The sequence below is a fragment of the Sabulicella flocculans genome (assembly GCF_045449635.1).
GTDB lineage: Bacteria > Pseudomonadota > Alphaproteobacteria > Acetobacterales > Acetobacteraceae > Roseococcus.
In genome coordinates this window covers 501,846-555,396 of record NZ_JBJJBR010000001.1, presented here as the reverse complement: position 1 = coordinate 555,396, position 53,551 = coordinate 501,846, and the positions used below count along the sequence as shown (strand labels likewise).

Here is a 53,551-nt window from a genome sequence, read left to right as displayed (position 1 = left end):
CCCGCGCCAGCGCCCGCCCGCCCGCGGCGGCGCCTGCGGCGCGCCCCCGGCAGGTCCCCAGCACCGCCCGCGCGGTCGAGGCCACCGCCCGCCCGGCCGTGTCCAGGCAGCCCGCCGCCCAGCCGCCGCGCACCCGCCTCACCGAGGCGCCGCGCCCGGCCACGCTGCAACTGGCCCGCGCGACCTCGCGCTGAGCCTGCCCGGCCCGCTTGGCGAAGCCCCGCCGCCGTGGCACCACGGCGGCCACGACTTTCCCAGCCGAGGACGACGCCCCGATGCCCAAGCCCCTTCGCAAGGCCGTGATGCCGGTCGCCGGCCTCGGCACGCGCTTCCTGCCGGCCACCAAGACCGTCGCGAAGGAGCTGCTGCCGGTGGTGGACCGCCCCCTCATCCAGTACGCGGTGGATGAGGCGCGTGCCGCCGGCATCGAGCAGTTCTGCTTCGTCACCGGCCGGGGCAAGACCGCCATCGTCGAGCAGTTCGACCTCGCCTTCGAGCTGGAGGCGACGCTGCGCGAGCGCGGCAAGCAGAAGGAGCTGGAGGAGCTGCACGCCCAGGCGCTGCCGCCGGGCTCCGTGCTCACCACCCGCCAGCAGGTGCCGCTCGGCCTGGGCCACGCCATCTGGTGCGCGCGCCACTTCATCGCCGACGAGCCCTTCGCCATCCTGCTGCCCGATGACCTGATGATGTGCGACGTCTCCTGCACCAAGCAGCTGGCCGACGCCTACCAGGAAACCGGCGGCAACGTCGTGGCCATCGAGGAAGTGCCGATGGAGCGCGTCTCCAAGTACGGCGTGCTCGACATCGCCGAGGACAAGGGGCGGCTGGTCTCGGTGAAGGGCCTCGTCGAGAAGCCCAAGCCGGAGGTCGCGCCCTCCAACCTCACCGTCATCGGCCGCTACGTGCTGATGCCCGAGGTGATCGGCCACCTGGCCAAGCACGAGAAGGGCGCGGGCGGCGAGATCCAGCTGACCGACGGCATGGCCAAGCTGATCGGCAGCCAGCCCTTCCACGGGCTGCGCTACGAGGGGCGCCGCTTCGATTGCGGCGACAAGCTGGGCTTCCTGGAGGCGCAGCTGGCCTTCGCGCTGCAGCGCCCCGAACTGGCCGAGGGCGTGCGCGGCTTCCTGCCGAACTACCGTTGAAGGACGCGACGATGTTCCGCCACGACTTCGAGAAGACCACGCTGCGCGAGTACGACATCCGCGGCATCGTCGGCAAAACCCTGTCGGGTGACGACGCCTTCGCCATCGGCCGGGTCTTCGGCTCCATCGTCGCCCGCGCCGGTGGCTCCAAGGTGGCGGTCGGGCGCGATGGCCGCCTTTCCTCGCCCGAGCTCGAGCCGCGGCTGGTGGCCGGGCTGATGGCGAGCGGGATGGAGGTGATCCGCGTCGGCACCTGCCCGACGCCGATGCTGTATTTCGCCGCCTACCACTTCGCCACCGACGGCGCGATCATGGTGACCGGCAGCCACAACCCGCCGGACTACAACGGCTTCAAGTCCATGCTCGGCAAGAAGCCCTTCTTCGGCAAGGACATCCAGGAACTCGGCCGCTTCGCTGCCGCCGGCGACGTGGTGCCCGAGGCCCGGGGCAGCGAGCGCAGCGTGGACATCGCCGAGGCCTATGTGGCCCGCATGCTGCAGGACTACGACGGCGGCGAGCGCCCGCTGAACGTGGTGTGGGACCCCGGCAACGGCTCGGGCGCCGAGATCACCAAGATGCTGGCCGCCCGCCTGCCCGGCACCCACACCGTCATCAACGGCACCATCGACGGCACCTTCCCGGCGCACCACCCGGACCCCACGGTGGCCAAGAACCTCGTGCAGATCATCGCCGAGGTGAAGGCGCGCGGCGCCGACCTCGGCATCGCCTTCGACGGCGACGCCGACCGCATCGGCGTGGTGGACAATGAGGGCAACATCCTGTTCGGCGACCAGCTGCTGGTGGTCCTGGCGCGCGACGTGCTGAAGCGCCGCCCGGGCGAGACCATCATCGCCGACGTGAAGGCCTCCCAGGTCCTGTTCGACGAGGTGGCGAAGGCCGGCGGCCAGCCGCTGATGTGGAAGACCGGCCACTCGCTGATCAAGGCGAAGATGGCCGAGACCAAGGCGCCGCTGGCCGGCGAGATGTCGGGCCACATCTTCTTCGCCGACACTTGGTACGGCTTCGACGACGCGCCCTATTCCGCCGTGCGGCTGCTGGGCATCGTGGCGCGGGCCGACACCGACCTGTCCTCCATCCGCGCCGCCATGCCGCAGGTGATCAACACCCCGGAGCTGCGCTTCGACTGCACGGAGGAGCGCAAGTTCGCCGTGGTCGAGGAAGTGCGCGGTCGCCTCGCCGCCGAGGGCGCGCAGGTCTCCGCGGTGGATGGCGTGCGGGTGCAGACCGCCGATGGCTGGTGGCTGCTGCGGGCGTCGAACACCCAGGCCGTGCTGGTGGCCCGCTGCGAGGCCTCCAGCGCCGAAGGGCTGGAGCGGCTGAAGGCGTCGCTCGTGCGCCAGCTGGAGGCGTCCGGCCTGCAGGCCCCGGACTTCTCGGGCGAGAACGCGGGCCACTGACGCCGCACCGCGGCAGGTGATTGACCACGCCTTGAACGGGCGTCCATGATTCCCGGCGCGGCCCCAGGCAAGAGGGCCGCGCTGGAGGAACGCCCCATGCTCACCCGCCGCCTGGCCCTCGGCCTGCCGCTGCTCGCGCCCGCCCTAGCCCGCGCCCAGGCCTGGGCCCCCGCCGGAACGGTCCGCGTGGTCGTGCCCTTCCCCGCCGGCGGCACCACCGACATCCTGGCGCGCCTCTATGCCCAGCGCCTCACCGAAGCCCTCGGCAGTTCCGTGGTGGTGGAGAACCGGGGCGGCGGCGGCGGGTCCATCGGCGCCGACGTGGTCGCCAAGGCGGCGCCGGACGGGCAGACGCTGCTGTTCCACAACCTCACCTTCTCCACCACCACCGCCGCGCTGGAATTCGCCGGCCGCGCGCCCCACTCCATCGAGCGCGACTTCGCCCCGCTCAGCCTCGGCGCCAACGTGCCGATGATGCTGCTGGTCCACCGCGACGTGCCGGCCAGCAACCTGCGGGAGTTCGCCGCCTGGGCGAAGGCGCAGCCCACCGCGCCCTTCTACGGCTCCACCGGCCCCGGCAGCACCATCAACCTGGTGGGCGAGGTGCTGAAGCGCGACGGCGCCTTCCCCATGGAGCACGTGCCGTTCCGCGGCGCCGCCCCGCTGGTGCAGGACATGCTGGCCGGGCGCATCCAGTTCGGCGGCGACCAGCTCTCCTCCTCGCTGCCGCACATCCGCGGGGGCGCGCTGCGGCCGGTCGCCACCCTGGCGGCCGCCCGCGCCCGCGCCCTGCCCGACATCGCCACCGTGCGCGAGCAGGGCTTCCCCAACGCCGAGCTGCTGGGATGGAACGGCTTCTTCGCCCCCGCCCGCACGCCCGAGCCCATCCTGCAGCGCTGGCACGCGGAGATCGCCGCCGCCGCCCGCCACCCCGCCCTGGTGGCGCGGGTGGAGGAGCTGGGCGCCGAGCCCGGCGGCAACTCCCCCGCGGAATTCGCCGCCATGGTGCATGGACAGGTCGCCGCCGTGCGGCCGCTGGTGCAGGCGCTGCGGATGCAGGTGGAGTAGCGTTCACCGCTTCGGCTCCCGCATCCCGCGCCGTCCCACTCCACCTGTGAAGTGGTTTCGGGAGGGTGGAGCCGGCGTGACCCTGGCAGGATGCCGCGCTGCCCGAACGCTTTGGCACACAAGGCGGCGGACTCCGGCGCCACCCTCGCCGCGCCTGGCGGCTGGGCGCGTTCAGCCGGCTTCCAGGAAGGCCGCGTGGTCGGCCATCACCTGCGTGCGGTAGCGCTCGGCGAAGGCGGCCAGGGCGCGGCCCAGGGCGTGGCCGCCGCCGCACCAGCCGCTGATGGCCGCGGCGTCCCCCGTGCGGGCATGGGCGCGGGCCAGCAGCGCGCCATAGGCCGACAGGAAGGCGTGCAACGCCGCCGGCCGCTCCCAGGGCAGGGCGATGTCGCCCTTCAGGTTGCGCATCTGCCGCACGTAGCACGGCCGGCCCTCCACCTGGGTCCAGCCCAGGAAAGGGTCGCCCACCGCCTGCAGCAGCCGCTGGCCGTGCACCACGCGCTCGCCCTCGTGCCGGCGCCAGTCATGCGGCTGGCGCGGCAGCACCGGCAGGGCGGCGGGCGGCGCCGCCTCCTTCACCTGCAGGAACAGGGCGTCGTCGTCGCTGTTGCCGAACAGCAGCGCCAGGAAGGCGCGCAGCCCCACCGAGCCGACGCCCACCACCCGGTGCGCCACGTCCACCGCGCGATAGCGCTGCAGCAGGTAGCGGCGCTCGCGCGGCAGCGTCTCGGCGTAGCGCTCCAGGGCGGAGATCACCGCCTCGCGCCGCGCCTCGGCGATGGCGGTGGTGACCGGCGGCGCCTGACGGATGCGCCAGCCGCCATCCACCCGGCGCTCGCCGCTCTGCCGCAACAGGCGGCGGCTGGTGCGGCGGCGGGCGCGCGCCACCGCCTCACGCAGCACCGCGTGGGCAGCGCCATGCGCCAGCAGGCCCGGCGCGCCGCGCAGGTCCAGCGGCGTGGCTTCCGCCCACACCTCCGCCGCGCCCAGCGGCGCCAGGCGGCGCATGGTGCGGGCATAGCCGCCCACCGCCTCCTCCACCGCCGAGGCGCGGGCCGCCGCGTCCAGCCCGGCCTCGCCGCCCGCCACGGCGACCGAGGCGACGAGGCGCAGCAGGTCGGGCTCCCAGGGGCCCACCGCCACCTCGTCGAAGTCGTTCAGGTCCAGCACCACCTCGCCGGTGGGGGTGCCGAACAGGCCGAAATTGCTGATGTGGGCGTCGCCGTTCGCCACCACCTCGATGCCGGTGCGCGGCAGGCTCGCCAGGTCCATGGCCATCACGCCGGCGCTGCCGCGCAGGAAGGCGAAGGGTCCCTGCGCCATCCGCTCGCGCCGCAGCGGCAGCAGCTCCTCCTGCCGCCCCTGCTCCGCGGCGGCGACCAGGGCGAGCGGGTCAGGCCGGGCGGCGGGCGGCGACCATTCCGCCAGCGCCTCGCGCGGCAGGATGGCACGCAGGGCCAGCCCGGCCTCGCGCCGCCTGGTCCAGGGTTCGCCCTGGGCGCGGAGGTTGATGCGCGGGCGTTCCTCCTCCGGCGTCAGCAGGGCGGAGGCCGCCTCGGGCGGCAGGCGGTCGGCGGCGATCTCGGGCGGCGGCAGCAGCGTGTCGGGCGGGCTCACCTGCCCTCAACGCGCCGGCCTTGCCACGGTGGGCCGGCCGGCACGTGAACATCCCGTCAGGGACGGTCCTGGCGGTCGAAATGCGCCGCCACCGTGCGGTAGCCCCACAGCACCGCGCCGGCGAAGACCAGCACGCCCAGCTGCTCGCTGGACAGCTCCAGGTGCGTGCGCGTCAGGAACAGGCCGCCGAGGGCGAGCAGGACGGAGGCCGCGAGGCGCAGGACGGTGCCGGTTTCCATGGGCCGTTGCCTTACCTAGAGGTAACGCTGGATGTCCAGCGTGCTTTCCTTGCCGATGCGCCCGCCGCGTTCGCGCAGGAAGCGGTCCGCCGCCTCGCGCCCGTAGTCGCGCAAGGTCTGCAGGAAGTCCCAGTCGCCGTTGAACTTGGTGGACAGCTTGAAGGCGCGCATCCGCGTCTCGTCCTCGATGATGTGCAGGAACAGGCGGCGGTAGCGCGGCTGCTCCAGGCGCCCTGCGTCCAGCATGCGCTGCACGAAGTCGATGGCGCGCATCTCGCTCATCAGCGAGGCGTTGAAGGAGATCTCGTTCAGCCGGTTCATGATGTCGCCGGTGGTGGTCGGCAGCTCCGGCCGCAGCAGCGGGTTCAGCTGCACCAGCACGATGTCCGAGGCCAGGCGGTCGTGGTAGAGCGGCCACAGCGCCGGGTTGCCCAGGTAGCCGCCATCCCAGTAGGCCTCGCCGTCGATCTCCACGGCGCGGAACACGTTGGGCAGGCAGGCGGAGGCCAGCAGCGCGTCCACCGTGATCTCCGGCCGGGTGAACACCTTGGGCTTGCCGGTGCGGACGTTGGTGGCGGAGATGAACAGGCGGATGGCGTTCTTGTCGCCGCGCAGCCGGGCGAGGTCGAGCGACTCGTCCAGCGCCTTGCGCAGCGGATTGAACTCCATCGGGAACGGGTTGATCTGGTAGGGCGACAGCATCCGCGTCACCGTCTCGAACGCGTTCCAGCCGATGTTGTAGGACAGGTCCCAGCCCCACAGCGCCTTCTCCACCGGCGTGGAGCGGAAGGGCGAGACGGCGAACTTGGAGCCCAGCGCCCGCCAGAAGCGCTCCAGCGCCGCCTTGGCGCCGGCCCGCCCGTCCTCCAGCAGCCCCAGGGCGAAGATGGCGCCGTTGATGGCCCCGGCCGAGGTGCCGGACAGGCCGTCGAAGTCCAGGTCCTCCTCCTCCAGCAGCCGGTCCAGCGCGCCCCAGGTGAAGGCGCCATGCGTGCCGCCGCCCTGCAGCGCCAGGTTGACGCGCCGGCGCACCGGCCGCGCCACGGCGGGGCTGGAGCGTTCCTTGGGCGCGCCCTCGGGCGGGGTGGCGCCGTCCATCAGGCCGCCAGCCACCCGCCGTCGATGGACAAGGCGGCGCCGTTCACCCCGCCGGAATCCGGGCCGACCAGCCACAGCACCATGCGGGCCACCTCCTCCGGCTCGATCCAGCGCTTGGAGGGCTGCTTGGCGAGCAGGAAGTCCTTCAGCGCCGCCTCCTCCGACACGCCGTGCTTCCCGGCCAGCGGCGGCACCTGCGCCTCGGCCAGCGGCGTGCGCACGAAGCCGGGGCAGACGGCGTTGCAGGTGATCGGCGCCTCCGCCACCTCCAGCGCCACCGACTTGGTCAGCCCCACCACCCCGTGCTTGGCCGCCACGTAGGCCGTCTTGAACGGCGAGGCGACGAGGCCGTGGGCGGAGGCGATGTTGACGATGCGCCCGTGGCCGCGCGCGCGCATGCCCGGCAGGGCGGCGGCGATGGCGTGGAAGTTGGACGACAGGTTGATGGCGAGGATGGCGTCCCACTTGGCCGCCGGGAACTCCTCCACCGGCGAGACGTGCTGGATGCCGGCGTTGTTCACCAGGATGTCCAGCCGGCCGAAGGCGGATTCGGCCTCGGCCACCATGGCGCGCACCTCCTCGGGCCTGGACATGTCGGCCGGGCTGTGCGGCGCGCCGCCGCAGGCGGCCTGGGCGGCGGCGATGTCCTCGGGCTTGCCGAAGCCGTTCAGCATCACCCGCGCGCCGGACTGGTGCAGGAAGCGCGCGATCGCCAGCCCGATGCCGGAGGTGGAGCCGGTGACCAGGGCCGCCTGGCCCGCGAGCGTCTGTTCCATCTGGGGGGTGCCTCCTGCCTTCCGCACTGCGATACGCCAGCCGGGGCCGGGCGTCCATGCGCGCGGCGCGGTTGACGCCGCCGCCCCGCCCTCCCTATACCCCCGCCACCCCCGGGGCGCGGCGACGCGGCCCCGCACAGATTCGTGTTTCCAGGAGTTCGACGCCGTGAAGCGCACCTATCAGCCGTCCAAGCTCGTCCGCAAGCGCCGCCACGGCTTCCGCACCCGTTCCGCCACGCCCGGCGGCCGCAAGGTGCTGGCCAACCGCCGCGCCAAGGGCCGCGCCAAGCTCTCCGCCTGATCGGCGCCGGGTCCCGCGCGCCATGGCCGCCGGGCTGAAGCGCCGGGCCGAGTTCCTGCGCGCGGCGCGGGAAGGCCGCAAGGCCGCGGGGCGCCACCTGGTGCTCCAGGCCCTGCCGCGGGGCGACGAGGCCCCGGCGCGGCTGGGCTTCACCGCCACCAAGAAGATCGGCGACGCCGTGACGCGCAACCGCGCCAAGCGCCGCCTGCGCGCCGCGGCGCGGCTGGTGCTGGCCGGTGGTGCCGCCGCCGGCCACGACCTGGTGCTGATCGCGCGCGACGGCACCCCCGCCTGCCCCTGGCCCACCCTGCTGGAGGAGCTGCGCGCCGCCCTGCGCCGCACGGGCGCCGCGCCATGAGCCCGGGCGCGGTGGCGCTGAAGGGCGCCGTGCTGGCCTACCAGTGGACGCTGCGGCCGGTGCTGGGCTGCAACTGCCGCTTCCTGCCCTCCTGCTCCGACTACGCGCTCGGCGCGGTTTCCGAACACGGCGCGCTGCGCGGATCGTGGCTTGCCACGCGCCGCATCCTGCGCTGCAACCCCTGGCATCCCGGCGGGCACGACCCCGTGCCGCCGCGGCAAGGCTGAACACCGGACCACCCATGGACCAGAAGCGCCTCCTGGCGGCGATCGCCCTTTCGGTCGGCATCCTGCTGATCTTCGACGTGTACAACCGCATGGTGGCGCCCCCCGCGCCGCCGCCGGCCGTGACGCAGCAGCAGGCCGCGGCCCCGGCGGTGCCCGCCCCGGTGGCGCCCACGGCCCCCGGCGCGGCCGCCAGCGTCGCCGAGGCCCCCGCCGCCCAGCCGGCCCAGCAGGTCGCGGTGGCCAATGGCCGCGTGGAGGGCCGCATCTCCGCCCGCGGGCTGCTGCTGGACCAGCTGGTGCTGAAGGGCTACCGCGAGACCATCGAGCGCGATTCCGCCCTCGTGCGGCTGCTGGCCCCCCGCGGCCTTCCCGAGGGCTACTTCGCGCAATGGGGCTGGACCGCCGCGGACGGCCGCACCGCCGTGCCCGGCAACGACACCGACTGGACGGTCACCGGCGGCCCGCTCACGGCCGCCACGCCGGTCACCTTCACCTGGGACAACGGCCAGGGCCAGCTGTTCGAGGCGGTGGTGAGCCTGGACGACGACTACATGTTCCAGGTGCGCCAGCGCGTGGTGAACCGCGGCGGCGATGCCGTCTCCCTGCTGCCCTGGGCGCGCATCCGGCGCGAGCGCACCCCGGCCACCGCCGGCTTCTTCATCCTGCACGAGGGCTTCATCGCCGTGCAGGACGGCCGGCTGAACGAGGTCACCTACAAGGATGGCCGCGACGCCGGCACCCGCAACCGCGGCACCGCCTTCGAGGGCGAGGCGACGCAGGGCTGGGCCGGCCTGTCCGACAAGTACTGGCTGACGGCGCTGACCCGCGTGCAGGACGGCCAGCGCGTGCGCTCCGCCTTCCGCCACGTGCCCGAGGGCAACGTGGACCGCTGGCAGGTGGACGTGGCGCCGCCGGCCGCCGCCACCATCGCCCCGGGCGCGGAGGACGCCTTCGCCACCCGCCTGTTCGCCGGCGCGAAGGAGGTGCGGCTGCTGGACCGCTACCGCGACGAGCTGCGCATCCAGGACTTCGACAAGGCGATCGACTTCGGCTGGTTCTACTTCATCACCAAGCCGTTCTTCTACGCGCTGGACTGGCTGTTCCACGCCACGGGCAATTTCGGCGTGGCCATCCTGATCTTCACGCTTTTGCTCAAGCTCGCCTTCTTCCCGCTGGCGAACAAGGCCTACAAGAGCATGAGCAAGATGCGCCTGCTGGCGCCGAAGATGACGGAGATCCGGGAGCGCTACAAGGACGACCCGGCCAAGATGCAGGCCGAGATGATGGCCATGTACAAGACGGAGAAGATCAACCCCGCCTCCGGCTGCCTGCCCATCCTGATCCAGATCCCGGTGTTCTTCGCGCTCTACAAGGTGCTGTTCGTCACCATCGAGATGCGCCACGCCCCGTTCTTCGGCTGGATCCGCGACCTTTCGGCGCCCGACCCCACCAACCTGTTCAACCTGTTCGGCCTGCTGCCCTTCGACCCGCCGGCCTTCTTCCACCTGCCGGCCTGGGCGCTGATCATGGGCGTGACCATGTGGCTGCAGCAGCGCCTGAACCCTCAGCCGCCCGACCCCATCCAGCAGAAGGTCTTCGCCTGGATGCCGGTGATCTTCACCTTCATGCTGGCCTCCTTCCCGGCGGGGCTCATCATCTACTGGGCGTGGAACAACCTGCTGTCCATCGCGCAGCAGGGCTACATTATCCGCCTCGACAAGCAGCGCGCCGCGGCGGCGCTGACGCCGGCGCAGGGCGGCGGCGCCAAGCCGTGACCACCCTGCCCGCCGGGGGGCTGAGCGAGGCGCGCGACGAGGGCGAGCGCGCGGCGCTGCTGGAAGCCGGGCGGCTGCTGTTCGCCCGGCCCTGGGCCTTCCGCACCGCCACCCAGACGCTGGAGCTGCTGCCGCCGCCCGAGGGCATCGAGGTCGCTCTGGCCGGTCGCTCCAACGTCGGCAAGTCCTCGCTCACCAATGCCCTGGCGGGGCAGAAGGCGCTGGCGCGCGTCTCGGTCACGCCGGGGCGCACCAAGCAGCTCAACTTCTTCTCCGCGCCCGAGGTGCCGCTGACGCTGGTGGACATGCCGGGCTACGGCTACGCCAAGGCGTCCAAGCTGGTGAAGGAGGACTGGCAGGGGCTGATGTTCGACTACCTGCGCGGCCGCCCCAACCTGCGCCGCGTGCTGCTGCTGTTGGACGCGCGCATCGACACCAAGTCCTCCGACCGCGCGGTGATGACCCTGCTGGACAAGGCGGCCGTGCCCTTCCAGCTGGTGCTCACCAAGGCCGACGGCGTGAAGCCGCCCGACCTGGCGAAGCGCCTGGCCGAGGTGCAGGGCCTGGCCCGCCGCCACCCCGCCGGCCACCCCCTGGTCCTCGTCACCTCCAGCGAGACCGGGCTGGGCATGGATGAGCTGCGCGCGGAACTCGCCGCCCTGGCTTGACGGGGGGCGCGGCGCTTCCGAAACAGGCGCCCAGCACACGGGGACACGCCGCATGACCGACGCCGAGGCCACCATGGAATCCATGATCGGCGCCCTGCCCTACCTCAAGCGCTACGACGACCAGATCGTGGTGGTGAAGTATGGCGGCCACGCGATGGGCGAGGAAGGCACCGCGCTGCGCTTCGGCCGCGACATCGCCCTGCTGGAGCAGGTGGGGGTGAACCCCGTGGTGGTGCACGGCGGCGGCCCGCAGATCAACGCCATGCTGGGCCGGCTGGGGGTGAAGTCCACCTTCGTGCAGGGCCTGCGCGTCACCGACCAGCAGATGGTCGAGGTGGTCGAGATGGTGCTCGCCGGCACCGTCAACAAGCAGGTGGCCGAGAGCATCACCCGCGCCGGCGCGCTGGCCGTGGGCATCTCCGGCAAGGATGGCGGGCTGATCCGCGCCCGCAAGGCCACCCGCACCGTGAAGGACCCCGGCTCCAACATCGAGCAGGTGCTCGACCTCGGGCTGGTGGGCGAGCCGGAAAGCGTGGACACGCGGGTGCTGAAGCTGCTGATCGGCGCCGACATCATCCCCGTCGTCGCCCCCGTGGGCGTCGGCGCCGACGGCACCACCTACAACATCAACGCCGACACCGTCTCCGGCGCCATCGCCGGCGCGCTGGAGGCCGAGCGCATGCTGATGCTGACCGACGTGGCCGGCGTGCTGGATGCCGACAAGCGCTTCATCCCGGAGATGACGGTGGCCGAGGCCCGCCAGGGCATCGCCGATGGCTGGATCGCCGGGGGCATGATCCCCAAGGTCGAGACCTGCATCTACGCGGTGGAGCGCGGCGTGAAGGGCGCGGTCATCCTCGACGGCCGCGTGCCCCACGCCGTCCTTCGCGAGTTGTTCACCGACAAGGGCGCGGGCACGCTCATCAAGCCCTGAGTGTTTCCCCTCAGGCGCGAGTAGCTTCCGCCTTAACTCGCGCCAGGGTAGCAAAGGCCGGATGCCGAACCAACGCCTCCTGCTGCTGGTCGCCGTGATCACGGCGGGGGTGCTCGGCTTGGTCGCGCTGGCCACCCAGCGCCTGCTGGACCGCGGCGATGCCCTCTCGGCCCGCATTGCCGCCGACGCCACCGTGCGCGGCGCCGTGCTGGCCCATGCTGCGCTGGAGCGCGAGTTCACCGGCATGGCGCGGCGGCTGGATGCGCTGGACTACATGGTGCGCACCGGTGCCGCCGGCGCCGGTCCCGGCGGCATGGACCGGCTGGCCGTGCACGCCGCCGACGCCACCCTGCCCGAGAACGCCGTCCGCCTGCCGCACGCCACCGAGGCCGACCTCGCGCTGTCCGGGCCGCTGCGCCGCCGCGACGGCTGGGCGATTGAGGTGACGCGCCATGTGCCGATGGCCGAGGGCACGCCGGTGACGGTGGCTGCCATCCTCACCGCGCCCGAACTCGCCGCCATCCTCGCCCCCGTGGCGGGCGGCGCCGGGCTGCGCCTGCGCCTGGAAACCGCGGACGGCCTCGTGCTGGGCGCCGATGCCGCGCAGGCCGCCCTGATCGGCCGCAGGCTGCAGCCGCCCACCGCATGGGCGCCCGAGGGGCTGGCGATGCGCCGGCTGGAACGCCAGGGCGGCGGCTGGGCGCATGCCGCCCGCGCCGCGCTGGGCTTCCAGGGCCTGTGGGTGGTGGCGGTGCTGCCGGACGCCACCGCGATGGCGGATTGGCTGCGGCTGCGCGGCCGGGTGAAGCTGGTCGCCACCGGCTTCATGGCCCTGGTGGCGCTGCTGGGCATGCTGGCGGCGCTGCTGGCCCTGGCCCGCCAGCAGGCGCGGCGGGTGGAGGAGGAAGGCATGCAGCGCCTCCAGGCCGCGGTCGCCGGCCTGCCGGACGGCTTCGTGATGTGGGACGCCGCCGACCGGCTGGTGCTGTGGAACCCGCGGCTGGAGGAGCTCTACCGCTCCACCCCCACCACGCTGCGCCGCGGCGAGTCCTTCGAGGCGCTCTCGGCCGATGCCCTGCGCGGCCAGCCCGATGCGGAGGCCCAGCTGGCCGCCCGCATGGGCCAGCGCGGCATCCTGGACCGCCCGTTCGAGCGCACCCTGCCCGACGGCACCGTGCTGCGCATCCACCAGCGCCACCTGCCCGATGGCGCCCTGGTCGGCATCCACACCGACGTGACGGAGGAACACCGGGCGCGCGCCGAGCTGGCGGCGGCGCGCGACGCCGCGGCCGGGGCCATGCGCGCGCGGTCCCTGCTGCTGTCCCACGTCTCGCACGAGCTGCGCACGCCGCTCGGCTCCCTGCTGCGCATCACCGAGGCGCTGCGCGCCGACCCCGCCCTGCCGGCCGAGGCGCGGGAGCGCGCCGCCCTGGCCGACGCCGCCGCCCGCCACGTGCTGGCCCTGGCGAACGACGTGCTGGACCTCGCCGCGATGGAGGCTGGCCGCCTCGCCCTGCAGGAGGAGCCGGTGGCGGCGCGCGAGCCCTTCGAGGCGGCGCTGCGCATCCTGGCCCCCACCGCCGCCGCCCGCCGGGTGCGGCTGGTGGCGCGGCTGGAGGGGCTGCCGGCCGGCCTGCGCGCCGACGCCACCCGCCTGCGCCAGATCCTGGTCAACCTGCTGGGCAACGCGGTGAAGTTCACCCCCGAGGGCAGCGACGTGACGCTGGTCGCCGGCACCTCGGGCGGCCGCCTGCGCATCGCGGTGGAGGACCAGGGCGCCGGCGTCCCGCCCGAGGCGCGCAACGCCCTGTTCAGCGAGTTCGCCCGCCTGGACGGCGCGGTGGAGGGCACTGGGCTCGGGCTGGCCATCTCGGCCCGGCTGGTGGCGCTGATGGGCGGCGCCATTGCGGTGGAGGACGGGCCGCGCGGCCATGGGGCGCGCTTCGTGGTGGACCTGCCGCTGGTGCCGGCCACGCCGCCGCCGCCGCCGGATGCGCCCCGGCCGCTGCGCCTGCGGGTGCTGGCGGTGGACGACGCCCCGGCCAACCTGGCGGTGGTGAAGGCCATGCTGGCGCCCACGGGGATCGAGGTGGCCACCGCCGCCTCCGGCGCCGAGGCGCTGGCGGCGCTGCAGGACGCGGCGGCGGGCGGCGCCCCCTTCGACGCGGTGCTGATGGACGTGATGATGCCGGTGATGGACGGGCTGGAGGCGACGCGCCGCCTGCGCGCCCTGCCCGACCCGCTGGGGCGCACCCCCGTCATCGCGCTCACCGCCCGCGTCTTCCCCGAGGACCTGGACGCCACCCGCGCCGCCGGCATGGACGGCCACCTGTCCAAGCCCATCGAGCGCCGCCGCCTGCTGGCGGCGCTGGAGGCGCTGGCCGCCCCCTGAGGCCGCAGCCAGGCGGGGGGCTGGCCTATCGCGCCGGGGCCGTGGCGCGCGGCTGGGTCAACGCCTGCCGGATCGCCTGCTCGCAGGCCGCCAGCTCCTTCTCGGCGTTGCGGCGCATGCTGCGCGCCTCGTCGGCGATGCGCAGGCTGTCCTCGATGGTGCCGATCAGCGCGGCGTTGGCCTGCTTCACCGCCTCCAGGTCGAAGGTGCCGCGCTCCAGTTCCTGGCGGGCCTCCAGGTTGCCCTGGCGCAGGGTCTGGGCGTTGGCGGTCAGCAGCTCGTTGGTGAGGTCGGTGGCGGCCTTCACGGCGCGCCCGGCCTCCCGCATCCGGTGGATGGCCAGGGCCTGGGCCAGCTGCTGGCGCCACAGCGGCACCGTGTTGGCCAGCACCGACTGGATCTTGGCCGCCAGCGCCTTGTCGTTCTCCTGGATCAGCCGGATGGAAGGGAGCGCCTGCATCGCCACCTGCCGCGTCAGCCGCAGGTCGTGCACGCGCCGCTCCAGCTCGTCGCGCGCGGCGCGGGCGTCGCGCAGGCGCTGCGGGGCCAGGGGGTCGTCGCCCGCCTCGGTGGCGGCCACCAGGGCGGGGATGCGCTCGGCGTCGGTGCGGGCCAGCACGCGCTCCCCGGCGGCGATGTGGTCGGCCAGGGCGTGGAACCAGTCCAGCGTGGCGACGTAGAGGCGCTCCAGCCGCTCCACGTCCTCCAGCAGGCGGGTGCGGTGGCCGTCCAGCCGGTCGCCGATCTGCTCCACCTGGCCGCGCACGCCCTCGTAGCGCTGGAGGATGGCGGTCGCCTCGGCGCCGGCGCGGGTGAACCAGCGCTGCAGCAGCCCGGGCTTCCGCCCGGCGAGGCGGGTGACGTCGAAGCCCTTCAGCGCCGCCAGCATCTCGCCCAGGGTCTGCCCGGCCGGGCCGGTGTCCTGGTTGCGGGCGCCTTCCAGCATGGCGTCGGCCGCCGCCTGGGCGCGCGACTGCGCCGCCGCGCCGAAGCGCAGGATGGAGCCGCTGTCGTCCACGTCCAGCGCCTGCGCGAGTTCGGCGATCGCGGCCTCGCGGGCGGGGTCGGGAAGCGTGTCGCTCATGGTCCCTCCTGGCGCAGCCGCTCGGCCAGCACCTTCACCTGGATGTCCAGCGCCTCGCTCTCGGCGGCCGAAAGGTCGTCGCGCAGGCGCTCGGTGGCGGCGCGCATGTCGTCCAGCAGCGCGGGCAGCGAGGGCGGCGGGCGGGCCCCGGCCTCCAGACGCTCGACGATGCGCGCCAGGCCGTCCGCCTGCAGCGCCAGGCTGCGCCGCGCCTCGGGCACGCGCCGCGGCCGGCGGTCGAGGTCGGCCAGCACCGCCTCCAGCGCCCCGGCGGCGCCGGCGATGCGCGCGCCCTCGGGCAGGGAGGGCGCGGCCAGCCGGCTGCGCGAGACCTGGGCGCGGATGGCGGCCAGCGCATCCTCCGCCGGGCGCGGCGGCGGCGGGGGCTCCGGCGCGGCCTCCGGCAGGTCGTCGGTCAGCAGGCGGGTGCCGAGCCACGCCCCGAAGGCCAGCAGCACGGCGGCCACCGGGTTCAGGTGCGCCGCCAGCAGCGCAGTCAGACCCGCCGAGACACCCATCAGCACCGCCCCTGCCCGCTTGGAGCCGTGGCGGCCCGAGGCAAGGCGGCGTGCCGCCAGCACCGCCAGGCCCAGCCCCAGCGCGGCGCCCAGCAGCCCGCGCGGATGGGCGCGGAACAGCTCGATGAGCAGGTCCAACCCCAGCGGCCACAGGAAGACCGGCAGGAACCAGACGCGCCAGCCGAAGCGGCGGACCGCGCCGCTCACCGGAACAGCGCCACGAAGGCGGGCAACCAGAGGGAGAAGGAGAGCAGGCCCATGCCCAGACCCCAGCGCAGCGGGGTGGGCAGGCCGGCCAGGATGGGCGGGCGGGACATGGAAATCATCTTGTCCCGCGGGGGGCGCGGTGCAAGCGGTCGGCGGCGGCAGCGCATGTAAACAATGTTAACACGCGGGCGGGCGCGGGTCCAGCGTCGCGAGCAGCTCGGGGATCGCTTCGCGGAAAGGGAAGAAGCCCTTGCGCGCCAGTGGCCAGCAGGCGGCGTCCCACGGGCGGCGCCAGCGGTGCGCCGCCACGCCGGCCAGCGCGTCGTCCAGCCAGCCGGCGGGGATGTCGGGCGTCACCACCGGCAGCCCGTCGGCCCAGGTTGTCACCTCCTTCGCCGCGATGCGCCGCGCCGGGGCGCCCCAGCGCGCCTCGGCGCGGGCCAGCGCGTCCTCCAGCGCCGCCGCGGTCCAGGCGCGCGGCAGCGGGGCGGCATCGTCGCGCGCCGCCACGGCGGCGATGCGGCGCACCCTCCAGGGGGGCAGCGACTCCACGTGCAGGTCGTCCTCGTGCAGCAGAAGCGCCACCTCGCCATCGGGCAGCGGCGGCAGGGCCGGCAGCGGGGCGGGCGGCGGCGGGCCGGGCTCGTCCAGCGGTTCCGCACCCTCGTCCAGCTGCCCGCGCGGGTCGAAGCGGCCGCCGGTGTAGCGCGCGATGTTCTCCGCCCGCGCCAGGTAGTGCTTGCCGGGGGTCTGGATGCCCGCCACCCAGCGCCAGGACAGCGTGTTGGAGGCGGCGTCGGCATCGGCCAGGTGCAGGCGGAAATGCTCGGCGCCCAGGCGCCAGGGAAGGCGCAGGGTGAAGATCCAGATGGAGGCGAACCACATGCGCGCGTGGTTGTGCAGCCAGCCCTGCTCGCGCAGCTCGGCCGCCCAGGCGTCGAAGGGGGCGATGCCGGTGCGGCCCTGCGTCGCCTGCTCCACCGCGCGGCGCAGGCCGCCATTGGTCAGCAGCCGCGCCTGGTCCTGCGCCAGCCCGGCCTTGCAGTCCTCCCACAGGGCGGGCCGCAGCTGCAGGAAGCCCTTCCAGTACGTGCGCCAGAACACCTCCTGCACGAACTTCGCCGCCGCCTGCGGGCCGTGCGCGGCCAGCGCCGCGCCCACCACCTCCTCCTCCAGCAGCAGCCGGTGGCGCAGGTGGGCGGAAAGCCGCGCGACGTCCTGGCGCAAGCCCGGCCCGGGGTCGGCGTTGCGCCCGGCGGCGTAGGCCGCGCCCATGCGCGGCGTGAAGGCGCGCAGCCGGGCGAGGCCGGCGGCGCGGGTGGGGTCAGGCAGCTCCATGGGCGCGAGGTGGCCCCGCGCTGCCCGCCGTCAACGCAGCAGCAGCGCCAGCGCCGCCACCGCCAGCACGCCGAAGGTGGCCAGCATGCCCAGCTGCCGGAAGCGCAGCCGCTCCGGGCTGCGCGAGATGCCCCAGGCGTGCGAGGCCCGGCCCAGCAGCAGCGCCGCGCCCAGCCCGTGCAGCAGGAAGGCCGGCGCCCCGCCCTGTTCCAGCAGCAGCATCAGCACCAGCGCCAGCGGCACGTATTCGGCGAAGTTGCCATGCGCGCGCGACGCCCGCAGCAGCCCCTCCGCCGTGCCCAGCCCGATGGCGGTGCGCGAGCGGTAGCGCTGGCGGATCACCAGCACGGACAGCGCGAGGTAGAGCAGCGCCAGCAGCGCCGCCCAGGTGCCGGTGATCACAGCCATTCCTCCAGCACCGCCAGGAAGCCGCGCGGGTTGTCGGCGTGCACCCAGTGCCCCGCCCCCTCCACCACGCGGAAGGCGGCGCGGGGGAACAGGCGCAGGAACAGCGCGCGATCCTCCGGCTCGATGTAGTCGGAGCGCGCGCCGGCGATGACCAGCGTCTCGCCCTCGTAGCGGCCGTCCTCGTCGAAGCCCTCGATGTCGGGCATGCCGGCGGCGATGGCGGCCAGCCCCAGCTTCCAGCGCGGCGGCTGGGCCTCGAAATCCAGCGATTGCAGCAGGAAGCCGCGGATGCCGGCATCGGGCACGCTGTCGGCCAGGGCGGCGTCGGCCTCGCGCCGGGTCAGCCCTTCCGGCAGCGCCAGGGCGCGCATCCCGGCCAGGAAGGGCCGCAGCGCGGGGGCGTAGCGGCGCGGCGCGATGTCGCAGACCACCAGCCGCCCCACCAGCGCGCCGTGGCGCAGCGCCAGCGCCATCGCCGCCTTGCCGCCCATGGAATGGCCCAGCACCGTGGCCCCGGCCGCCCCCTGCGCGCGCAGCAGCTCTGCCAGGTCGCCCGCCATGTCGGCATAGGTCATGCCGGCGGCCTGCGGGCTGTCGCCGTGGTTGCGCAGGTCGGGCATCAGCACCCGGAAGCGCCGGGCCAGCGCCTTGCCGACGCCGCCCCAGTTGCGCCCCTGGCCGTACAGCCCGTGCGCCAGCAGCAGGGGCGGCCCATCGCCCATCACCGTCACGTTCAGCCGCATCCGCCCCTATCCCTTCGCCGCCAGCGCCACCGAGGCCACCACCAGCGCACCGCCCAGCAGCAGGTCCCAGCCCAGGGGCTCATGCAGCCACAACGTCGCCAGCGCCACCCCCACCACCGGCACCAGCAGGAAGCCCAGCGAGGCCAGCACGGCGTTCAGGTGGCGCCCGGCCTCGATGACCGCCCAGGTGCCCACCGGCGCGGCCACCAGCCCGATGAACAGCAGCGCCGGCCAGGCGGGCGCGCCCACCCCGCCGCCGGGCTCCCTCGCCAGCGCGAAGGGCAGGATCAGCAGCGCGCCCAGCGCGAAGACGAAGGGCAGCAGCTCCAGCATCGGCGCGCGCGGCGGGCGCAGGCGGGTGGCGATGATGGCGAGGCTCCAGGCCAGCGAGGCCAGCAGCAGCAGCCCGTGCCCCGCCAGCATGCCCGGCGCCGACCAGTCGAAGGCCCAGGGCCCGGTCATCGCCGCCACCCCGGCCAGGCCCAGTGCGGCCGCCGCCCAGCGCCGGGCCGACACGCGCTCGCGCAGCAGCAGCACCGAGAGCGGCACCAGCCAGAAGATGGTGACGTTGCCCAGGATGGCGGTGCGCCCGGCCGGCACGAAGGCCAGCGCCAGGTGCGCCAGCGCGAAGAAGGCGCCGATCTGCAGCAGCCCGACCGCCAGCAGCGCCGGCAGGTCCTCCCGCCCCGGCCAGCGCAGCCGGCCGAGCGCGCCCAGCACCGCGGCGGCGGACAGCGCGGCCAGCGCCGCCCGGCCGAAGCCGAACCACAGTGGGCTGGCCTCGGCCAGGGCGTGCTTGGTCACCGGCCACACGCCGCCGAACAGCAGCACCGCCAGCCCCAGCAGCCGCAGCGCGCGCGCCTGCGTCATGGCGTCAGCATGATCTTCCCCACATGCGCGGAGGATTCCATCAGCGCGTGCGCCTCCGCCGCGCGGTCCAGCGGGAAGGTGGCGTGGATGTGCGGCAGCGCCACGCCCCTGGCCAGCAGCGGCCAGACCCGCTCCTCCAGCGCGCGGGCGATCTCCGCCTTCTGGGCGGTGCTGCGCGGGCGCATGGTGCTGCCGGTCACCGTCAGGCGGCGCACCATGATGGGGCGCAGGTCCACCGCCTCCGCCACCTCGCCGCCCAGGAAGGCGATCAGCACCAGCCGCCCGTCCATCCGCAGGCAGCGCAGGTTGCGTGCGAAATAGGGCGCGCCCACCATGTCCAGCACCACGTCGCACAGCGCGCCGCCGGTGCGCGCCTTCACCTCCGCCACGAAATCCTGCGCGCGGTAGTTGATGGCGTGGTCGGCGCCGAAGCGCAGCGCCTCGGCGCACTTGGCCTCCGTGCCCGCGGTGGCCAGCACGGTGGCGCCGAAGGCCTTGGCCAGCTGGATGGCGGTGACGCCGATGCCCGAGGTGCCGCCGTGCACCAGCACCGTCTCGCCCGGCTTCAGGGCGCCGCCGGCGCTGTGCGGCGTGCCGAACAGGTTGGCCCAGACGGTGAAGTAGGTTTCGGGCAGCGCCGCCGCCCGCAGCGCGTCGAAGCCGGCGGGCCAGGGCAGCGCCTGGGCCTCCGGCGCCACGGCGTATTCGGCGTAGGCGCCGCCGTTGGTCAGCGCGCAGACGCGGTCGCCGACGCGGAAGCGCGTGCAGGCGGCGCCCACCGCCGCCACCTCGCCCGCGCATTCCAGGCCGATCACCGGCGAGGCGCCGGGCGGCGGCGGGTACTTGCCCTGGCGCTGCGCCACGTCCGGCCGGTTCACGCCGATGGCCGCGACCTTGATGAGCACCTCGTCCGCCGCCGGCTCCGGCGCCGGGCCTTCGGCCGGGCGAAGCACCTCGGGCCCGCCACCTTCGCCATGGGTGATGAAGCGCATCCTGTCCTCCCGCATCCGTCGCGCGCACCGCACACCGCCGCCCCGGCAGCGTCAAGCCGCGCGGACGGCTTCGCGCGCGCCCGTGTGCACCACGTCGCGCGCAGCCACGTGGGGCACGCTGCGCCCAGGCGCGCGGAGCACGTTGCGCCCGGCCGCGCGGGCGGCGATGCTGCCACGGTGATCCCGCGCCGCGCCCTGCCGCTGCTCGCCCTCGCCGCCCCGGCCCTGGCGCAGGCGCCGGCGGAGCTGCGCGTGGGCGCCCTGTTCCCCCCCGCCTCCCTGCTGGGCGACGAGGCGCTGCGCGGCGTGGAGATGGCGGTGGAGGAGGCGCGCCCCCGCCCCGCCCGCCTGATCCGCGCCGAGGCCGCCGACGCCGCCGCCGCCCTGGCCGAGGCCCGCCGCCTGGTGACGCAGGAGCGCGTGGGCGTGCTGTTCGGCAGCGCCTCCGCCCAGGCCGCGCTGGCCGCGCTGCAGGCGGCGGAACCGGCGGAGGTGCCTTTCGTCGAACTGGTTTCCGCCGCCGATTCGCTGCCCGAGCGCGCCTCGCGCGCGCTGGTGCGCGCCGGGCCGGGGGCGGCGGCGCACGCCGCCCTGGTGGCCGACGCCTTCGCCCGCGCCCTGCCCCAGGCGCTGGGACGCCCCGCCGACGCCTGGCGCGTGGCCATCCTGCACGAGGCCGGCCCTTCGGCCGAGAGCCTGGCGCTGGCCGCGGAGGCGGCGCTGCGCGGCGCCGGCCTGGCGGTGGCCGATCGCGTGGCCCACTCCGCCCGCAGCGCCGAGATGCCGGCGCTGGCCGCCCGGCTGCGCGCCGCCGGGGTGGACGCCGTGCTGCACGCCGGCAACGAGGCCGACGCCGCTTCCCTGCTGCGCGCGCTGTCCGAAGGCGGCTGGCGCCCGCCCATCCTGCTGGGGCTGGGCGCCGCCTGGAGCCTGATGGAGATGGCCCGCGCCCCGGGCATCGAGGGCGTGCTGGTGGCCGACGCCCCGCCCATCGCCAGCGCCGAGGCCTTCGCACCCGGCGCGCGCCCCTTCGCCGAGGTCTACCAGCGCCGCTGGGGCGCTGCGCCGCGCTCCGGCCTCTCGCTGGCGGCGATGGGGGCGGCGCGCGCCGTGCTGGCCGCCCCGGGCGAGCGCGGGGCGCTGCGCGCCGCCCTGGCCGCGCTGGACCTGCCGGAAGGCGCTTTGCCCAATGGCTGGGGCTGGCGGCTGGACGAGCGCGGGCTGAACGCGCGCGCCGCGCCGGTGCTGGCGCAATGGCAGGGCGGGCGCCCGGTGGCGGTGTGGCCCGAGGCCGCCGCGGTGGCCCCGCTCAGCCGACCCTGAGGGCGGCCGGCAGCGTCACCCGCATCACCGTGCCGCCGCCCTCGGCCGGCAGCGCCTCCAGCGTGCCGTCATGCGCCTCCACGATGGCTCGGCAGATGGACAGCCCCACCCCCATGCCGTCGGCCTTGGAGGACTGGAAGGGCTCGAACAGCCGGTCCAGCACCTCGGGCGGGATGCCGGGGCCGTTGTCCTCCACCTCCATGCGGATCTGCGCGCCGGCCTGCACCAGCCGCAGCATCACCCGCGGCGGCGACTGCCCCTCCACCGCTTCCAGCGCGTTGCGCAGCAGGTTCACCGCCACCTGCTGCAGCTGCACCGCGTCGCCCATCACCTGGTGAGTGCGCCCGTCCATCACCACCGGCACCGGCGCGGCGTCCATCCCGCGGGAGGCGCGGGCCATGGTGACGGATTCCAGCGCCAGCGCGCCCAGCTCCACCCGCCGCCGCTCCGTGTCGCCGCGGTTCACGAAGTCGCGCAGGCGATGGATGATCTCGCCCGCGCGCACCACCTGCGCCGCGGCGTCGGCCATGGCATCGCGCGCCATCAGCAGGCGGTCGGCGGCCGGCGGGTCGCCCTCGGCCAGGCGGCGGGCGGCGCGCAGGAAGTTGCTGGCGGCCGCCAGGGGCTGGTTCAGCTCGTGCGCCAGCCCGACGCTCATCGCCGCCATCGAATCGGCGCGGGCGATGCGGCGCATGGCGGCCTCGGCGCGGGCGAGGCGCTGCTCGGTGGCCTTGCGGCCCGTCACGTCGCGCGCCACCCCGATCAGCCCGGACACCTCGCCGCGCCCGTCCCGCCAGGGGCCCTTGAGGGAGAGGAACCACACCTCGCGCCCGTCGGCGCCGACGATGCGCTCCTCCTGCTCGCGGAACAGCTCCGCCTCGATCGCCGTCCGGTCGGTGCGGTTGATGGCGGCGGCGATCTCGGGGGCGAAGAACTCGGTGTCGGTGCGGCCGATGATCTCCTCGATGGGCCGGCCGATCGCGGTCGCCCCGGCCTCGTTGATCAGCACGTAGCGCAGCGCCAGGTCCTTCACGAAGATCGGGTCCGGCACGCTCTGCATCACGGAGGACAGCAGGCGGCGGTCATCCTCGGCCTCGCGCGCCACGCGGGCGCTGTTCTCCGCCTCGCGGCGCAGCGCGGCCTCCATGCCGCGCACCGCCACCTCCAGCTCCGCGTATTCGGCCACGCGGGCGCCCGGGCCGCTGCCGGCCAGCCGCCCCGCCAGCCGGGCCAGCGGCCGCGCCAGCCGCCGCGCGTGCCAGGCGGCGACCAGCATCCCCGCCGTCACCAGCGCCAGCGCCAGCAGCAGCAGCCGCAGCGCCGGGTCCCGCCACGCCGCCTCGAACTCCGCCGCCGGCTCGCGCACCGCCGCCACCCAGCCGGTGGCCGGCAGCCGCGCGAAGGCGATCACGCTGTCCATGCCGTCCAGCCCGGCGGTGCGGACCAGCCCGGCCTGCCGGCCTTCCAGCGCGGCGCGCAGCGCCTCCGGCACGGTGCCGCGCAGGCCTTCCTCCACCGGCGTGCGCGCGATGACGCGGTGGTCGCGGGTCAGGGCGAAGGCGGCATGGCCCTCGCCCACCGCGGCCTGCGCGCCCAGCACCCGGGCCAGCCGCCGCTCCTCCAGCGGCGCCGAGAGGGCGCCGCGCACCTCGCCCCCGCGCAGCACCGGCACGGCGACGGACACCACGCCGCCCTCGGGCTCCATCACCCCGCGCACCACCGGGCGCCGCTGCGCCATCGCCGCGCGCAGCGGGCCGTCGGGGCGCAGCAGCGGCAGCGGCTGGCCGGGCGCCAGCCGGGTGTTCATCGCCTGCTGCGGCGCCTCCCCGGGCGGCGCCAGCACCACCCAGCCGCCGAGCAGCCGCCCCGCGGCCTCCGCCTGCGCGCGGAAGGCGGGAAGGTCCGGCGCCGCGCCGTCCAGCGCGGGGGAGAGCGCCAGCGTTTGCAGCACCAGGATGACCGATTCGATCTCGCGCTCCAGCGCCAGCCGGGCGGTATGCGCGGCGGCGGCCAGCCGCGCCTCCTGGCTGTCGCGCAGGCGCAGCGCCAGCTCGCCGGCGGTCAGCGCCCCCACCAGCAGCATCGGCGCGAAGGCCAGCAGCACGAGCGCGCGCAGGTGCCGGCGCAACGGCCAGGCGGGAACGGAGGCGGAAGCAGGCATGCGGCCAGATTGCCCCGCCCCGCCCGCGCTGTCTGCCACCCATGCGCGCCCGATACGTAGTGAACCGGGATGTTCCACGCGCGCAATGGCGGCATTTTCCGGGGGATGGCCGGAAACCCAGATCGAGATCGCGGCAAGGAGGCGAAGCCACCGGCGACGCCCCCGGCGCCGCCCGCGACGCCCCCCGCCCCCGCGGCGGAGCGCCTGAGCGTGATCTGGCTGCGCGACCTCAAGCCCGCGCCGGCGCCCCCGCGCAAGGGCAAGTGAGGATCAGGGCAGGCTGCGCTCGCCCTCGCCCAGCGCCCGCTGCATGGTGACCACGTCCACCCACTGCCCGAACTTCAGCCCCACCGCCTTCATGGTGCCCACGGTGCGGAACCCCAGCGAGGCGTGCAGCCCGATGGAGCCGACGTTCTCGCTGTCGCCGATCACGGCCAGCATCTGGCGGAAGCCCTGCGCGGCCGCGCGGTCCAGCAAGGCCTGCACCAGCGCCTTGCCCACCCCCATGCCGCGCACGTCGTCGCGCACGTAGATGCTGTCCTCCGCGGTGAAGCGGTAGGCGCTGCGGTCGCGGAACTGGGCGTAGTAGGCGTAGCCCTGCACCTGGCCCGCATGCTCGGCCACCAGCCAGGCCCAGCCGCGCTCCTGCACGCGGGCCAGCCGCGCGGCCACCTCCGCCTCCGCGGGCGGCTCCTCCTCGAAGGTGCCGGTGCCGGTGCGCACGTGGTGCGCGTAGATGGCGGCGATGGCCGGCACGTCGGCCGGCGTGGCGTCGCGGATGATCATGCGTCCAATCCCAGCTCGACCGAAAGGCGCTCCGCCAGCGCCAGCAGGGCGCGGTCCCGCCCCGGCGCCGCCACCAGCGAGAGCCCGACCGGCGCCCCGTCCACCAGCCCGGCGGGGATGCTCACCTCCGGCAGCCCGGCGAGGCCGGCGATGGCGGTGACGCCCATGGTGCGGGCGCGCACCGCGTCCTGCTCGGCCTGCGTGGCCGAGAGCAGCGGGGCCGGGATGGGCGAGGTCGGGTAGGCCATCACCCCGCCGCCGGCCAGCACGGCGCGCAGGCGCTGGGCGAAGCGCAGCCGGAAGCGCCGGGCATCGGCCACCTTGCCGGGGTCCATGTCCCGCGCGGCGGCGAAGCGCTCGCCCACGCCGGGGCCGAAGCTGGGCCCGGTGGCGGCGATCCAGGAGCCCAGCGTGGCCCAGGCCTCCTGCGCCTGGATGCAGCGGAAGGCCTCGAAGGTGCGCTCCAGCACGCCGGGATAGCCTTCGACGCGGACGGCGACGCCCAGGTTGACCAGGTGCTCCAGCGCCTCGAAGGCGGGCAGCACCGCGGCGGCGGTCGCCGGCTCGGCGTTGATCCAGGCGGTCTGCGCCTTCAGCACCGGGCCCAGGGTCGAATCGGGCACGGTGTCCAGCGGCAGCAGCGCCTCGCCGGCCAGCCGCAGCAGCCGGGCGGAGCGCGCGAACCAGCCGCAGGTGTCGAAGGCCGGCCCCAGCGCCCGGGCGCCGGTGAGCGACACCGCCCCCCAGGAGGGCCGCATCCCCCACACCCCGCAATAGGAGGCCGGGATGCGCACCGAGCCGCCGGTGTCGCTGCCCAGCGCGATGTCCACCGTGCCCGCCGCCACCGCCGCCGCCGAGCCGCAGGAGGACCCGCCGGGGAAGCGGTCCGGCGCCCTGGGGTTCAGCGGGGTGCCGTGGTGGATGTTCTCGCCGGTGAGGCCGAAGGCCAGCTCGACGGTCTTGGTCTTGCCGACCAGCCGGGAACCGGCGTCCAGCAGGGCAAGGATGGCCGGCGCGGTGGCGGCGGCCACCGGGTGGGTGCGCGCCCAGTCCGGGTTGCCGTAGGTGGTGGGGTGCCCCGCCACGTCGAACAGGTCCTTGGCGGCGAAGCTCGTGCCGTCGAGCGGGCCGCGCCCGGTCGGCGCCAGCGCGGCGCGCGGGCCGGGGACGAAGGCGCTGGCGGGATCCTCGGCGGTCATGCGGGCAGTCCTGGGGGCAGCAAGGGCTGCCATGTTAGGCAGCCCCGCCCCGCGCGCCAAGTCAGCGCGCCGCCAGCAGTTCCGGCACGTGCAGCAGCAGCAGCTCGTTGTCGTCCGCCCGGCCCAGGTGGCGGCCGGCGCTGAACGGCAGGTTGTTGTCGTTGCCGACGATGATGTGCTCGCCATCCACCGCCGCCACGTTCTCGATGGTGAAGAAGGGCATGGTGGCCAGCTCCGCCGGCGTGCCCGGCGGGCGGTCGCCGTGCTGGCGGGCCAGGCGGCGCGGGTCGCGGATGGCCATCAGGTCCACGTGGCCGATCTTGCGCACGAAGCCCTCGGCGTCCACCGACTCCATGTCCACCAGCGTGACGCGCTTCACCCGCGCCGGCAGCGGGAAGCAGGGCGCGGCGGCGCTGGGCTGGGTGCCGGCGGCGCAGGCCATGCCGGGGTCGCCCTCGCCGTTGTCGCGCTCGATGACCAGGGCGCGGCGGCCGTCGATGAAGTTGAAGTCGCCGATGGCGGTGGCGCCCTCCGCCAGCCGGAAGCGGACGGAGCGCCCGGTCCAGGCGCCGCGCGCCGCGTCCAGCTCCAGCACGCGCAGGAAGGCGCCCTCCGGCCGGTCCGACCCGGCGGCGAACAGCGGCTGCTCCAGCATCGCCCAGATGCGCGCGCCGTCCGGCGTCATCGCCATGCCCTCGTAGCCGCCGGAGCGGCGGGCGCGAAAGGCCACGCCCGCGGCCGGCGTCGCGGCCACCTGCAGCGCGGGGTGGTCGGGCGAGCGGATGGGCTCGCCGTCCAGCACCGTCTGCACCACCTGGCGCAGCCGCCCCTCGGCGTCCACGCGCAGCAGGAAGGGGCCGAACTCCTCGCCCAGCCAGAAGCCGCCATCGGCGGCGGGCTGGATGCTTTCCAGGTCGAAGTCGGCGCCGGTCAGCAGGCGGCCCGGCGTGTGCTCGTTCACGATGGGGAAGGCGGCGACGCGGTCGGGGTCGGACAGGAACACCGTGCGCTCGATGGCCACGGTGCCGGCGGCGAAGTCGGGGCGGATGCGATGCAGCATCAGCAGCGCGTCGGCGCTGTTGCGGCGGTTGCCGAAGCCGTTGTCCTGCGTCACCCAGTAGCTGCCATCCCCGGCGGGGCGGATGCCGGAGAAGCCCTGCACCGGCTGCCCGGCGAAGGGCAGCGACAGGCCGGTGGCCCGGCGGCCGTGCACCGCGCCGGTGTCGCCGGGCACCCGCCCGCGCTCCTCGACGCGCGCATTGTCCGGGCCGGCGAAGCGGCCGGAGGTGGCCAGGCTTTCCGGCGCGCCCGGCGGCGGCTGCACGAAGGTGGCGGCGGGCAGGATGGCGTGGCCGGCCAGCACCGCCTCGAAGCGGGTGTCCGCCAGGGCCGGCGCGGCGAGCGCCAGGGCGGCGGCGGTGGCGAGGAGCAGGCGTCGCATCGGTGGTTCTCCCGGTTCGTCGGACCGGGAGGTGACCTAGGCGGCGTGCATGTCCGGCGCGTGACGCCCCGGTTGCGGAAGCGTCAAACCAGTTCCAGCAGCACCGTCTTGGTCATGATGCCCGCCAGCGCCGCCGCCGCGACCGCGGCGCCCAGCGGCAGCCGCGCCTGGGTCAGCGTGTACACCCCCGCGGCGGCGATCAGCGCCCAGCCCAGCAGGTCGCCATATTCCAGTCCCAGCATCGGAGGCTCTCCTTGGCGTTACATCCGCGAAACCTAGCCGTCTTCAGGCGCCGGTTCCACCGGTGACTGTGCGCCGCAGCGAGGCGCGCGGCCGGCCGGCGGTGTCCCAGTTGGCATCGTCCAGCCAGGCGGCGATGGCGTCGCGCCGCGCCGGCCATTCCTCGTCCAGGATGGAGTACCAGGCGGTGTCGCGCCGCCTTCCCTTCACCACCGCCACGTTGCGCAGCGTGCCCTCGTAGGTGAAGCCCAGCCGGGCGGCGGCGCGTCGCGAGGGGGCGTTCAGCGCGTTGCACTTCCAGGTCAGGCGGCGGTAGCCCAGCTCGTCCATCGCGTGGCGCATCAGCAGGAACATGGCCTCGGTGGCGGCGCGGGTGCGCTGCAGGCGGGGCGAGAACCAGATGTGGCCGAGCTCGATGTGCGCGTCGGCGGGGTGGATCTCCATCAGGGTCAGCCAGCCATCGGCGGTGCCGGTGGCGTGCGGGCGCACCGCCCAGGCCATGGGGTCGTGCCGGGCGGCGAAGGCGGCGACGTGGGCGCGCATCGCCGCCGCGCCGTCGAAGGGGCCGTAGCCCAGGTAGGCCCAGCCGGCGCCGTCGCGGTCGGCCTGGGCGGCCTGCCACAGCTCGGCCGCGTGGCGGGGGTGCAGCGGCTCCAGGTCCACCGCGCGGCCGCGGTGGGGGATGCGCGCCGGGATGGGCCGCGGCGTGGCGTCCACGCGGGGGCCCACCGGGGGGTGCGAATCGGGGTCGGCCGGGGGCTGAAAATCGTCCATGCCGGAGCGTGACCCGCTTGCGCCCGCCCGTCACGGGACGCAAAACCGCCGCCATGATGGACACCGGCCACGACCAGATCACCGCCGCCCCGCCCGGCTACCACGCCGAGGAGGTGACCTCCGTCCACCACTGGACCGACCGGCTGTTCTCCTTCACCTGCACGCGCGACCCGGCGCTGCGCTTCACCTCCGGCCAGTTCGCCATGATCGGGCTGCTGGTCGGCGGCAAGCCGCTGGTGCGCGCCTACTCCATGGTCTCGCCCGCCTGGGAGGAGCAGCTGGAGTTCCTGTCCATCAAGGTGCCGGACGGGCCGCTGACCTCGCGCCTGCAGCACATCCGGGTGGGGGAGAAGGTGCTGATCGGCCGCAAGCCGGTGGGCACGCTGATCACCGACAACCTGCTGCCCGGCCGCAACCTGTGGATGCTGGCCACCGGCACTGGCCTGGCGCCCTTCATGTCGCTGGTGCGCGACCCGGAGGTCTACGCGAAGTTCGACCGCGTGATCCTGGCCCACACGGTGCGCGAGGCGCGGGAGCTGGCCTACCGCGAATACATCACCCACGAGCTGCCGGAGCACGAGCTGCTGGGCGAGGACGTGCGCGCCAAGCTGGTCTACCTGCCCGCGGTGACGCGCGAGCCCTTCCCGGTCACCGGGCGCATCACCACCCGCCTGGAATCCGGCGCCGCCGAGCGCGAGGCCGGGGTGGAGCCGTTAGACCCCGCGCGGGACCGCGTGATGATCTGCGGCTCGGAGGCGATGAACGCCGATTGCCGCGCCCTGCTGGATGCCCGCGGCTTCGTCGAGGGCACCAACAGCGCCCCCGGCTCCTTCGTGGTGGAAAAGGCCTTCGTCACCAAGTAACCCTGGCGCGGGGAGAATCGCCGGCGTGACGCGCGCCGCGCCGCGGCGTTGCCCAACCTGCCCTGCCGGAGTGCCCGCGTGACCCCCTCCCCCGTCAAGATCGTGTCCTGGAACCTGCTGCACACCGTCGGCGCGCGGGTGGAGGAGGTGGCCCGCCTGATCCAGCGCGAGCGCCCGGCCCTGTTCCTGATGCAGGAGGCGACGGAGGCGACGGACGACCTGCCCGCCATCGCGGGCGGGCACTACTTCCGCTCCAACCTGCCCGGCCGCATCCACGGGCTGGCCGCCTGGAGCCCGGAGCCGCTACACATGCCGCCGCAGGTCATGGCGCTGCAGCGCGGCGCCATGTTCCGGCGCATCTGCCTGCTGCTGGACGTCGGCGGCTTCACCGTGGCCAATGTCCACCTCTCGCACGGGCAGATGCTGAACCGCCGCCAGCTGCGCGCCATCGCCCGCGCGCTGCCCGAGCGCGCGGCCATCCTGGGCGACTTCAACATGGTGGGCCACGCCCTGCTGCCCGGCTTCCGCGACATCGGCCCGCGCGAGCCCACCCACGTCTCGGGCGACGTGCTGCCGGTGCGGATTGACCGCTGCCTGGCCCGCGGCCTGACCTGCACCGGCGCGCGGGCCCTGCGCTCCGGCCGTTCCGACCACCGCCCCATCGTGGTGCAGCTGGCCCCGGCCGAGACCGCGGCCCAGCGGGCGCCGTGGCTGTCCCGCCTGGGTGCGGCGGTGGACGAACGGCGGAAGCAGCTAAAGGTGCGCCTCGATCGGCAGCCAGCCCGCGATCCGGGCCAGGACGCGGCGTGACAGGCTGGTGTCTGGCTCGTGGTGCAGCGGCGGGCCGCCGTCGCGCCAGCTCAGCCGGTGCCCCTCCAGCCGCACCGCCCAGGAGTGCTCCGTCGCCGTCAGGCGGCTGAACTCCGCCGCCAGCGCCGCCGCCAGCTCGGGGTGGCGCACGAAGCAGCCGCCCTCGGTGTTCAGGTGCGCCGAGCGCGGGTCGAGGTTGTAGGAGCCGACGAACAGCTCCTCCCCGTCCACCAGGAAGGCCTTGGTGTGCAGCGAGGCGCGGCCGGAGCCGAGCAGGCTGCCGCCCTGCTGCCCGCCGCGCTTCATCTCGTGCAGCCGCACCCCGGCGCGCAGCAGGCGCCGGCGATAGCGCGCGTAGCCGCCATGCACCGCCAGCACGTCGGTCGCGGCCAGCGAGTTGGTCAGCACCGCCACCTCCACCCCCCGCCGCCGCAACGCCAGCAGGGAGCGCGCGCCGCGCCGCCCCGGCACGAAATAGGGCGAGACGATCAGCACCTGCCGCCGCGCCTGCGTCATGGCCATGGAGACCTCGCGCAGCATCACCGGGTCGCGGCGGCGGTCCTTGCCCTTGCCGGGCGGGTCGGCCACGAAGCGCACCACCGCGGGGTCCAGCGTCACCAGGGTGCCGCCGGGCTGCGGCCGTTCCGCCAGGCGGCCGAGGTAGCGCCCGGCCGCCGGCGCCTCGCGCGCTGCCTGGAGGTCGCGCCGCAAGCTGCCCAGGTCGCCATGCGAGGGGCGGTGCCGCACCACCAGCTGGATCGGCCGCGCCCAGGGCGAGGCCCAGTAGCGCTCGAAGCGCGGCAGGGCGCCGGTGGCGGCCGGCCCGGCCACCACCAGGTCCAGGTCGCGGAAGTTGAACTGGGAGGAGGCGTCGAAATACTCGTCGCCGATGTTGCGGCCGCCGCCGATCACCTGCACGCCGTCGGTGACCCACAGCTTGTTGTGCATGCGGTGGTTCAGCCGCCAGCCGGCCCACAGGAACTCCAGCAGGTCACCTGCCGTGCCGCCGCGGCGCAGGTGGAAGGGGTTGTACAGGCGCACCTCGACGCAGGGGTGGGCGTCCAGCGTGGCCAGGGCGCGCTCGGCCTTGCGGACGTAGAGGTCGTCCAGCAGCAGGCGCACCCGCACGCCGCGGTCCGCCGCGGCCAGCACCTCGGCCAGCAGCAGGGTGCCCGTCACGTCCTCGTGCCAATGGTAGTATTGCAGGTCCAGCGTGTGCCGCGCGGCGCGGGCGGCGCGCACGCGCATCGCGAAGGCGTCCAGGTTGTCGCACACCAGCGCCGCCCGGCTCTCGCCAGGCGGGACGCGTTCCATCAGGGCGTGTTCGGCCTCGGTCTCCACGGAATGGAAATGAGCCCGGCGGCCCATGGTTTCCAGGGCCGATGCCTGGGAAAGGGGTGGGGCGATCGACGGGACTCGAACCCGCGACATCCAAGACCACAACCTGGCGCTCTACCAACTGAGCTACGACCGCCGCACGGGGCGCGGGATACCGCCCGCGCCCGGCATGGTCAATCCTCCCAGCGGACCTGGGTGAAGGCGGCCGGCACCAGCAGCTTGCTTTCCTGGGTGGCGATGTAGGGGCGCACCTTCGCCAGGTAGTCCAGCCAGGCCTGGTCGGCGAACAGCGCCTTGCGGCGGGCGGCGCGCTCCTCGAAGCTCTCGTAGGCCCACATGTGGATCACCTGGTTCAGCGGGCCGAACTCCGTGGTGTACCAGCCCACCAGGCGGCCCAGGATGGGCTTCTGGATGGCCAGCCCCTCCTCGCCATAGGCCTTCACGTAGTGGCCGATGGTGCCCGGGTGCATCGTGTAGATGCGCTGCTCGACGATCATCGGGAATCTCCCCCTTGCGTTGCGGGGGAACCCTGCCCGGTCAGGCCGGGCGCGCCAAGGCGGGGCGCTGCGCCATCCAGGCGCCGATGCGCGCCAGCGCCTCCTCCAGCACCGCCGCGTTCTTGCAGAAGGCGAAGCGGACGTAGTGGTTGGGCGCCCCCTCCCCCGCGTAGAAGGCGGTGACGGGAATCGCGGTCACCTTCGCCTCCTCCGTCAGCGTGCGGCAGAACGCCACGTCGTCGCCCGCGAAGCCGACCGAGCGGATGTCGGCGGTGACGAAGTAGGAGCCCTGGGCGGGCAGCACGGTGAAGCCCAGCGCCCGCAGCCCGCCGGCCAGCAGGTCGCGCCGCGCCTGCAGCTCGCCCGAAAGCGCGCCGAAGTAGGCGTCGTCCTTGGCCAGCCCCACCGCCACCGCGCGCTGCAGGTTGGGCGGCGTGGTGAAGGTCAGGTTCTGGTGCGCCTTGGCCACGTTGGGCTGCAGCGTGGCGTCGCAGGTGACGTAGCCCACCTTCCACCCGGTCAGGCTGAAGGTCTTGCCCGCGCTGCCGATGCGCATGCAGCGCGGGCGCATGCCGGGCAGCGTCATCAGCGGGATGTGCTTCCAGCCGTCATAGGTCAGGTGCTCGTACACCTCGTCGCACACGGCGTAGGCGTCGTGGCGCTCCAACAGCTCGGCGATGAAGGCCAGCTCGGCGCCGGTGAACACCTTGGAGGCCGGGTTCATCGGCGTGTTGAGCAGGATGGCCTTGGTCCTGGGCCCGAAGGCCGCCGCCAGCTCCGCCCGCGGCAGCTCCCATTTCGGCGGCGACAGGCGCACCAGCTTCGGCACCGCGCCCAGCAGGCGCACCACCGGCAGGTAGGTGTCGTAGAGCGGCTCCAGCAGCACGCATTCGTCGCCGGGGTTCAGCACCGCCATCAGGCAGGCGGTGATGGCCTCGGTGGCGCCGGAGGTGACGACCACCTCGCGGTCCGGGTCCACCTCCAGGCCGTAGAAGCGGCGGTTGGCCTCGGCCACCGCGCGGCGCAGCTCGGGCACGCCGGTCAGCGGCGGGTACTGGTTGCGGCCGTCCTTCAGCGCGGCGGCGGCGGCCTCGATCACGTCCTCCGGCCCGTCATAGTCCGGGAAGCCCTGGCCCAGGTTGATGGCGCCGTGCTGCACCGCCAGGGCCGACATGACGGTGAAGATGGTGGTCCCGGTGGCGGAGAGGAGGTGGTTCTGCGGCTTCATGCCCCGCATGATGGGGCCGGACCCGGCGGGCGACAATGCTTGCCTCCCGCATGGGCAGGTTGCGCCCATTCCGGGCAGCAACCGGCGCCGCGCCGCGTGATTCCGCCCCGCGGTGCTGATTGCGCCCGCCCCGCCCCGCGTGCCATGAAGCGCAGGACCGCGGGAGCGGGCGACTCTTGCGCAGGGGACCCGGTGCGGCACGCATCGCGCCGGGCGATCGGGAACCCAAGCGGGAGGCCTGCCGCCCGCGCCAGGCACAGACGGATGCGATGAAGAAGATCGAGGCCATCATCAAGCCCTTCAAGCTCGACGAGGTGAAGGACGCCCTTCACGAGATCGGCCTGCAGGGGCTGACCGTGATCGAGGCCAAGGGCTTCGGCCGCCAGAAGGGCCACACGGAACTGTACCGCGGCGCCGAGTACGTGGTGGACTTCCTGCCCAAGGTGAAGATCGAGGTCATCTGCGCCGACGACATGCTGGAACGCGCGGTGGAGGCCATCACGGCCGCCGCCCGCACCGGGCGCATCGGCGACGGCAAGATCTTCGTGTCCGACATCGCCGAGGTGATCCGCATCCGGACCGGCGAACGCGGCGAGGACGCGGTCTGACACCGGTTCAGCCGCCCCCCGGCCCCAGGGTTGCGTCCCGGGCCGGCGGCGCGGCGGCCGCGCCCGATGGCGCGGTGAGGCCACCCAGGGACGCAAGACACGGGACAGAGACAAGCGATGGCGAGCAATTCCCCCGAGGCCGTGGCCAGGATCATGGAAATGATCAAGGAGAACAGCGTCGAATACGTGGACTTCCGGTTCACCGACCCGCGCGGCAAGTGGCAGCACACCGCGCAGCACGTCTCCACGGTCGAGGCCGAGGTGTTCGAGACGGGCATCATGTTCGACGGCTCCTCCATCGCCGGCTGGAAGGCGATCAACGAGTCCGACATGATCCTGATGCCGGACACGGCGAATGCGTGCATGGACCCCTTCTCGGCCAAGCCGCAGCTGATCCTGTTCTGCGACATCATCGAGCCCTCGACCGGCCAGCTCTACGCGCGTGACCCGCGCGGCACGGCGAAGAAGGCCGAAGCCTACGTGGCCGCCTCCGGCGTGGGCGACACCGTGCTGGTGGGCGCCGAGGCCGAGTTCTTCGTGTTCGACGACGTGAAGTTCGGCACCGGCGGCAACTTCGGCTCCTACCGCCTCGACAGCATCGAGGGCCCGGGCGCCAACATGCGCGACTACCCCGAGGGCAACATGGGCCACCGCCCGCTGGTCAAGGGCGGCTACTTCCCGGTGAACCCGGTGGACTCCGAGGTGGACCTGCGCGCCGAGATGCTCTCGACCATGATCGAGATGGGCCTGCCCGGCGAGAAGCACCACCACGAGGTCGCGCAGTCCCAGCATGAGCTGGGCACCCGGTTCGGCACGCTGCTGACGATGGCCGACCAGATGCAGATCTACAAGTACTGCGTGCACAACGTCGCCCACAGCTACGGCAAGACGGCGACCTTCATGCCGAAGCCGATCTACGGCGACAACGGCTCGGGCATGCACACCCACCTGTCCATCTGGAAGGACAAGAAGCCGATGTTCGCGGGCAATGGCTACGCGGACCTCAGCGAGATGTGCCTCTACGCCATCGGCGGCATCATCAAGCACGCCAAGGCGCTGAACGCCTTCACCAACCCCTCCACCAACTCCTACAAGCGGCTGATCCCCGGCTTCGAGGCGCCGGTGCTGCTGGCCTATTCCGCCCGCAACCGCTCGGCCTCCTGCCGCATCCCCTACACGACCAGCCCGAAGGCCAAGCGCGTCGAGGTCCGCTTCCCCGACCCGACGGCGAACCCCTACCTCTCCTTCGCCGCGCTGACGATGGCGGCGATGGACGGCATCAAGAACAAGATCCACCCCGGCGAGCCGATGGACAAGGATCTGTACGACCTGCCGCCCGAGGAGCTGAAGGACATCCCGACCGTCTGCGGCAGCCTGCGCGAGGCCCTGCAGTCGCTCGCCGCCGACCACGACTTCCTGCTGGCCGGCGACGTCTTCACCAAGGAGCAGATCGAGAGCTACATCGAGCTGAAGTGGGGCGAGGTGTACCGCTTCGAGCACACCCCGCACCCGGTCGAGTTCGAGATGTACTACTCCGCCTGATCCCGCCGGGAATCACGCGACACGAGGCGCCGCCGCGGGGTTCCGCGGCGGCGCTTTCCGTTCCAGGCTCCCGCCTCATGCAGGAGCCGACCGAAGCCGCCATCCTCGCCACGCTGCGCGCCTGGGTGGAAACCGAGAGCCCGACGCGCCACGCCGCCGGCGTGAACCGCGTGGCCGACCTGGCGGAAGGCCAGCTGCGCGCCATCGGCGCCGCCATCGAGCGCCGGCCGGGGCGCGACGGCATGGGTGACCTGCTGCTGGCCCGCCTCCCTGGCGAGCGCGACGGCCCCGGCCTGCTGCTCCTGGGCCACATGGACACGGTGCACCCGGTCGGCACCCTCGCCGGCCCCCTGCCCTTCCGCGTCGAGGATGGCCGCGCCTACGGCCCCGGCATCTACGACATGAAGGCCGGCAATGTCATGGCGCTGGCCGCGCTGGAGCACCTGCATGCCCGCGGCGAACGGCCGCTGCTGCCGGTGACGGTGATGCTGATCCCTGACGAGGAACTCGGCAGCCCCACCACCCGCGCCGCCATCGAGGCGGAGGCCCGCCGCCACGCCGCCGCCCTGGTCTTCGAACCCTCGGGCGAGGGCGGCAAGCTGACGGTCGCGCGCCACGGCATCGCGCGCTGGCGCCTGCGGGCGCGGGGCCGCAGCGCCCATGCCGGCGCCTACCACGCCGATGGCATCAGCGCCGTGCGGATCATGGCACAGGCGGTGCTGGCGCTGGAGGGACTGACCGACCACGCGCGCAACTTCTGCGTCAACATCGGCACCATCGCCGGCGGCACGCATGAGAACATGGTGCCCGCCGAATGCAGCGCCATCTGCTACGCCCTGGTGCCCACGGCGCGGGAGGCGCAGGAGCTGGAGCAGGCCGTCGCCGCCCTGCCGGTGGAGGCCGAGCCCGGGCTGGGTCGCCCGCCCTACGGCAAGACGCCCGCCATCCAGGCGATGTTCGACCACGCCGCGCACCTGGCCGCCGGCAGCGCCTTCCCGGTGGCGGGCGAGCGCGTGGCCGGCGGCGGCAGCGACGGCAACTTCACCGGCGCGCTGGGCGTGCCGACGCTGGACGGGCTGGGCGCCATCGGCGCGGGACCGCACACGCTGGAGGAGCACATCCTCACCGCCTGCCTGGTCCCGCGCACCCGGCTGATCGCCGGGCTGCTGCGGACGCTCAATCCGCCTTGATGCCCTTCTGCCGGATGATCGGCTCCCACTTCGCGATCTCGGCGTTCAGGAAGGCGGCGGCGCTTTCGGGCGTGCTGTCGCCCACCACCTGCATCGCCAGCTCGGTCAGGCGGGTGCGGACATTCTCCACCGCCAGCGCGCGGTTCACCGCGGCGTTCACCGCGCGCAGCGTCGCCGGCGGCGTGCCGGCGGGCGCCATCACCATGTGCCAGGTATAGGCCTCGAAGCCCGCCAGCCCCTGCTCGATGAAGGTGGGGATGTTGGGCGCGATGGCGCTGCGCTCCCGCGTGGCGATGGCGATGGCGCGCATCTCGCCGCGCTGGATGAAGGGCAGCGCGGAGGCCGCGACATCCACCATCAGCGGCACGCGCCCGGCCAGCACGTCCGGCATCGCCTGGGCCGAGCCGCGGAAGGCCACGTGGTTGGCCTGCAGGTTGCCAGCCTGGGAGAGGAACAGCTCCGTCGCCAGGTGCAGCGCGCCGCCATTGCCGCTGCTGGCGTAGTCCACCCGGCCCGGGTTGGCGCGCAGGTAGGCGATGACTTCCGGCAGGGTGCGCGCCGGGAAGCTGTTGTGCACCATCATCACCATGGGGATCTGCCCCACCAGCGCGACGGGCGCGAAGTCGCGCACCGGGTCGAAGGGCACGCGGTCGAATAGGGCGCGCACCACGGCGTGGCCGATGGTGGTGTAGAGCAGCGTCTGCCCGTCCTTCGCCGCCTTCGCCACCACGTCGGTGCCGATGACGATGCCCGAGCCGGTGCGGTTCTCCACGATCACGCGCTGCGGCAGGGCGCGGGACATCTCCTCCGTCACCACGCGCGCCGGCACGTCGGTGGGGCCGCCGGCGGCGAAGGGCACCACCATGCGCACCGGCTGGCTGGGCCACTCGGCCGACTGCGCGGCGGCGGCGAAGGGGAGCAGCCCCCCGAGGGCGAGGGCGTGACGACGATGCATGCGGGTCTCCAACGCGGTGATGTGTCACCGATGTAAGGAATTCACCCCGCGGTTTCGAGCCTCTTTCCGCTGGCGCCGTCGAAGACGTGCAGGGCGTCCGGCGCCACCACCAGGCCCAAGGCCCCCTCCGCGTGCAGCGTCCCGGGCAGGCGGGCGGTCAGCGGCGTGCCGTCCGGCAGGCGGGCGTGCAGCACCGCCTCGCTGCCCAGGGGCTCCACCAGTTCCACGCTCGCCTCCAGCCCGCCGGCGCCGGGGCGCAGGTGCTCCGGCCGGATGCCCAGCGTCACCCCCTGCCCGTCCGCGCCCACGCGCCCGCGCAGCGGCAGCGCCAGCCCGCCGGGGAGGTTGGCCATCAGCCCGCCATGGCTCAGCGTCGCCGGCAGGAAGTTCATGGAGGGACTGCCGATGAAGCCGGCCACGTAGGTGTCGGCCGGCCGCGCCCAGATCTCCATCGGCGAGGCGATCTGCGCCGCGTGCCCGCCATGCATCACCACCAGCCGGTCGCCCAGCGTCATCGCCTCCACCTGGTCATGCGTCACGAACAGGGAGGTGACGCCCAGCCGGCGCTGCAGGCGCTTGATCTCGGCGCGCATCACCACGCGCAGCTTGGCGTCCAGGTTGCTCAGCGGCTCGTCGAACAGGAACAGCTTGGGCTCGCGCACGATGGCGCGGCCCATCGCCACGCGCTGGCGCTGCCCGCCGGAAAGCTGGCGCGGCCGCCGGTCCAGCAGGGCGCCGATGCCCAGCAGCCCCGCCGCCTCCTTCACCCGGCGCTCGATCTCCGCCGCTGGCAGGCCGCGGATCTTCAGCCCGTAGGCCATGTTCCCGAACACGCTCATGTGCGGGTACAGCGCGTAGTTCTGGAACACCATCGCCACGTCGCGGTCGGCGGGCTCCAGCCCCGAGACGTCCTGCCCGCCGATGACGACCTGCCCGCTGGTCTGCACCTCCAGCCCCGCCACGATGCGCAGCAGGGTGGACTTGCCGCAGCCCGACGCGCCGACGATGACGATCATCTCGCCCTCCGCGACGTCGAGGGAGACGCCGTGCAGGACATGGGTGGGGCCGAAGGACTTGGTGACGTCGCGCAGCGAGAGCGTGGCCATCTACTTCTCGGTCTCCGTCAGGCCCTTCACGAACCAGCGCTGCATCAGCACCACCACCAGCACCGGCGGCAGCAGCGCCAGCACCGCGGTGGCCATGATGACGTTCCACTCGTTCTGGGTGTCGCCGCCGCCGATCATCTTGGTCAGCCCCACCACCACCGTCTCCAGGTCGCGGTCGCTGACGATCAGCAGCGGCCACAGGTACTGGTTCCAGCCGTAGATGAACAGGATGACGAACAGCGCGGCGATGTTGGTCACGCTCAGCGGCAGCACCACGTCCCGGAAGAAGCGCAGCGGGCCGGCGCCGTCGATCTTCGCCGCCTCCACGTACTCGTCGGGGATGGTGAGGAAGAACTGGCGGAACAGCAGCGTGGCGGTGGCCGAGGCAATCAGCGGCACCACGAGGCCCTGCATGGTGTTGATCATGTCCAGCGACACCATCACCTGGAAGGTGGGGATGATGCGCACCTCCACCGGCAGCATCAGCGTGATGAAGATCAGCCAGAAGCACAGCATCCGCCCCGGGAAGCGGAAGAACACCACCGCATAGGCCGAGGTGAGCGAGATGGCGATCTTGCCCAGCGCGATCAGCAGCGCCATCACCAGGGAGTTCAGCAGCATCACCCCGGCCGGCACGCCCATGTAGCGCCCGCCGCCCACCCCCCAGGCTTGGGCGTAGTTCGCCGCCGCCTCGCCACCCGGCAGCAGCGGCACGTCGCCGCGGCCGATGGTGTTCACGTCGTGGGTGGAGCCGATCAGCGTCAGGTAGATGGGGAAGGCGAAGACCAGCACCCCCAGGACCAGCCACAGGTGCGTCATCGCGCCGCCCAGCGCGTTGCGCCGCCGCGTCCGGGCCGCGAGGTCCATCAGTAGTGCACCTTGCGCTCGACGTAGCGGAACTGCACCACCGTCAGCGCGATCACCAGGATCATCAGGATGACGCTCTGCGCCGCGCTGCTGCCCAGGTTCAGGTTCATCACGCCGTCGGTGTAGACGCGGTAGATCAGCGTCTCGGTGCTCTTGCCCGGCCCGCCCTGCGTCAGCGAGTGGATGACGCCGAAGGTGTCGAAGAAGGCGTAGACCAGGTTCACCACCAGCAGGAAGAAGGCGGTCGGGCTCAGCAGCGGGAAGACCACGGTCCAGAACCGGCGCAGCGGCCGCGCGCCGTCGATGGCCGCCGCCTCCAGCACCGATTTCGGGATGGATTGCAGCCCGGCGAGGAAGAAGATGAAGTTGTAGGACACCTGCTTCCAGGCCGAGGCGAGGATGACCAGGATCATCGCCTGGGTGCCGTCCAGCTTGTAGTCCCAGGCGATGCCGATGGCGTTCAGCGCCTGGCCGAAGATGCCGATGTTCGGGTGGAACATGAACAGCCACAGCACGGCCGCCAGGGCCGGCGCCACCGCGTAGGGCCAGATCAGCAGCGTCTTGTAGGCGTTGGCGCCGCGGATGTGCTTGTCCGCCTGCACCGCCAGGAACAGCGCCGAGCCCAGCGCCAGCGCGGCCACGGCGGTGCTGAACACCGCGGTGCGCCCGGCGGCGTCCAGCCAGGTGGGGTCGCCCAGCACGTCGGCGAAGTTCTCCCACCCCACGAATTGCGTGGACAGGCCGAAGGCGTCCTCCCGCAGGAAGGACTGCCAGATGGCCTGCCCCGCCGGCCAGAAGAAGAACAGGCCGGTGATCACCAGCTGCGGCAGCAGCAGCAGGTACGGCAGGGCGACGCCCTTGAAGTGGACCTTCCGCAAGGGCGCGCGCCTTTCCTGCTCAGCCGCGGTTGGTGCGCTCGAAGTTGCGCAGCACGACGTTGCCGCGCTGCACGCTGTTGGCCAGCGCCTGCTCGGCGCCCTGCTGGCCTTGCAGCGCGCGCTCCATCTCCTCCTGCATGATGGTGCGGATCTCGACGAAGCCGCCCAGCCGGATGCCGCGGGACGCGCCGGTCATCTGCCCGCCGCCGCGCAGCAGCTGCTGGATCGGGATGTCGGCGCCAGGGTTCTGCTCGTAGAAGCCGGTCCCGCGCACCTGCTCGAAGGCGGTGCGCGTCACCGGCAGGAAGCCGGTGTCGGTGTGCCACTTCGCCGCCACCTCGGGCCGGGCGATGAAGGCGAAGAACTCGGCGATGCCGCGGTTCTCGGCCTCGCTGCGCGCGGCGTTCGGCCCGCGGTTCATCGCCCAGAAGGAGGCGCCGCCGATGATGGAGTTGATCGGCGCGCCGCCCACGTCGTCGTAGAAGGGCAGCATCGCCGCGCCCAGGTTGGCCACGCCGCCTGGCAGCTCGCGCACGAAGCGGGCGCGGGCGCCGCTGCTGGCGTGCACCATGCCGGCCTGCCCATTGGCGAACAGCGCGTCGCCCGCCGCGTCGCGCCCGCCCCAGCGGAAGCTGCCCTCGCGCCCCATCTCCAGCAGGGTGGCGAAGTGGCGCTGCATCAGCGGGTTGTTCAGGCGCAGCTCTGTGTTCAGGCCGCCGAAGCCGTTCTCCAGGCTGGCGATCTCCACGTTGTGGATGGCGCTCTGCTGCTCGATCTGCGTCCAGGTCGGCCAGGCGGTGGTGAAGGGGATCTCCACGCCCGCCGCGCGCAGGCGCTGCGCGGCCTGGCGCATCTCGGCCCAGTTGCGCGGCGCCTGGTCGGGGTTCAGCCCGGCGCGGCGGAAGGCATCCTTGTTGTAGAACATGATGGCCGTGCTGCTGTTGAACGGCATGGACATCATGCGCCCGTCGGCGAGGCTGTAGTAGCCGCGCACCGCCGGCAGGTAGTCGTCGAAGTTGATCTGTACGCCCGTCTCGCGCAGCAGCTCGTGCAGCGGCTTGATGGCGCGGCCGGCGGCCATCATCGTGCCGGTGCCCACCTCGAACATCTGCACGATGTGCGGCGCGGTGCCGGCGCGGAAGGCGGCGATGGCGGCCACCATCGTCTCCGGGTAGCCGCCGCGGAAGCTGCTGACCACGCGCACGCGGTTCTGCGACTCGTTGAACTGGCCGGCGATGGCCTCCAGCAGCCCGCCCAGCGGCTGGGCCAGCCCGTGCCAGAACTGGATCTCGGTGGGCCCGGACTGGGCCACGGACGGGGCGGCGATGGCGGTCCCGGCGGTGGCCAGGGCAAGGTCGCGGCGGCGCAGCATGAGGGCGTCTCCCTGAAGGTGAAGGCTGCGCGGCGTTAGCCCCGCGCGGTTGCCCGCATGTGACACAATCGCGTCGGTTCCGTGAAGGGGATTACGCCGCCGTCAGGCGCTGGTACAGTTCCGGGTCCGTCGCGCCCTCGGTGCCGAACAGCAGCACGCGGCTTTCCGGCCCCAGGCCCAGCGCCGCCGCCCAGTCCGGCCGCGCCTGCGCCGCCTCCAGCGCCAGAAGGGCGGCCACCGCGGATTCGCCCGCCTCCACCCCCTGCGCCTTCAGCCGCCGCATCGCCCCCGGCACGCCCGCATCCGGCACCGCCACGAAGGCGAAGGCGGCGCGCTCCAGCTCCTGCCAGGCCAGCAGCGACGGTTCGCCGCAGGCCAGCCCGGCCATCACCGTGTCCAGCTCGCCCGCCACCGCCGTCAGCGCGCCGGCGCGGGCCGAGGCCAGCAGGCAGGCGGCGCGGTCGGGCTCGGCCACCACCAGCCGGCAGCCGGGGGCGTCGCGGCGAAGCTGCACCGACACCGCCGCCGCCACCCCGCCGACGCCGCCGGGCACGAAGGCGTGGGTGGGCGGCTCGGGCATCTGCGCCAGCGCTTCCTCCGCCATCAGGCGGTAGCCCTGCATCACCTCGCGCGGCGGCTCGGTGTAGCCGGGGTAGGAGGTGTCGCTGATGACGTGCCAGCCCTCGGCCTCGGCCACGCGCTGCGCCTCGCGCACGCTGTCGTCGTAGGTGCCGCGCACCTCCCGCACCTCGGCCCCGTAGGCGGCGATGGCGTCGCGCCGCCCCTGGCTGACGCCGTGATGCACGAAGATGACGCAGCGCGCCCCGAAGCGCCGCGCCCCCCAGGCGACCGAGCGGCCGTGGTTGCCGTCGGTGGCGCAGGCCACGGTGATGCGCCCGGCGGCGGCGCCGTGCAGCCCCGCTTCCAGCGCGGCCCCGTCCACCACGCCCGGCACACCGGCGCGGGCCAGCTGCATCTGCAGGCAGCGCAGCACGGCGTAGGCGCCGCCAAGCGCCTTGAAGGACCGCAGCCCGAAGCGCGCCGATTCGTCCTTCCACCACACGCCCGGCGCCACCGCGCGCAGCGGCGTGGGGGCGTAGCCGGGCCAGGCGGTGATCTCGGCCCGGGCGCGGCGGAACCCGCCCTCGGGCAGCACCACCATGCCGGGCGCGCCGTGGCGCGGGTTCACGAACAGCTCTTCCATCGGCGCGACCTTGGCGGGGCCGCCCGGCCCCGGCAAGCTGCCCCGATGCGCGTCACCATCCTGGGCGGCGGGGGTTTCCTCGGCCGCAAGCTCGCCCGCCGCCTCGCCGCCGAGGGCGCCGCCACCCACCTGACCCTGGCCGACATGGCGGAGCCGCCGCCGCTGGACGCCCCCTTCCCCGTCACCTGCGTGGCGGCGGACGTCACCGACGCCGCCGCGCTGGAACGCGCCATCCCCGACGGCACCGACGTGGTGGTCCACCTGGCCGCCGTGGTCAGCGCCGCGGCCGAGGCCGACTACGACCTCGGGCTGGCGGTGAACCTGCGCGGCACCCTGGCCGTCATCGAGCGCTGCCGCGGGCTGGCCCGGCCGCCGCGGGTGGTGTTCACCTCCTCCGTCGCCTCCTTCGGCGGCGGGCAGGACGCCATGCTGCCGGACGACGCGCGGCAGCTTCCCGCCAACAGCTACGGCGCGCAGAAGGCCGCGGCGGAGCTGCTGCTGCAAGACGCCTCGCGCCGCGGCATGCTGGACGCCGTCTCCATCCGCCTGCCCACCGTCATCATCCGCCCCGGACGGCCCAACAAGGCCGCCTCCTCCTTCGTCTCCGCCATCCTGCGCGAGCCGCTGCTGGGGCTGGAAACGCCGCTGCCGGTGGCGGAGGAGTTCCGCGTGTGGGTCTGCTCGCCCCGCCTGGCGGTGGAATGGCTGCGCCACGCCATGACGATGGACACCGCACCGCTGGGCCTGGACCGCGGGGTGAACCCGCCCGGCCTGTGCGTCAGCGTGCGCGAGATGCTGGGGGTGCTGTCGCCCGCCCAGCGCGCCCTGGTGCGCCCGGCCCCCGACGCCGGGGTGCAGGCCATCGTCGGCGGCTGGCCGGCCGCCTTCGCGGCCACCCGCGCGCGGGCGCTGGGCTTCGCGCCGCAGCCCGGCATGGACGCCATCCTCGCCACCTTCCTGGAGGATGACCTGGCGGCCACCCGGGCCGAGCGCGGGCTATAGCAGGAAGCGGCCGCGCGCCTCCCCGGGGATGGGGGAGGACGCGCCGTCGCGCACGCAGACCAGCAGCGCCTTGGCCTCGAAGGCCAGCCCGCCCGCCCAGACCGCGTAGTCCTGGGTGTAGGAGGTGTTGCGCAGCCCGGTGGTGCGCAGCGCCAGCAGCACCTCATCCTGAAAGCGCAGCGCGCGCAGGTAGCGCACCTCCAGCTTCGCCACCACCGGGCCGGGCGCACCCTCGCCGAAGCCCTGGCCGACGCGCAGCCAGTGCTCCACCCGCAGGTCCTCGAACATCACCAGGTAGGCGGCGTGGTTCACGTGGCCGTGCATGTCGCACTCGGCCCAGCGGATGCGGTGGCGCCGCCAGATCTGCCACTCGCCCTCCACCCCGAATTCCGCCCGCAGCGCCGCGTCCATCCCCTGCCCCCTCGCCGTGCCGCGCCAGGGTGGCCGGGTCAGGGCGGGGCGTAAAGCGGCGCCAGGGACAGGCGCCGCATCGCGTTGCGCCCCAGCGCCTCCACCGCCCGGCGCTCGGAGGTTTCGGGGTGGATGGAGCACCAGGCGGCGCAGCAGCGGCTCCAGAACAGCGCCAGGTCGCACAGGCGGTCGCGCAGCCGGGCCTGATCCAGCGTCAGTCGCTCCAGCCGCTCCAGCGAGCCCGGCTGCTCCAGCGGGGCGCGGGCGGCGCGCAGCAGCGCCTCGGCGGTCAGGCGCGGCGTGGCGATCACGCCGCCCAGGTGGCGGATGGCCACGGCGATCAGGTCGCCGCTCCAGCCCGAATCGCGCACCAGCACGCGGGTGGTGGCGGCCACCATGCGCTCCATGCCGGCCCAGTCGGGCTGCACGGCGTGGGCGGCCAGCACCTCGGCATGGGCGCGGGCCAGGCGTTGCAGCGCGCGGGCCAGCCGCGCCACGCCGTCCAGGCCGAAGCCGCCCAGCGCCACGCAGCGCGCCGCCGCCATCTCGAACATCGCCTCGCCCGGCGGGGTGCGGCGCAGCGCGTCCAGGAAGGCCTCTCCGGCCTCCCCCGCCCCGCGTTCCAGCGCCGCCGCCAGGGCGGAGGTGGCGGCGTAGAGGTGGTGCTCCGCGGGCAGCAGCAGGGGCTGCCCGTGCAGCGGCGGCGGCACCTCGCCGCCGGGCGTCACCACCTCGGTGAAGCGCAGGGCGGCGGGCACCAGCCGCAGCAGCCGGAAATCGCGGGAGCCGGGAACGACGTCCAGCGCCGAATGCGCCGTCTCGATGTCCAGCACCAGGCGCAGCGATTCGCAGCGGCGCACGAAGACGATCTGCCCCGACGCCCCGCGCTCGAAGGCGAGGTCGGGGGTGGCGAGCCAGGGGGCGCGGAAGTCGAAGGCGGGCGGCGGCCAGGGCTCGTCCTCCCCCACGCCGGGGAAGCGCACCGGGTCGAAGCGCAGCGGGTCCGGCAGGATCATGCGCCCAGGGTGGCGGAGCCGGGTTAGGATTTCCTTGCGCGGCCGGCCACCACCGCGGCATCGCCGAAGCGGCCGCGCAGCGTCTCCATGGCGCGCCAACGGGCGGCGCGGCGCGGCGCCTCGGGGTCCGCCAGGTCGCCCGCATCGGCCCCGTCGGCCGCCGCCAGCGGCTGCGCGCCGATGCCGATGAGGCGGAAGGCGGTGCCGTCGGCCTCCTTCGCCAGCAGGGGGCGGGCGGCGGCGAACAGGGTTTCCGGCACCTGGGTCGGCGCGCCCAGCCGGGCGTTGCGGGTGCGCGTCTCGAAGCGCGCGGTCTTGAGCTTCAGCACCACCCCGCCGGCGGCGAAGCCCTGCGCGGCCAGCCGGCGGCCCAGCTTCTCGCACAGGCGCCACAGCGGCGACTCCAGCTCCGCCACGCCGCGCAGGTCGGCGTCGAAGGTGGTCTCGGCCGAGATGGACTTGGTTTCGCGCTCCGCCGTCACCGGCCGGTCGTCCTCGCCGCGGGCGCGCGCGGCCAGGGCCGGGCCGTCCTCGCCCAGCCGGGCCAGGGCGGCGCGGGCGTCGAGCGCGGCGAGCTGGCCCAGGCGGGTGATGCCCATGGCGTGCAGTCGCCTCTCCGCCGCCGGGCCGATGCCGGGCAGGGTGCCGACCGGCAGCGGCGCCAGGAAGGCCGCGGCCTCGTCGGCGCCGATGACGTGGAAGCCGCGCGGCTTGTCCTGCTCGGCGGCCAGCTTGGCCATCAGCCGGTTCGCCGCCAGCCCGATGCTGATGGTCACGCCCACCTCGCGCTCCACCTCCAGCGCGAGGCGCGCCAGCACGGCGGCGGGCGGCGCGCCGTGCAGCGCCTGCGTCCCGCGCAGGTCCAGCGCCGCCTCGTCGATGGAGAGCGGCTGCACCAGCGGCGTCAGCCGTTCCATCATGGCGCGGATGCGCCGGCCCTCCGCGCTGTACTTGCCGTGCTCGGGGCGGATGACCACCGCGTCGGGGCACATGGCCAGCGCCTTGAACATCGGCATGGCCGAGCGCACGCCGCGGGTGCGCGCCACGTAGCAGCAGGCCGCCACCACCCCGCGCGTGCCGCCGCCGACGATGACGGGCTTGGCCGCCAGTTCCGGCCGGTCGCGCTTCTCCACGCTGGCGAAGAAGGCGTCGCAATCCACGTGGGCGATGCCCAGGGTGAACAGCCCGGCGTGGCGCACCACGCGGCGGCTGCCGCAGGCGCGGCAGGCCGGGCCGTCACCCGGGTCGGTGGAGCAGCAGTCGCGGCACAGCGCAGGCAGGGCGGGTCCTCATCCGATCGGGCCGCCATCCTCGCGCGTCAGCACCACCACGGAAGGGCGCGGCGGCACGCCGTCCGTGAAGTCCGGCCAGCGGGTGGCGGGGGTGTCCCAGCTGGAACCCGCCACCTCGCCGGGGTGCTGGATGGCCAGGAAGATGGCCCGGTCGCCCTCCGCAATCCAGGGGCCGCAGACCTCGGCGCCGGCGGGGGCCTGGTAGAAGCAGCGGGTCAATGCGCGGCCCGGCCCGGCGGTGTCGGCGGCATACAGGCCATCGGCGATGCCGGCGGCGGTGTCGGCGCCGTCGGTGGCGATCCAGATGCGGCCCTTGCTGTCGAAGGCGCAATTGTCGGGGCAGGACAGCCAGCCGCTGTCGCTCACCGCGCGGTGGTACTCGGCCCCCGCGTCCATGCCGGGGCGGCCGGCGCGCAGGAAGATGGTCCAGCGCGCGGTGCCAACGCCGTGGTCGCCGCCCTCGGGGGTGATTTCCACCACGTGGCCGTGGCGGTTGGCCGGGCGCGGGTTGGCGGCGTTTACCTGCTGGGCGGTGCGGCGGTCGTTGTTGGTCAGCATCACGTAGGTGCGGCCATTGACCGGGTTGGTCTCGACGTCCTCCGGCCGGTCCATCGGGGTGGCGCCCAGCAGGTCGGCGGCGCGGCGGGCCTGGATGAGCACGTCGCCCTGGCCATGGAAGCCGTTGGCCTCAGTCAGCGGGCCCTGGCCATGCACCAGCGGCAGCCAGCGCATGGTGCCATCGGCCTCGAACCGCGCCACGCTCAGCGTGCCCTCGTCCAGCAGGTCGCGGCTGGCCGCCGGGTTGGCGGGGTCGTGGGCGCGGGCGGTGACGAAGCGGTAGACGTATTCGAACCGCTCGTCGTCGCCCATGTGGATCACCACGCGCCCGTCGCGGGCCAGGGAGAAGGTCGCGCCCTCGTGCTTGAAGCGGCCCAGGGCGGTGCGCTTCACCGGGGTGCTGGCGGGGTCGCGGATGTCCAGCTCCACCACCCAGCCGAAGCGGTTGGGCTCGTTGGGTTCCTGCGCCAGGCTGAAGCGCGGCACGTGGCGGTGCCAGCCGTTGGGCGGGTTGGGCCCGATGCCGTAGCGGCGGCGGTGCGCGGCCTGGCCGTCCTCCGGCGCCTCGCCGCCGAAGTAGAAGTTGATGTTCTCCTCGCAGGTCAGCACCGTGCCCCAGGGCGTCACGCCGCCGGCGCAGTTGTTCAGCATGCCCAGCACGCGGGTGCCCGCGGGGTCCGCGCCGGTGCGCATCCAGGGGTGGCCGGCGGCGGGGCCGCGGATCTCCATCGGCGTGTCCGCCGTGACGCGGCGGTTCAGCCGCGGGGCCTCGACGGGCTTCCAGCCCTCCGGTCCCTGCGCGATCTCCACCACGCTGCCGCCATGCGCCGCCATCTCCACCGCCACCTGGGCGGCGGTGACGCGCGCGCGGGCCTGGGCGCCAGAGCCCATGCCAGGGAACATCAGGTTGGTGTTGGTGTATTCGTGGTTGGCCCACAGCAGGCCGTGCCCGCCCACCGCCTCGCCGTGGCGCAGCGGCAGCAGGGCCAGGTAGTCGTTGTTGTAGCCGAACTGCATGGCCTGGGCCGCGGCGGTCACGTTGCGCGGGTCGAAGGGCGGCGCGCCGGGCAGCACCGGGTCGCCCCAGCGGATCACCACCTGGATGCGGTGGCCGGGCGCCACCGCGTCCTCCTGCGCCAGCTGGTGCGGCAGTTCCGCGAAGGTCAGGGATGACGGGCCGCCGCGCCGGGGCAGGCCCTGCGCCTGGGCCGCCATGGGGGCCGCCAGCGCCCCCAGCAGCGCGGCGCGGCGCGACAGCACCACGCCGAAGGGCACGCCCATGGGGCGCGCGATGCCGATGTCCTCGCTCTCGTCCATCCCGCCTTGTCCTCCCGCGCCGCTCACCGCGCCAGCGAAGCTTCCGTGACCAGCCACAGCCGCGCCGCCCCCAGCACGCCGGAGGAGTCGCCGTGCCGCGCCGGCACGATGCGCGTGTCCACCACGTCGCTGAACACATGCTGCGGCAGCAGGCGCGGCACGTCAGCATACAGGTGCGCCATGTTCGACAGCCCCCCGGCCAGCACGATCACCTCGGGGTCCAGGATGTTCACCACCATCGCCAGGGCGCGGGCCAGCCGGCCGGCGTGGCGCGCCAGGGCGGCGCGGGCGGCCGGGTCGGGGCGGCCGGCCAGGGCGGAGGCGTCGCGCGCGCCCGGCCCATCCGCATCCGCCGCCAGGGCGGGGCCGGACAGGAAGGTTTCCAGGCAGCCGCGCTGGCCGCACCAGCAGCGCGGACCGGGATGCTCCTCCGCCGTCATCCAGGGCAGCGGGGTGTGGCCCCATTCCCCGGCGATGCGGTTGCGCCCCTCCAGCAGCCGTCCGTCCACCACGATGCCGCCGCCCACGCCGGTGCCCAGGATGACGGCGAAGACACTCGCCGCCCCCTGCCCGGCGCCGTCGGCCGCCTCGCTCAGCGCGAGGCAATTGGCGTCGTTGGAGACGCGCACCGGCCGGGCCAGCGCGGCCTCCAGCTCCGCCCGCAGGTCGCCGCCGTTGAGGAAGGTGCTGTTGGCGCCGCGCACCCGGCCATCCCGGGGCGAGAGGCTGCCGGGGATGCCCACCCCCACCGTGGCGCGGGTGCCCAGCTCGGCCTCCGCCCCCTCCACCAGGGCGCGGATGGCGCGCACCACGCCCTCCTGGCTGCCCGGGGTGGGCACGCGGCGGCGCAGGCGCTGCACCCCGTCGGCGTCCAGCGCCACCACCTCCGTCTTGGTGCCGCCCAGGTCCACGCCGATCCGCATGGCGGGCAGGGTGCGGCGGCGCGGCCCTTGCCGTCCAGCCCCGCGCGGTGGTGCAATGCCCCGCATGGAGGAAACCACCACCCTGGACGTGCGCGGCCTGTCCTGCCCGCTGCCCGTGCTGAAGGCCAACAAGGCGCTGCGCGGCATGGCGCCCGGCGCCGCCCTGGTGGTGCTGGCCACCGACCCGGCGGCCGTGACCGACTTCCACGCCTTCGCGGCCGAGACGGGGCACGAGCTCCTGGCCTGGGGCGAGGATGACGGCGCCCTGCGCTTCGTGCTGCGCCGCAAGGAGGGCTGAGGGTGGACGTCCTGTTCCTCACCCACCGCGACTGCGCCCTGCACGACATGGGCGAGGGCCACCCGGAATCGCCCGACCGGCTGCGCGCCATCTGGCGGGCGCTGGACCGCGAGGAATTCGCCGCCCTGCACCGCGACACCCCCGGCGAGGCGACCCGCGAGCAGCTGGAGCGCGTCCACCCGCCCGACTACGTGGAGGCCATCCTGCGCATCCGCCCCCCCGAGGGCGAGATGGTGCCGCTGGACGGCGACACGCTGATGAACGCCCATTCCGCCCGCGCCGCCCTGCTGGCGGCCGGCGCGGCGGTGCAGGCGGTGGACGAGGTGTGCGCCGGGCGGGTGCGCCGCGCCTTCTGCGCCACCCGCCCGCCCGGCCACCACGCCGAGCGCCGCCGGCCCATGGGCTTCTGCCTGTTCGCCAACGCCGTGGTCGCCGCCCGCCACGCCCAGGCGGCGCACGGGGTGGAGCGCGTGGCCATCTGCGACTTCGACGTCCACCACGGCAACGGCTCGCAGGACGTGGTGCAGGACGACCCGTCCATCCTGTTCCTGTCCTCGCACCAGATGCCGCTCTACCCCGGCACCGGCGCGGCGGAGGAGACGGGCTGCGGCAACGTGGTCAACGCCCCGCTGCGCCCGGGCGCCGACGGCGCCGCCTTCCGCGCCGCCTGGGAGAACACGCTGCTGCCCGCCCTGCGCGCCTTCGCGCCGGGCCTGGTGGTGATCTCCGCCGGCTTCGACGCCCACGCCCGCGACCCCCTGGCCCAGCTGCGGCTGACGGAGGCGGACTTCGCCTGGGTGACGGAGGCGCTGTGCGCCGCGGCCGATGACGGCTGCGGCGGGCGCGTGGTCAGCCTGCTGGAAGGCGGCTACGACCTGCACGCCCTGGCGGCCAGCGCGGCGGCGCATGTCCGCGCCCTGCTGCGCGCCTGACGGGCCGGGCGGTCTTGACGGCGGGGCCGGGTTTGGGTTTCCCCTGCGTTCCTCTATGTTGCGCCCCATGCGGAGACGGTCATGACGGATACGGCGGGGGTCGCTTCCCTGTCCTTCGAGGAAGCGCTGGCGCAGCTCGAGGGCATCGTGCGGTCCTTGGAGGGCGGGCGCTCGACGCTGGCCGAGGCCATCGGCGAGTATGAGCGCGGCGTGGCGCTGCGCCGCCATTGCGAGGCCAAGCTGGCCGAGGCCGAGGCCAAGGTGCAGGCCGTGGTCGAGGGCCGCGCCGGCCCCACCCTGCGCGACGTGGAGTAGGCCCCGCCCATGGAACTGGTGACGACCGGCCTGGCCGAAGCGATGGCCGCGGCCGCGCGCGAGGTGGACGACGCGCTGGACCGCCTGCTGCCGGCGGAGGAGGGCGACGAGGCCCGCCTGTTCGCCGCCATGCGCTACTCCACGATCGGCGGCGGCAAGCGGCTGCGCGGCTTCCTGGTGCTGGAAGGCGCCCGCCAGTTCAATGTGTCGCGCGAGGCGGCGCTGCGCGTGGCCTGCGCGGTGGAGATGGTGCACGCCTACTCCCTCATCCACGACGACCTGCCGGCGATGGACGACGACGACCTGCGCCGCGGCAAGCCCACCTGCCACCGCGCCTTCGACGAGGCCACCGCCATCCTGGCCGGCGACGCCCTGCAGACCCAGGCCTTCTGGGTGCTGGCCGGCGAGGACACCCACCCCGACCCGGCGGTGCGCGTGGAGCTGGTGCGCCTGCTGGCCCGCGCCGCCGGCGCCCGCGGCATGGTGGCCGGCCAGGCGCTGGACATGGCGGCCGAGACCGCCGCCACCCCGCTGGGCGAGGCGCAGGTCGGCCGGCTGCAGCTGCTCAAAACCGGCAAGCTGATCGAGTTCCCGGCGGAGGCCGGCGCCGTGCTGGGCAAGGCCGCCCCGGCGCTGCGCCACGCCCTGGCCGCCTACGGGCGGGAATTGGGCGCCGCCTTCCAGATCGCCGACGACCTGCTGGATGCCACCGCCAGCGCCGAGGACATGGGCAAGGCCACCGGCAAGGACGCCGGCGCCGGCAAGGCCACCCTGGTTTCCCTGCTGGGGGTGGAGCGCGCGCGGCTGCAGGCCGAGCGCCTGGTGGCGCAGGCCCAGCGCCACCTGGACCCTTTCGACGACCGCGCCGACCTGCTGCGCCAGCTCGCGACCTTCGTGGTCGAGCGGAGGACCTGAATGCAAGACCGTCCGAACACGCCGATGCTAGACCGCGTCCGCATCCCCGCGGACATGAAGAACCTGTCCACCGACCAGCTGAAGCAGCTGGCGGACGAGCTGCGGGCCGAGACCATCTCCGCCGTCTCCTCCACCGGCGGGCACCTCGGCTCCTCGCTGGGCGTGGTGGAGCTGACGGTGGCGGTGCACGCGGTGTTCGACACCCCGCATGACCGCCTGATCTGGGACGTCGGCCACCAGGCCTACCCGCACAAGATCCTCACCGGCCGGCGGGACCGCATCCGGACGCTGCGCCAGGGCGGCGGGCTGTCCGGCTTCACCCGGCGCAGCGAGAGCGAGTACGACCCCTTCGGCGCCGCCCACTCCTCCACCTCCATCTCCGCCGGGCTGGGCATGGCGGTGGGACGCGACCTGCAGGGGCGCGGCAACCACGTGGTGGCGGTGATCGGCGACGGCTCGATGTCCGCCGGCATGGCCTACGAGGCGATGAACAACGCCGGCGCGCTGAAGTCCAACCTCATCGTCATCCTCAACGACAACGACATGTCCATCGCCCCGCCGGTGGGCGCCATGTCGGCCTACCTGTCGCGCACCATCTCCTCGCGCCCCGTGCTGGGCGTGCGGGAGTTCATGGCCAAGATGGCCAAGGCCTTCCCCGCCCCCATCAAGCGCGCCGCCGAGCGCGCGGAGGAATACGCCCGCGGCATGCTGATGGGCGGCACCCTGTTCGAGGAGCTGGGCTTCTTCTACGTGGGCCCGGTGGACGGCCACAACCTGGACCACCTGCTGCCCGTGCTGCGCAACCTGCGCGATTCCGGCCACCAGGGCCCCTTCCTGCTGCATGCCGTGACGCAGAAGGGCAAGGGCTACGCGCCCGCCGAGGCGTCGGGCGACAAGTATCACGGCGTGGTGAAGTTCAACGTCGTCACCGGCGAGCAGGTGAAGGCGCCGCCCGGCCCGCCCTCCTACACCAAGGTCTTCGCCCAGGCCCTGATGGCCGAGGCCGAGGCCGACGAGCGCGTGGTGGCCATCAACGCCGCCATGCCCTCGGGCACAGGGCTCGACCTCTTCGCCAAGCGGTTCCCCAAGCGCTGCTTCGACGTGGGCATCGCCGAGCAGCACGCCGTCACCTTCGCCGCCGGCCTCGCTACCGAAGGGCTCAAGCCGTTCTGCGCCATTTATTCCACCTTCCTGCAGCGCGGTTACGACCAGGTGGTGCACGACGTGGCGCTGCAAGGGCTGCCGGTGCGCTTCGGCATGGACCGCGCCGGGCTGGTGGGCGCCGACGGCGCCACCCATGCGGGCTCCTTCGACATCGCCTACCTGGGCTGCCTGCCCGGCTTCACCCTGATGGCCGCCGCCGACGAGGTGGAGCTGGCGCACATGGTCGCCACCATGGCCGCCTTCGACGCCGGCCCTTCCGCCGTGCGCTACCCGCGCGGCGAGGGCTTCGGGCTGGAGCAGGTGCCGGCGCGCGGCAGCATGCTGGAGATCGGCCGCGGGCGCGTGCTGCGCGAGGGCACCTCGGTCGCCATCCTCTCCTACGGGGCGCGCTTGCAGGAATGCCTGAAGGCGGCGGACGAGCTGGCGACCTACGGCCTGTCCACCACCGTCGCCGACGCCCGCTTCGCCAAGCCGCTGGACGTGACGCTGGTGGAGCGGCTGGCGCGCGAGCACGAGGTGCTGATCACCATCGAGGAGGGCTCGATGCTCGGCTTCGGTGGCATCGTGATGCACCACCTGGCCACCCACGGCCTGCTGGACCGCGGGCTGAAGCTGCGGCCCATGTGCCTGCCTGACGCCTGGCTGGACCACGACGCGCCGCGCAAGCAGTACGACCTGGCCGGGCTGAACGCGCCGCAGATCGCGCGGACCGCCCTGGCCGCGCTGGGCCGCGAGGCGCTGGCCGCGCGCGCCTGATGCGAGGGGCGCCGCCCCTCGCGCTCCCCGCCGAGGGGCACGCCCCTCGGAACCCCAGCAATGGCTTCGCGCGGAGGGGGCACGCCCCCTCCGC

The 53,551-nt window shown here is 74.2% G+C and carries 54 protein-coding genes, 1 tRNA gene and 1 pseudogene; 24 read left to right on the top strand and 32 right to left on the bottom strand.

All coding sequences use genetic code 11. The annotated features are described in order from the left end of the window. The 4 genes and pseudogenes from ACI6QG_RS02790 to ACI6QG_RS02775 all read left to right on the top strand — a co-directional run. Positions 1-194: pseudogene (locus ACI6QG_RS02790) on the top strand (hypothetical protein); the annotation flags it as partial. An 81-nt stretch (positions 195-275) separates the two neighbouring features. Next, positions 276-1,145 carry a UTP--glucose-1-phosphate uridylyltransferase gene (locus ACI6QG_RS02785; protein WP_407023030.1) on the top strand — a complete coding sequence of 290 codons (870 nt, stop codon included), beginning with the start codon at positions 276-278 and terminating at the stop codon, positions 1,143-1,145. 11 nt (positions 1,146-1,156) lie between these two features. Further along, the gene (gene pgmG / locus ACI6QG_RS02780) at positions 1,157-2,563 is read left to right on the top strand and encodes a phosphoglucomutase/phosphomannomutase PgmG (RefSeq protein ID WP_407023029.1); all 1,407 of its coding nucleotides are present in this window, start codon (positions 1,157-1,159) and stop codon (positions 2,561-2,563) included. Between the two features lie 96 nt (positions 2,564-2,659). Then, positions 2,660-3,631, top strand: coding sequence for a Bug family tripartite tricarboxylate transporter substrate binding protein (locus tag ACI6QG_RS02775; RefSeq protein ID WP_407023028.1), 972 nt, complete (start codon positions 2,660-2,662; stop codon positions 3,629-3,631). A gap of 171 nt (positions 3,632-3,802) precedes the next feature. On the opposite strand, the gene ACI6QG_RS02770 is transcribed toward ACI6QG_RS02775, so the two are convergent. Genes ACI6QG_RS02770 through ACI6QG_RS02755 form a run of 4 tightly spaced genes read right to left on the bottom strand, consistent with a single transcriptional unit; the run spans position 3,803 to position 7,361 of the window. Then, positions 3,803-5,248: a DUF2252 domain-containing protein gene (locus ACI6QG_RS02770; RefSeq protein ID WP_407023027.1), complete on the bottom strand. Its 1,446-nt coding sequence runs from the start codon at positions 5,246-5,248 to the stop codon at positions 3,803-3,805. Between the two features lie 56 nt (positions 5,249-5,304). After that, positions 5,305-5,487 (bottom strand): hypothetical protein, encoded by a 183-nt coding sequence (locus ACI6QG_RS02765; protein WP_407023026.1) that lies wholly within the window; start codon positions 5,485-5,487, stop codon positions 5,305-5,307. 15 nt (positions 5,488-5,502) lie between these two features. Beyond that, entirely contained in the window at positions 5,503-6,585 is a 1,083-nt protein-coding gene (locus tag ACI6QG_RS02760) for a patatin-like phospholipase family protein (RefSeq protein ID WP_407023025.1), read from the bottom strand. Beyond that, positions 6,585-7,361, bottom strand: coding sequence for a 3-hydroxybutyrate dehydrogenase (locus ACI6QG_RS02755; protein ID WP_407023024.1), 777 nt, complete (start codon positions 7,359-7,361; stop codon positions 6,585-6,587). Before ACI6QG_RS02755 ends, ACI6QG_RS02760 begins: the two co-directional genes overlap by 1 nt. A 166-nt stretch (positions 7,362-7,527) precedes the next feature. Between ACI6QG_RS02755 and rpmH the strand changes: the two genes are divergently transcribed. The 7 genes from rpmH to ACI6QG_RS02720 all read left to right on the top strand — a co-directional run bounded on the left by rpmH (position 7,528) and on the right by ACI6QG_RS02720 (position 14,016). Next, complete coding sequence (gene rpmH, locus ACI6QG_RS02750; RefSeq protein ID WP_407023023.1) at positions 7,528-7,662, top strand: 50S ribosomal protein L34; 135 nt, start codon at positions 7,528-7,530, stop codon at positions 7,660-7,662. A 22-nt stretch (positions 7,663-7,684) separates the two neighbouring features. Continuing rightward, positions 7,685-8,020: a ribonuclease P protein component gene (gene rnpA / locus ACI6QG_RS02745; RefSeq protein WP_407023022.1), complete on the top strand. Its 336-nt coding sequence runs from the start codon at positions 7,685-7,687 to the stop codon at positions 8,018-8,020. Then, positions 8,017-8,247: a membrane protein insertion efficiency factor YidD gene (gene yidD, locus ACI6QG_RS02740; protein ID WP_407023021.1), complete on the top strand. Its 231-nt coding sequence runs from the start codon at positions 8,017-8,019 to the stop codon at positions 8,245-8,247. The genes rnpA and yidD overlap by 4 nt, the downstream gene beginning before the upstream one ends. 14 nt (positions 8,248-8,261) lie before the next feature. Then, positions 8,262-10,022, top strand: a complete 1,761-nt coding sequence (gene yidC, locus ACI6QG_RS02735; protein WP_407023020.1) for a membrane protein insertase YidC — start codon at positions 8,262-8,264, stop codon at positions 10,020-10,022. Next, positions 10,019-10,690 (top strand): ribosome biogenesis GTP-binding protein YihA/YsxC, encoded by a 672-nt coding sequence (gene yihA / locus ACI6QG_RS02730; protein ID WP_407023019.1) that lies wholly within the window; start codon positions 10,019-10,021, stop codon positions 10,688-10,690. Before yidC ends, yihA begins: the two co-directional genes overlap by 4 nt. A gap of 52 nt (positions 10,691-10,742) precedes the next feature. Further along, the gene (argB, locus tag ACI6QG_RS02725; protein WP_407023018.1) at positions 10,743-11,624 is read left to right on the top strand and encodes an acetylglutamate kinase; all 882 of its coding nucleotides are present in this window, start codon (positions 10,743-10,745) and stop codon (positions 11,622-11,624) included. A gap of 61 nt (positions 11,625-11,685) precedes the next feature. Continuing rightward, positions 11,686-14,016: a hybrid sensor histidine kinase/response regulator gene (locus tag ACI6QG_RS02720; protein WP_407023017.1), complete on the top strand. Its 2,331-nt coding sequence runs from the start codon at positions 11,686-11,688 to the stop codon at positions 14,014-14,016. 25 nt (positions 14,017-14,041) lie between these two features. On the opposite strand, the gene ACI6QG_RS02715 is transcribed toward ACI6QG_RS02720, so the two are convergent. The 7 genes from ACI6QG_RS02715 to ACI6QG_RS02685 all read right to left on the bottom strand — a co-directional run bounded on the left by ACI6QG_RS02715 (position 14,042) and on the right by ACI6QG_RS02685 (position 20,176). Continuing rightward, entirely contained in the window at positions 14,042-15,100 is a 1,059-nt protein-coding gene (locus ACI6QG_RS02715; RefSeq protein WP_407023016.1) for a toxic anion resistance protein, read from the bottom strand. Next, the gene (locus ACI6QG_RS02710) at positions 15,097-15,825 is read right to left on the bottom strand and encodes a hypothetical protein (protein ID WP_407023015.1); all 729 of its coding nucleotides are present in this window, start codon (positions 15,823-15,825) and stop codon (positions 15,097-15,099) included. Before ACI6QG_RS02710 ends, ACI6QG_RS02715 begins: the two co-directional genes overlap by 4 nt. A 177-nt stretch (positions 15,826-16,002) precedes the next feature. Further along, complete coding sequence (locus tag ACI6QG_RS02705; RefSeq protein ID WP_407023014.1) at positions 16,003-17,163, bottom strand: FAD-binding domain-containing protein; 1,161 nt, start codon at positions 17,161-17,163, stop codon at positions 16,003-16,005. Between the two features lie 30 nt (positions 17,164-17,193). After that, positions 17,194-17,565 (bottom strand): MAPEG family protein, encoded by a 372-nt coding sequence (locus tag ACI6QG_RS02700; RefSeq protein WP_407023013.1) that lies wholly within the window; start codon positions 17,563-17,565, stop codon positions 17,194-17,196. Next, entirely contained in the window at positions 17,562-18,314 is a 753-nt protein-coding gene (locus ACI6QG_RS02695; protein ID WP_407023012.1) for an alpha/beta fold hydrolase, read from the bottom strand. The genes ACI6QG_RS02700 and ACI6QG_RS02695 overlap by 4 nt, the downstream gene beginning before the upstream one ends. A gap of 6 nt (positions 18,315-18,320) precedes the next feature. Further along, entirely contained in the window at positions 18,321-19,184 is an 864-nt protein-coding gene (locus ACI6QG_RS02690) for a DMT family transporter (RefSeq protein WP_407023011.1), read from the bottom strand. Continuing rightward, a complete protein-coding gene (locus ACI6QG_RS02685; RefSeq protein WP_407023010.1) occupies positions 19,181-20,176 on the bottom strand; it encodes an NAD(P)H-quinone oxidoreductase in 996 nt (331 codons plus the stop codon). Before ACI6QG_RS02685 ends, ACI6QG_RS02690 begins: the two co-directional genes overlap by 4 nt. A gap of 177 nt (positions 20,177-20,353) precedes the next feature. Here ACI6QG_RS02685 and ACI6QG_RS02680 point away from each other — a divergent pair, with 177 nt between their 5' ends. Further along, positions 20,354-21,499 carry an ABC transporter substrate-binding protein gene (locus tag ACI6QG_RS02680; RefSeq protein WP_407023009.1) on the top strand — a complete coding sequence of 382 codons (1,146 nt, stop codon included), beginning with the start codon at positions 20,354-20,356 and terminating at the stop codon, positions 21,497-21,499. Here ACI6QG_RS02680 and ACI6QG_RS02675 read toward each other — a convergent pair. Continuing rightward, on the bottom strand, positions 21,486-23,660 hold the full coding sequence (locus ACI6QG_RS02675) for an ATP-binding protein (protein ID WP_407023008.1): 2,175 nt from the start codon (positions 23,658-23,660) through the stop codon (positions 21,486-21,488). The two genes, ACI6QG_RS02680 and ACI6QG_RS02675, sit on opposite strands and share 14 nt — an antisense overlap. A 69-nt stretch (positions 23,661-23,729) precedes the next feature. On the opposite strand from ACI6QG_RS02675, the gene ACI6QG_RS02670 reads away from it, so the two are divergent. Further along, complete coding sequence (locus tag ACI6QG_RS02670; RefSeq protein WP_407023007.1) at positions 23,730-23,927, top strand: hypothetical protein; 198 nt, start codon at positions 23,730-23,732, stop codon at positions 23,925-23,927. A 3-nt stretch (positions 23,928-23,930) separates the two neighbouring features. On the opposite strand, the gene ACI6QG_RS02665 is transcribed toward ACI6QG_RS02670, so the two are convergent. From ACI6QG_RS02665 to ACI6QG_RS02645, 5 genes are all read right to left on the bottom strand, one after another. Next, positions 23,931-24,446 carry a GNAT family N-acetyltransferase gene (locus ACI6QG_RS02665; RefSeq protein ID WP_407023006.1) on the bottom strand — a complete coding sequence of 172 codons (516 nt, stop codon included), beginning with the start codon at positions 24,444-24,446 and terminating at the stop codon, positions 23,931-23,933. After that, the gene (locus ACI6QG_RS02660; protein ID WP_407023005.1) at positions 24,443-25,645 is read right to left on the bottom strand and encodes an amidase; all 1,203 of its coding nucleotides are present in this window, start codon (positions 25,643-25,645) and stop codon (positions 24,443-24,445) included. The genes ACI6QG_RS02665 and ACI6QG_RS02660 overlap by 4 nt, the downstream gene beginning before the upstream one ends. Before the next feature lie 61 nt (positions 25,646-25,706). Further along, entirely contained in the window at positions 25,707-27,086 is a 1,380-nt protein-coding gene (locus ACI6QG_RS02655; protein ID WP_407023004.1) for an esterase-like activity of phytase family protein, read from the bottom strand. 83 nt (positions 27,087-27,169) lie between these two features. After that, positions 27,170-27,328: a hypothetical protein gene (locus tag ACI6QG_RS02650; protein ID WP_407023003.1), complete on the bottom strand. Its 159-nt coding sequence runs from the start codon at positions 27,326-27,328 to the stop codon at positions 27,170-27,172. Positions 27,329-27,371: 43 nt separating this feature from the next. Beyond that, positions 27,372-28,100: a GNAT family N-acetyltransferase gene (locus ACI6QG_RS02645; RefSeq protein WP_407023002.1), complete on the bottom strand. Its 729-nt coding sequence runs from the start codon at positions 28,098-28,100 to the stop codon at positions 27,372-27,374. Between the two features lie 53 nt (positions 28,101-28,153). Here ACI6QG_RS02645 and ACI6QG_RS02640 point away from each other — a divergent pair, with 53 nt between their 5' ends. Then, a complete protein-coding gene (locus ACI6QG_RS02640) occupies positions 28,154-28,963 on the top strand; it encodes a ferredoxin--NADP reductase (protein WP_407023001.1) in 810 nt (269 codons plus the stop codon). A 78-nt stretch (positions 28,964-29,041) separates the two neighbouring features. After that, the gene (locus ACI6QG_RS02635) at positions 29,042-29,773 is read left to right on the top strand and encodes an endonuclease/exonuclease/phosphatase family protein (RefSeq protein WP_407023000.1); all 732 of its coding nucleotides are present in this window, start codon (positions 29,042-29,044) and stop codon (positions 29,771-29,773) included. Here the strand turns inward: ACI6QG_RS02635 and ACI6QG_RS02630 are convergent. From ACI6QG_RS02630 to ACI6QG_RS02615, 4 genes are all read right to left on the bottom strand, one after another. Then, positions 29,717-31,114, bottom strand: a complete 1,398-nt coding sequence (locus ACI6QG_RS02630; RefSeq protein WP_407022999.1) for a phospholipase D family protein — start codon at positions 31,112-31,114, stop codon at positions 29,717-29,719. The two genes, ACI6QG_RS02635 and ACI6QG_RS02630, sit on opposite strands and share 57 nt — an antisense overlap. Before the next feature lie 57 nt (positions 31,115-31,171). Then, positions 31,172-31,247 (bottom strand) — tRNA-His (locus ACI6QG_RS02625). A 37-nt stretch (positions 31,248-31,284) separates the two neighbouring features. Beyond that, positions 31,285-31,608, bottom strand: a complete 324-nt coding sequence (locus ACI6QG_RS02620) for an NIPSNAP family protein (protein ID WP_407022998.1) — start codon at positions 31,606-31,608, stop codon at positions 31,285-31,287. Positions 31,609-31,648: 40 nt separating this feature from the next. Continuing rightward, positions 31,649-32,836, bottom strand: a complete 1,188-nt coding sequence (locus ACI6QG_RS02615) for an aminotransferase (protein WP_407022997.1) — start codon at positions 32,834-32,836, stop codon at positions 31,649-31,651. A 269-nt stretch (positions 32,837-33,105) separates the two neighbouring features. Here ACI6QG_RS02615 and ACI6QG_RS02610 point away from each other — a divergent pair, with 269 nt between their 5' ends. From ACI6QG_RS02610 to ACI6QG_RS02600, 3 genes are all read left to right on the top strand, one after another. Continuing rightward, entirely contained in the window at positions 33,106-33,444 is a 339-nt protein-coding gene (locus ACI6QG_RS02610) for a P-II family nitrogen regulator (protein ID WP_407022996.1), read from the top strand. Positions 33,445-33,561: 117 nt separating this feature from the next. Continuing rightward, complete coding sequence (gene glnA / locus ACI6QG_RS02605; protein WP_407022995.1) at positions 33,562-34,986, top strand: type I glutamate--ammonia ligase; 1,425 nt, start codon at positions 33,562-33,564, stop codon at positions 34,984-34,986. A 77-nt stretch (positions 34,987-35,063) separates the two neighbouring features. After that, complete coding sequence (locus ACI6QG_RS02600) at positions 35,064-36,176, top strand: M20 family metallopeptidase (RefSeq protein WP_407022994.1); 1,113 nt, start codon at positions 35,064-35,066, stop codon at positions 36,174-36,176. Here the strand turns inward: ACI6QG_RS02600 and ACI6QG_RS02595 are convergent. The 6 genes from ACI6QG_RS02595 to ACI6QG_RS02570 form a co-directional block, all read right to left on the bottom strand. After that, a complete protein-coding gene (locus ACI6QG_RS02595) occupies positions 36,163-37,131 on the bottom strand; it encodes a Bug family tripartite tricarboxylate transporter substrate binding protein (RefSeq protein WP_407022993.1) in 969 nt (322 codons plus the stop codon). The genes ACI6QG_RS02600 and ACI6QG_RS02595 overlap by 14 nt on opposite strands. A 41-nt stretch (positions 37,132-37,172) precedes the next feature. Continuing rightward, on the bottom strand, positions 37,173-38,237 hold the full coding sequence (locus tag ACI6QG_RS02590) for an ABC transporter ATP-binding protein (RefSeq protein ID WP_407022992.1): 1,065 nt from the start codon (positions 38,235-38,237) through the stop codon (positions 37,173-37,175). Next, positions 38,238-39,104, bottom strand: coding sequence for a sn-glycerol-3-phosphate ABC transporter permease UgpE (ugpE, locus tag ACI6QG_RS02585; RefSeq protein WP_407022991.1), 867 nt, complete (start codon positions 39,102-39,104; stop codon positions 38,238-38,240). After that, positions 39,104-39,982 (bottom strand): sn-glycerol-3-phosphate ABC transporter permease UgpA, encoded by an 879-nt coding sequence (gene ugpA, locus ACI6QG_RS02580; protein ID WP_407022990.1) that lies wholly within the window; start codon positions 39,980-39,982, stop codon positions 39,104-39,106. Before ugpA ends, ugpE begins: the two co-directional genes overlap by 1 nt. 19 nt (positions 39,983-40,001) lie before the next feature. Further along, complete coding sequence (ugpB, locus tag ACI6QG_RS02575) at positions 40,002-41,354, bottom strand: sn-glycerol-3-phosphate ABC transporter substrate-binding protein UgpB (RefSeq protein ID WP_407022989.1); 1,353 nt, start codon at positions 41,352-41,354, stop codon at positions 40,002-40,004. Between the two features lie 91 nt (positions 41,355-41,445). After that, entirely contained in the window at positions 41,446-42,558 is a 1,113-nt protein-coding gene (locus ACI6QG_RS02570) for a diaminopropionate ammonia-lyase (protein WP_407022988.1), read from the bottom strand. Positions 42,559-42,603: 45 nt separating this feature from the next. On the opposite strand from ACI6QG_RS02570, the gene ACI6QG_RS02565 reads away from it, so the two are divergent. Next, complete coding sequence (locus ACI6QG_RS02565) at positions 42,604-43,560, top strand: NAD-dependent epimerase/dehydratase family protein (protein WP_407022987.1); 957 nt, start codon at positions 42,604-42,606, stop codon at positions 43,558-43,560. Here the strand turns inward: ACI6QG_RS02565 and ACI6QG_RS02560 are convergent. The 5 genes from ACI6QG_RS02560 to ACI6QG_RS02540 are packed head-to-tail and all read right to left on the bottom strand — an operon-like array spanning position 43,555 to position 49,077. Then, positions 43,555-43,971, bottom strand: a complete 417-nt coding sequence (locus ACI6QG_RS02560; protein WP_407022986.1) for an acyl-CoA thioesterase — start codon at positions 43,969-43,971, stop codon at positions 43,555-43,557. The genes ACI6QG_RS02565 and ACI6QG_RS02560 overlap by 6 nt on opposite strands. Before the next feature lie 38 nt (positions 43,972-44,009). After that, positions 44,010-44,987, bottom strand: coding sequence for a hypothetical protein (locus ACI6QG_RS02555; protein ID WP_407022985.1), 978 nt, complete (start codon positions 44,985-44,987; stop codon positions 44,010-44,012). Between the two features lie 23 nt (positions 44,988-45,010). Beyond that, positions 45,011-46,258 (bottom strand): DNA polymerase IV, encoded by a 1,248-nt coding sequence (locus ACI6QG_RS02550; RefSeq protein WP_491630713.1) that lies wholly within the window; start codon positions 46,256-46,258, stop codon positions 45,011-45,013. 18 nt (positions 46,259-46,276) lie between these two features. Continuing rightward, complete coding sequence (locus ACI6QG_RS02545; RefSeq protein ID WP_407022984.1) at positions 46,277-48,154, bottom strand: PhoX family protein; 1,878 nt, start codon at positions 48,152-48,154, stop codon at positions 46,277-46,279. A gap of 23 nt (positions 48,155-48,177) precedes the next feature. Further along, positions 48,178-49,077: an ROK family protein gene (locus ACI6QG_RS02540; RefSeq protein WP_407022983.1), complete on the bottom strand. Its 900-nt coding sequence runs from the start codon at positions 49,075-49,077 to the stop codon at positions 48,178-48,180. Positions 49,078-49,141: 64 nt separating this feature from the next. Between ACI6QG_RS02540 and ACI6QG_RS02535 the strand changes: the two genes are divergently transcribed. The 5 genes from ACI6QG_RS02535 to dxs all read left to right on the top strand — a co-directional run bounded on the left by ACI6QG_RS02535 (position 49,142) and on the right by dxs (position 53,457). Further along, the gene (locus ACI6QG_RS02535; RefSeq protein WP_407022982.1) at positions 49,142-49,375 is read left to right on the top strand and encodes a sulfurtransferase TusA family protein; all 234 of its coding nucleotides are present in this window, start codon (positions 49,142-49,144) and stop codon (positions 49,373-49,375) included. Positions 49,376-49,377: 2 nt separating this feature from the next. Continuing rightward, on the top strand, positions 49,378-50,307 hold the full coding sequence (locus tag ACI6QG_RS02530; RefSeq protein ID WP_407022981.1) for a histone deacetylase family protein: 930 nt from the start codon (positions 49,378-49,380) through the stop codon (positions 50,305-50,307). Positions 50,308-50,388: 81 nt separating this feature from the next. After that, complete coding sequence (gene xseB / locus ACI6QG_RS02525; protein ID WP_407022980.1) at positions 50,389-50,622, top strand: exodeoxyribonuclease VII small subunit; 234 nt, start codon at positions 50,389-50,391, stop codon at positions 50,620-50,622. 9 nt (positions 50,623-50,631) lie between these two features. Next, positions 50,632-51,537, top strand: coding sequence for a polyprenyl synthetase family protein (locus ACI6QG_RS02520; protein ID WP_407022979.1), 906 nt, complete (start codon positions 50,632-50,634; stop codon positions 51,535-51,537). Beyond that, positions 51,538-53,457, top strand: a complete 1,920-nt coding sequence (gene dxs, locus ACI6QG_RS02515) for a 1-deoxy-D-xylulose-5-phosphate synthase (protein ID WP_407022978.1) — start codon at positions 51,538-51,540, stop codon at positions 53,455-53,457. The last annotated feature ends 94 nt before the right edge of the window (positions 53,458-53,551 follow it).

Excerpts from the sequence above, each read along its gene's own strand:
- ACI6QG_RS02660 (WP_407023005.1), bottom strand. The coding sequence starts at position 25,645 with ATGACCGCCGAGGATCCCGCCAGCGCCTTCGTCCCCGGCCCGCGCGCC.
- ACI6QG_RS02535 (WP_407022982.1), top strand. The coding sequence starts at position 49,142 with ATGGAGGAAACCACCACCCTGGACGTGCGCGGCCTGTCCTGCCCGCTG.
- ACI6QG_RS02645 (WP_407023002.1), bottom strand. The coding sequence starts at position 28,100 with ATGGACGATTTTCAGCCCCCGGCCGACCCCGATTCGCACCCCCCGGTG.
- ACI6QG_RS02675 (WP_407023008.1), bottom strand. The coding sequence starts at position 23,660 with ATGCCTGCTTCCGCCTCCGTTCCCGCCTGGCCGTTGCGCCGGCACCTG.
- glnA (WP_407022995.1), top strand. The coding sequence starts at position 33,562 with ATGGCGAGCAATTCCCCCGAGGCCGTGGCCAGGATCATGGAAATGATC.
- ACI6QG_RS02685 (WP_407023010.1), bottom strand. The coding sequence starts at position 20,176 with ATGCGCTTCATCACCCATGGCGAAGGTGGCGGGCCCGAGGTGCTTCGC.
- ACI6QG_RS02765 (WP_407023026.1), bottom strand. The coding sequence starts at position 5,487 with ATGGAAACCGGCACCGTCCTGCGCCTCGCGGCCTCCGTCCTGCTCGCC.
- ACI6QG_RS02650 (WP_407023003.1), bottom strand. The coding sequence starts at position 27,328 with ATGCTGGGACTGGAATATGGCGACCTGCTGGGCTGGGCGCTGATCGCC.
- ACI6QG_RS02655 (WP_407023004.1), bottom strand. The coding sequence starts at position 27,086 with ATGCGACGCCTGCTCCTCGCCACCGCCGCCGCCCTGGCGCTCGCCGCG.
- ACI6QG_RS02610 (WP_407022996.1), top strand. The coding sequence starts at position 33,106 with ATGAAGAAGATCGAGGCCATCATCAAGCCCTTCAAGCTCGACGAGGTG.
- ACI6QG_RS02670 (WP_407023007.1), top strand. The coding sequence starts at position 23,730 with ATGTTCCACGCGCGCAATGGCGGCATTTTCCGGGGGATGGCCGGAAAC.
- ACI6QG_RS02705 (WP_407023014.1), bottom strand. The coding sequence starts at position 17,163 with ATGGAGCTGCCTGACCCCACCCGCGCCGCCGGCCTCGCCCGGCTGCGC.
- ACI6QG_RS02620 (WP_407022998.1), bottom strand. The coding sequence starts at position 31,608 with ATGATCGTCGAGCAGCGCATCTACACGATGCACCCGGGCACCATCGGC.
- xseB (WP_407022980.1), top strand. The coding sequence starts at position 50,389 with ATGACGGATACGGCGGGGGTCGCTTCCCTGTCCTTCGAGGAAGCGCTG.
- yidC (WP_407023020.1), top strand. The coding sequence starts at position 8,262 with ATGGACCAGAAGCGCCTCCTGGCGGCGATCGCCCTTTCGGTCGGCATC.
- ACI6QG_RS02755 (WP_407023024.1), bottom strand. The coding sequence starts at position 7,361 with ATGGAACAGACGCTCGCGGGCCAGGCGGCCCTGGTCACCGGCTCCACC.
- ACI6QG_RS02600 (WP_407022994.1), top strand. The coding sequence starts at position 35,064 with ATGCAGGAGCCGACCGAAGCCGCCATCCTCGCCACGCTGCGCGCCTGG.
- ACI6QG_RS02570 (WP_407022988.1), bottom strand. The coding sequence starts at position 42,558 with ATGGAAGAGCTGTTCGTGAACCCGCGCCACGGCGCGCCCGGCATGGTG.
- ACI6QG_RS02520 (WP_407022979.1), top strand. The coding sequence starts at position 50,632 with ATGGAACTGGTGACGACCGGCCTGGCCGAAGCGATGGCCGCGGCCGCG.
- ACI6QG_RS02760 (WP_407023025.1), bottom strand. The coding sequence starts at position 6,585 with ATGGACGGCGCCACCCCGCCCGAGGGCGCGCCCAAGGAACGCTCCAGC.
- pgmG (WP_407023029.1), top strand. The coding sequence starts at position 1,157 with ATGTTCCGCCACGACTTCGAGAAGACCACGCTGCGCGAGTACGACATC.
- ACI6QG_RS02715 (WP_407023016.1), bottom strand. The coding sequence starts at position 15,100 with ATGAGCGACACGCTTCCCGACCCCGCCCGCGAGGCCGCGATCGCCGAA.
- dxs (WP_407022978.1), top strand. The coding sequence starts at position 51,538 with ATGCAAGACCGTCCGAACACGCCGATGCTAGACCGCGTCCGCATCCCC.
- rnpA (WP_407023022.1), top strand. The coding sequence starts at position 7,685 with ATGGCCGCCGGGCTGAAGCGCCGGGCCGAGTTCCTGCGCGCGGCGCGG.
- ACI6QG_RS02695 (WP_407023012.1), bottom strand. The coding sequence starts at position 18,314 with ATGCGGCTGAACGTGACGGTGATGGGCGATGGGCCGCCCCTGCTGCTG.
- ugpB (WP_407022989.1), bottom strand. The coding sequence starts at position 41,354 with ATGCTGCGCCGCCGCGACCTTGCCCTGGCCACCGCCGGGACCGCCATC.
- ACI6QG_RS02560 (WP_407022986.1), bottom strand. The coding sequence starts at position 43,971 with ATGGACGCGGCGCTGCGGGCGGAATTCGGGGTGGAGGGCGAGTGGCAG.
- ACI6QG_RS02690 (WP_407023011.1), bottom strand. The coding sequence starts at position 19,184 with ATGACGCAGGCGCGCGCGCTGCGGCTGCTGGGGCTGGCGGTGCTGCTG.
- ACI6QG_RS02720 (WP_407023017.1), top strand. The coding sequence starts at position 11,686 with ATGCCGAACCAACGCCTCCTGCTGCTGGTCGCCGTGATCACGGCGGGG.
- yidD (WP_407023021.1), top strand. The coding sequence starts at position 8,017 with ATGAGCCCGGGCGCGGTGGCGCTGAAGGGCGCCGTGCTGGCCTACCAG.
- ACI6QG_RS02615 (WP_407022997.1), bottom strand. The coding sequence starts at position 32,836 with ATGAAGCCGCAGAACCACCTCCTCTCCGCCACCGGGACCACCATCTTC.
- ACI6QG_RS02665 (WP_407023006.1), bottom strand. The coding sequence starts at position 24,446 with ATGATCATCCGCGACGCCACGCCGGCCGACGTGCCGGCCATCGCCGCC.
- ACI6QG_RS02785 (WP_407023030.1), top strand. The coding sequence starts at position 276 with ATGCCCAAGCCCCTTCGCAAGGCCGTGATGCCGGTCGCCGGCCTCGGC.
- ACI6QG_RS02545 (WP_407022984.1), bottom strand. The coding sequence starts at position 48,154 with ATGGACGAGAGCGAGGACATCGGCATCGCGCGCCCCATGGGCGTGCCC.
- ACI6QG_RS02555 (WP_407022985.1), bottom strand. The coding sequence starts at position 44,987 with ATGATCCTGCCGGACCCGCTGCGCTTCGACCCGGTGCGCTTCCCCGGC.
- ACI6QG_RS02540 (WP_407022983.1), bottom strand. The coding sequence starts at position 49,077 with ATGCGGATCGGCGTGGACCTGGGCGGCACCAAGACGGAGGTGGTGGCG.
- ACI6QG_RS02775 (WP_407023028.1), top strand. The coding sequence starts at position 2,660 with ATGCTCACCCGCCGCCTGGCCCTCGGCCTGCCGCTGCTCGCGCCCGCC.
- ACI6QG_RS02595 (WP_407022993.1), bottom strand. The coding sequence starts at position 37,131 with ATGCATCGTCGTCACGCCCTCGCCCTCGGGGGGCTGCTCCCCTTCGCC.
- ACI6QG_RS02640 (WP_407023001.1), top strand. The coding sequence starts at position 28,154 with ATGATGGACACCGGCCACGACCAGATCACCGCCGCCCCGCCCGGCTAC.
- ugpE (WP_407022991.1), bottom strand. The coding sequence starts at position 39,104 with ATGGACCTCGCGGCCCGGACGCGGCGGCGCAACGCGCTGGGCGGCGCG.
- ACI6QG_RS02590 (WP_407022992.1), bottom strand. The coding sequence starts at position 38,237 with ATGGCCACGCTCTCGCTGCGCGACGTCACCAAGTCCTTCGGCCCCACC.
- ACI6QG_RS02565 (WP_407022987.1), top strand. The coding sequence starts at position 42,604 with ATGCGCGTCACCATCCTGGGCGGCGGGGGTTTCCTCGGCCGCAAGCTC.
- argB (WP_407023018.1), top strand. The coding sequence starts at position 10,743 with ATGACCGACGCCGAGGCCACCATGGAATCCATGATCGGCGCCCTGCCC.